Here is a 57,671-nt window from a genome sequence, read left to right on the forward strand (position 1 = left end):
TTAAAATCTGCATTTATGTTTTCAATCTCAGATTGGCAAGCAATCTGAGTTACATTTACATTTGTTGTAAGATTGACAAGCAATCTGAGTTACAAATTTAGTAACATATTACTCCGGATAGTGAAGTGATTTTCTTTCATCATCTAAATTGCAATAAATCAAAAATCTATCCCGGAGGCCAATTCATTTTTCTTCCGCCTAATAAATGCAGATGTAAATGGTAAACTTCTTGACCACCGTTATTTCCGCAATTAAAAACTAATCTAAAACCATCTTCTGCAATTCCTTCATTTTTTGCAATAATATTTGCGGCATCAATCATTTCTCCTAAAAGAGAAGCATGCTCCATACTTTTAATATCTGTAACTTTTAGGATTTCGATTTTTGGAATAATTAAAATATGCACCGGAGCTTGCGGATTTATGTCTCTAAATGCTAATACATTTTCTGTTTCGTAAACAATATTTGCTGGAATTTCTCTATTTATTATTTTTGTGAAAATTGTGTTCATTACTTGCTCCAGAATTTAATCTTTATTAATTCCGTACTTTTTCATTTTATTGTAAAGATGACTTCGCTGAATATCCAAAATTTCTGCGGTTTTACTAATATTCCAATTATTTATTTCCAACTGTTTTTGTATAAAAACTTTTTCTGCTTTTTCCTTAAACTCTTGAAACGAATTTGAAATATCAATTATATCATCAGTTTTTGTTTCAACATTTGGAAGTAACGAAATCACATCTTGTTTGGTAATTGAGTTTGATGAAATCATAATAATTATTCGTTCAATAATATTTCTTAATTCACGAACATTTCCGGACCATTCATAATTTTTTAAAACCTCAATTGCGTCTTCTGTAAAATTCTTATTTGGAAATTTATTTTGTTTGCAAATTTTTTGGGAAAAGTGATTTATCAAAAGTGGAATATCTTCCTTTCGTTCACGTAATGCGGGAACTTTTATTGGAATTACATTTAAACGGTGATATAAATCTTCTCTAAAGTTTCCGTCTTTAATTTCATTTTTCAAATCTTTATTTGTTGCGGAAATTATTCTTACATCAACATTTATTTTATTATTTCCGCCGACTCTTTCAATTACGCCTTCTTCAATTGCACGCAAAACTTTTGCTTGTGCTTGCAAGCTCATATCGCCAATTTCATCGAGAAAAAGTGTTCCACCGTCAGCTAACTCAAATTTCCCAATTCTTTTTTGAGCAGCTCCGGTAAAAGAACCTTTTTCGTGTCCAAATAATTCAGACTCAATAAGTTCATTGGGAATTGCCGCGCAGTTTACTTCTACTAATTCTTTATTTCCTCTTTCACTTTTATTATGAATTGCTTTCGCAACCAATTCTTTTCCGGTTCCGTTTTCTCCGGTAATTAAAACTCTCGATTCAGTTTTCGCAACTCTATCGATTAAGGAAATTACAGATTTTATTTGAGAACTTTCGCCTACAATAATTTCTTCTTGCGTTAAATTTTCTCGTAATTTTTTATTCTCTTTTAGCAGATTTGTTTTTCCAACCGCATTTCTAATGCTGATTAAAAGTTTGTCTCGCTCAATCGGTTTTTCAATAAAATCAAAAGCACCGAGTTTTGTAGCTTTTATTGCATTTTCTAAATTGCTGTGAGCAGAAATCATAATTATACTGATTTCAATTTCATTTTCTTTAATCCAATTTAAAACTTCAAATCCGGTAATTTCCGGCATTTGTATATCCAACAACAATGCATCATAATTATTGTATTCCAATTTTTTTAATCCGGCTTTCGCATCAGTCGTTGAATCAACGGAATAATTTTCATATTCCAAAATCATGCTTATGCTTTCGCAGATTTGTTTTTCATCGTCAATAATCAAAATTGATTTCATGTAAAAAGAAAGTTTATTTATAATATGCTTAATTATAAGAAAAGTAGAATAAAGAATACAACTTAAAAAAATCAGATGGAACTAAATCCTTATTATTATGTAATGAATATCCGAAAAATTCTCCAAGGTAATTTGTCTGCAAATCTCTAAAATCAATTCCGCCGCTAACTTTAAATGTTGATTCAAATATTTCTACAAACATTCCAAAGAATTTTGATAGATTGAAAAAAGTTGTATTGAACTTTAAAAATGCATTTCCAAAAAAGTGTGCAACCTTATCTTTATCTTGATTTCCATTTAAATTTGAATCAAAATAAATTATTCCCGGAAGATTATTTTTTTTTATTTCAAACAATTTTTCATTTACAGAGGGAAGTTTCAAATCCAATTTTAAATTTATTATTGGAATTGTAACCGGCATTTTATTAAAAGGTAAAGTTGCAAAAGTTAAAGCCAGCAATGCTTCAGAAATATCTCCATCATAAAAATTTACAGCTTTTATAAAAAGTGAATCAACTAAGTAATAATCTTTTTCATTTTTCAATTCAAATTCTTGGGAAGCAATATATTTTGATAAATAAATTACGCCATCTTCAAAAGATTTTGATTGACCCAAATTTATTTTTGATGCAAAAACAAATAATATGAAAAAGATTGAAATATTGTAAAACGATATATTTAATTTTCTTAACAAAGTATTAATTTAGATTCTTATATTTATTGACAAATTCACAAAACTTAAAATATCGAAAAAAAATATGAGTCAAAACTTTGATTATATAAATCACTATAAAATTGATGCAAAAGAATTTGATTATTTTGAAGAAAGAACCGGCGCAACTGAACATGATGAACGAAGAGTTCATGAATATATACTTAGTAAAATTCCTAATAATATTCAGAACGTTTTGGATGTTGGCTGCGGTTCGGCTTGGGTTGCAGAAAATTATTTTAACAAAAATGTAAATGTTGTTTCTTTGGATTTAAGTTTAGAAAATGTAAGTAAAGCAAAAAATAATTTTCCTTCACAAAAACATTCACAGATAATTGCTGATTCGTTTCATCTTCCGTTTATGGAAAATAGTTTTAATATAGTTATTGCATCTGAAATTATTGAACATGTTCTCAATCCGGTAGAATTTGTAAATGAACTTTTTAGAGTTGTAAAACAAAACGGGAAATTAATTATTACAACTCCATATAAAGAAAAACTAAGATATTATTTGTGTATTCATTGCAATAAAAAAACTCCGGTTCACGCTCACATTCATTCATTTGATGAAAAAAAATTAACTCAACTTTGTAATTCTAAAAAGCTAAAACACACAACTTGGTTTACGTTTGGAAATAAATTATTAATTTTTCTTAGAACTTATGTTATTCTAAAATACCTACCTTTTTCACTCTGGAAATTTGTCGATCAAATATTTAATAAAATTAAAAATTTGCCGGCACATATAATTGTAGAATTTTATAACTAATTGAATTTATTATTTGTTGAATTATCTGTATTAATACATTATTTTGTAAATACTTGCAAAGAATGTAAGAAAGCATATGGATTTTAATTTAAGCGAAGAACAAAATTTAATAAGAAAATCTGTTCGTGAATTTGCCGAACAAGAAATTCAGCCAGTTGCAAAAGAATTGGATGAAAACGAAAAATTTTCCATAAAACTTACCGAGCGAATGGGTGAGCTTGGTTTATTTGGAATGTACCTTCCGGAAAAATATGGCGGAAGCGGAATGGATACGTTATCGTACATAATTGCCGTAGAAGAATTGGCTCGAATTGATGGCTCACAAGCTGCAACTTTGGCGGCTCATAATTCATTGGGAATTGGACCAATATTTTATTATGGATCAGAAAAGCAAAAAGAAAATTATCTTCCAAAATTATGCACCGGAAAAGCACTTTGGTCATTTGGTTTAACTGAACCGGATGCGGGTTCTGATTCAAGAGGAACAAAAACCACAGCAAAGTTAGTTAGTGGAAATTGGATAATAAATGGTTCGAAAATATTTATTACAAATGGTTCAACTGAAATAACAATTGGCTCAACAGTTCAAGCAATAACCGGCGAAATTGAAGATAGAAAAATATTTTCAACAATAATTATTGAAAACGGAACGAAAGGATTTTCCTCATTCCCAATGAAAGGTAAAATGATGTGGAGAGCTTCCAATACATCTGAATTATTTTTTGAGGACTGCAACGTTCCGGAAGAAAATTTATTAGGTGCAGTTGGTGAAGGATCGCATATAATGTTAAGCACTTTAGATAACGGTAGATTATCAATTGCAGCAATGGGATTAGGCTTAGCGCAAGGCGCTTATGAAATGGCTTTAAAATATTCTAATGAGAGAAAACAGTTCGGCAGAACAATTTCTAAATTTCAGATAATTGCTTTCAAACTTGCCGATATGGCGTTAAAAATTGAACTTGGAAGAAATTTATTATATAAAGCATGCTGGCTAAAAGATTCAAAGAAATCATTTGCAAAAGAAGCTGCAATGGCAAAATTATATTGTTCGGAAATTGCAAAAGAAGTTGCCGATGAAGCAGTTCAAATCCATGGCGGATATGGATTAATGAAAGAATATGATATTGAAAGATTTTATCGTGATCAGCGATTGCTTCAAATTGGTGAAGGAACTTCGGAAATTCAGAGATTAATAATTTCAAGATATATTGGTTGTTGATTTCTAATTTTATATTTAGTTTATATTCGTATAATAATTTTTTGAAATTTAAAATTATCTTTTCAAAATCGGGTCAATAAAAAACTTCAGGCACATTTGTGAAAAATGTATTTGTAATTTTGTTAATTATTACAACAATAGTGCTGAGCATTTTTTTGACTTATATTTTATATCAAGAAGTTGAAAAACAAACTTTAGCAAATCACGAAAAACAGCAGAAAATATTTCTAACTCAATTATCAGTTTCAATAGAAAATTATTTTAGTGAGTTATTTAAATCTTTGGATTATTTTTCTAAAAAAGAAAATATTATCGTAATTAATGATGAAACGAAAATTGAGTTTAAATATTTTTATGAAGCACATCTAAATGAATTAAATGCAATCACTCGGGTTTCTGAAGATGGAAAATTATTATATACTTATCCCTTTGTAGAATCAGTTATTAATTCCGACATTTCCGTTCAGCCTCACAATAAAGAAATTATTAAAACACATAAATTAGTAATCAGCGAAATTTTCACTTCAGTTCAAGGATATAAAACAATAGCTGTTGCGTACCCGATTTTTAAGGATGATAATTACAAAGGTTCAATTTCACTACTTTTAAAATTTGATAAAATGGTAAGCAATTTTATTAATCCAATTGTTGGATTAAAAGATTTTACCGGAATAATTTTAAGCGAAGAAGGAAAGGAAATTTATTTTACTGAAAAAAATAATTTCACCGAAAATGAATCAGTAAACCTAAATAAAAAATTTTTAGAAAATAATTTACCAAAGTTACTAAGTGGAAATATTAACAAATTAAACAAATCTTTTTCTTCATCAGAAAATAATGATATTGAAAAACAAATTGTTTATAGTAAAGTTAATCTTGGTAATACTTATTGGATTGTTGGAGCGGTTTTAAATGTTTCTGATATACTTGAAGTTAATAGAGGATTCATCACAAAACTTGCAGCAATTTTTATATCAACACTTTTATTTATTTCAATTCTTGGTTACTTGTATTTTTCTTCGGAAAGTAAAAATGCTAAATTGTTAAAGCAGAAAGAAGAAGAGTACAAAAATGATTTAGTTAAAACAGTTGAAGAGAGAACAGAAGAATTAAAAAGCTTAAACAAATCACTTGAAGACGATTTGAAATATAGGAAGCATATTGAAAAACAATTAATTTCTGCAATCGATAAAGCCGAAAAATCAGAAAAAATTAAATCAAATTTTCTCGCACAAATGTCTCATGAAATTAGAACTCCTATAAACACAATTCTTAGTTTTTCTAATTTGATAAAAGAAAAATTAATTGATAAAGTAAGTGAAGAACTAAAATATGGTTTCAGCGGAATCAATAGAGCAAGCAGAAGACTTATTAGAACAATTGATTTAATATTAAATATGTCCGATGTTCAAGCCGGAACGCACGAATATCTTCCAAGCAAATTTGATATTTCATTTATTATTAAGAAAATATTAGATGATTATAAAGATCAAATAAGCGAAAAAAAACTAAAAATAATATTTAATAATTTTACTCAGAATACGGAATTAATTGCTGATATTTATTCTGTTGAACAGATATTTTCAAATCTAATTGATAACGCTGTTAAATATACAAATGAAGGTTCGATTAAAATTGATGTAAATAAAGATGAGAATAAATTTCTGAAAATTAGTATAACTGATTCTGGTGTTGGAATTTCGGATGAATATTTACATAAAATATTTAATGAATTTACGCAAGAAGATATGGGTTATACAAGAAAGTTTGAAGGAAATGGTTTAGGTTTGGCTTTAGTAAAAAAATATTGTGAATTTAATAATGCTTTAATTACCGTAAAAAGTGAAAAGGGAATTGGTTCAACATTTACAGTAACTTTTATGAATGTTGAATTGTATAAAAAGTTAGAAATTTAAATAAATTTATTTAATAAAATTAAATTGCAATTACTTCATTTTCCGCAGAAAGTAAAAAAGTTTTAGCTCTTAAAGGCTCTTTAACTATAAAAAATCTTCCGTTTATTCCAATTTTTACTCCAGGAAAAATTGTTCCATTAACAGAAATTTTAGATGATGTAGGTACATAAATTTCATTTGTCAATTTTAAATTTTGTTCTTTTATTTTCTCAATTTCTGCCAATAAAATTTTGTGCTCTCCAACCAAAACTTTTACTTTTTCTTTACATTGATCATTCAGTCTTTTCATCTGAGCAAATTCAAATAAAACTTTATCTACTTCTTCAAGTTTCTTTCTTAAATCGGTTTGTCTTTGTTTATTATCATTAATAGAATTTCTTTTCAAATAATCAAAACCAACTTCTACAATTGTCTCGGATTCACTTGAGTTTCCTAAAGAATAAATTTCAATTACATCTCCGGCAATTGTATGTCCGCCGACGATTACGGCTTTATTCCCGCTACAAGTAATTTTTGATTTTGCGAAAACTTGAGCATTTAAAAGTTCTTTAATAATTGTAACTGATCCGCGAGAAAATATTTTTTGGTTTTCTACAAATTTAACTGCAATATCACCTTCCGATTTTAAAATTCCTTTTCCCTTTCCTAAAAATCCTCCGTGAATAAAAATATTTCTTCCGGATTCAATTATTGCATCGCCGACATACCCATCAATTTCAATATCTTTGGATAGATTTAAAGAAAAATCATTATTAACATTTCCTTTAACTTTTAACGAACCTTTGCTGATAATATTTCCTGATTTAAAATCTATATCTCCATTTACAGTAAAAGTATCTGTAATTGAAATAGATGCTTCTTTAAGATCAAGAAATCCATCTAACTTTGCAATAATGTGATTAGGATTTTCCTCGGAAAATTTTGTGTTTGGTCCCAATTTAATTTTAATTTCTTTGCCGGGAATTGGATTTACTTGTTTTCCAAAAACATTTGTACCGTATTCGCCATTTGTCGGCAGATGAATAATTGCAATAGTTTCGCCGTCTTTTACAGAGATTACCGGATTTATTTTATGAAATTCATCGCAACTAAAATTTTCTAATTTTTCTTTATTTGCTGTGCAGTTTTCTAATTTTCCGTCAATTCCGTTTATTGGAAGTTTGCCTTCGGAAACACAGATATCAGTAATTTTTTGTTTTGATAATTTTACATCATTTATTTCTTTTGATAAAATTTCCTTATTGATGTCAGAAGTTATTCCCAAGCTCACGATTTTAGTTTCAATATCTTCTAAAGTAGGTATTGGATGATCGCCAACAGAAGGATAAATATCAACACAAACTTTCATAGAATCATCGGAAATTTTTACATCGCCGGAGCCATCAAAATTTATAGGAATTATTTTTGGTTTATTATTTTCAATTATAAAAAGTCCATCTACAATGGCAACATAATCCTTACCAAATTGTTCAATATTCGAATTCTCATCATGGAATTCCGGATTTATATCTCTGACAAATTTAAGTTTCTCAATATTATTTTCGGAATTTTCAGATTCTTCAATTTTATATCTGAAGAGTGGAGTAGATTTTTTTATAATATTTAATTTTTCAAGAGATGCATCAATTCTTGTAAGATAAATTTTACTTCCAGGAAGAAAAGCTGGAATTTTTTCATTTAATTCTTCTTCAAGAGGTTTTACATAAAGTTCAACTTTTTGAAGAACATTTTTTATTGTTGTTCCTGTTGCAGACATAAAAATTATTTTTGATAAATTTTATAAAGTTCTTTGAGGTATATTCGAAAGATTTTTAAAGTTTTACAGAAATTAAGCTTTAATTGATGAATTTAAGAAAGAGATTTTTTTCACTTTTCATATTTCACGTCTGTAGATAAAAATTATATTTGTTACTTTTACAATTTTCTTACTCAGATTGACAAGCAATCTGAGTTACAAAAGTTTGATTGTTCAAAATCTTTAAATGTAAAACAGATTGTTTACAATCTGTAAGAACTAAAAATAAAATCTGTTTTTTTTTAGTAAAAAACAACCACTTTTGGACTATAAATCACTATAAATAATCACCAATCTATTTGATTTAAATCATTAAATACTTTTACTATTTTAGTGATATTGATCCTTAAAAGTAGGATTCTATGAAAACTTATATTTCTATATTTTCTGCATTTCTATTTTTACACTCAACTTTATACGCGCAAGAACTCAATGGTCCAACTTCTTGGGAAACAATTGGAAATACTTTTTCTCAACCTAATGTTCATTTACAATTGGGAAGAAATTTTTATGATTGGTATGGAAGTGGAGATGTTAATAATGATGAAGTTATTGATAATAATGATTTAATTGCAATTAATAATAGTGTTAAAAATTATCGATCTAATTTAGATTTAAAAGGAGAAGCATCAACAATAGAAGATAAACAAATACTTCAAGAATATCTTTCCGGTTTAAGAAATTATCTTCCAGGTCACTTTAATAGTTTAAACACTTACGAGGAAAAAGTTTATTGGTGGGAAAATGTAGTGAAGAAAATGGACATACGTAAGCATGCTGGTCCTGGGTGGGAGTGTAGAAATTATGTTATTCAAGGGGAAATAGATACTTATGGGCTTTCTAATATAGATCAATTTATTCAAGAACAAAAAGCTTCAGGAGAAATTACTTATGATAAAACAGATAATGCTTTATATAATGGACCTATGCAAGGTTTTTCTACTTATAGTAATGGCGTTCCTCATGCTGTAATGGGTCTTTTAGTTGGAAAACCTGGAGAAAATCCAAATCCGTTGGAATTTGATCATTGGTATTTTGTCGGTTCTGATTTTAGTGATTATAGAAGAATTTATCCTGGAGATCTTTCTATGGATGGAGACCAATATGCTAAGATGTCTAAAGTTGCTTATATAGAACCAGATTATGCTCCTGGGACATATTTTTTTGATGCTGTTTCAAATTTTCTTAATTTTGATATAAAAAATAATATTGGAAGTTTGAAAGATTATGCTAAAGATTGGTTATTACTAGAAGACCCGAGTAATTTCACAATTGATGTAGTTGATCCTATTGATAAAACATTAAATTACCAAGTTAATTTAAATACCACACCAAACGTTACAGGTTACCCAGAGGTAAATGTTTCAAATGGACTTGAAGCAATTTTAACTTATTCAGACGGTTCTAATGTTCCTACAAATACAAATTATCCAAATATTGAATATTATTTTGATAGAACTTGGACTGGTGAAGCCACTTCATCAAGTTTAGTCACAAAAAGAGATTCAGAAGTACAAAGAATTTATGTAAAAGACAATGAATCACCAACCGGAAATGTTCCAATTGATATAAATTTAACAAATGAGCAAGTTGTTTCAAATGGTGGATTATCAACTTCAATAACTGGTGAAATTACAAATGTTAAAGATAATTCTAATCTTCCGGTAAATATTAATGTTGCATATCAGTTAAAAAGTGCAACCGAAGAAGAAAAAATCTATAATTCAATATTTACTTTAACAGATGTATTCGGTAATGTAAAAACATATTCTTCACAAAAAATTACAGTTCTTTATTCTCAAATAAGTATTCAGAGTTTAACAGATTTACTTATTAATGCAGAAAAGAATCAAGATTTAAGTCCGCAAGGTTTAAAAGAAAAAGGATATAATTCAGAACCAAAAGTCACAATCAGTAATTCCACATCAGATTATACTTTAACATATTTTGATAAGGATACAATTTATCATTCTTCATTATTTCCTTGGGCAGATAGAGAATTTACAAGATTATTTATTGCAAAATTAAATTCAGATGGAATTGCTGATACAATGCAACACAAAATAATTGTAAAGGATTTGGAGAATCCGTTTGTAGAAAATTTAGAAGCAATAACAATTACGGATAAAGATTCTCTACATCCAAGTGTTACCGGATATCCAAAAATAACAGACAATGTTGCAGTAGGAGATACTGCAATTAGTTATAATCTTATATCCGAAAATTCAACAGAAAAAAACTTTAAAGCACAAGCCAAAGTTGCTGATGTTTTTGGGAATGATACAACATTTCTATATCAAGATGTAAAAGTTTATATTGTAACAGATATAAATAACAAAGAAACATTACCTCTGGAATTTGCTTTATTCCAGAATTACCCAAATCCGTTTAATCCAACAACTAAAATTAGCTATTCAATTCCCAGTAACGCAAACTTTCAGTCTGCGAACACAAATGTAAGTTTAACAGTTTATGATATTTTAGGAAATAAAATCGAAGCATTAATAAACGAAGCACAAAAATCCGGCTATTACGCAATACAATTTAAAGCAGAAAAACTCTCAAGTGGAATCTATTATTACCAATTAATTACTGATAATTATAATTCAGTTAAAAAAATGTTGATATTCAAATAATTTTGGTAATAATCTGTCGCTCAGGTTTCGAGACTGAACCAATCTTAATAAATTTCCTCAGTCTGAAAAGCTGATTATTTTTTGTTGCAAAGTCATTCAAACTTGTACGTTAAATCTACACATTCTGTTAAATTCACGTCTGAATAACTCCTACATTGAACTTTTCTATTTTCGGATTGTTATTTGCAATTTCTATTGATTTGGAAATATATTCCCGTGTTTTGGCAGGATCAATAATTTCATCTACCCAAAGTCTGGCAGCAGCGTAAAGAGCTGAACTTTTTTCGTTATACGAATTTTGAATTTCATTCAACAATTTTTTTTTGTCTGCTTCAGAAAAAGGTTTACCTTCGTTTTCCATTTGTCGAATTTTAATATCCAACAAAACATTACTGGCTTGAGTTCCGCCCATAACAGAAATTTTAGCATTCGGATAAGCAAAAATAAATCGGGGATCGTACGCTTTTCCGCACATTGCGTAATTACCGGCTCCGTAACTATTCCCCACAATTATTGTAATTTTTGGAACAACGGAATTTGCGACAACATTTACCATTTTTGCACCGTCTTTAATAATTCCGCCATGTTCAGCTTTACTTCCAACCATAAATCCGGTAACATCTTGAAGAAAAAGTAATGGGATTTTTTTCTGATTACAATTCATTATAAATCGCGTAGCTTTATCTGCAGAATCGGAATATATTACTCCGCCAATCTGCATTTCACCATTTTCGGTTTTCACAATTTTTCTTTGATTTGCAACAATACCAACAGCCCATCCATCAATTCTTGCATAAGCCGTGATTATAGTTTTGCCATATCCGGCTTTGTATTCATCAATTTCAGAATTATCAACAATTCTTGAAATCAAATCATACATATCATATTGATCAAGCGGATCTTCCGGCAAAATTCCGTAAATATCTTTTTCATCAAACAGAGGATTTTGTGATTCAATTCTATTGAAATTTGCCTTTGGAGTTTCAGAAAATTTATTTGTAATACTTCTAATTTTTTCTAAACATTCTTTATCATTTTCAACAATATAATCCGTTACTCCGGAAATATTGGATTGAACAATTGCACCGCCCAAATTTTCATTATCAATAACTTCGCCTATTGCAGCTTTAACTAAATGAGAACCGGCAAGAAATACAGAGCCGGTTCCTTTTACTATTAAAGTTTCATCACTCATAATTGGAAGATAAGCTCCGCCGGCAACGCATGGACCCATAATTGCAGCTATTTGTGGAATTCCCATTGATGAAATTTTTGCATTATTTCTAAAAATTCTACCAAAATGTTCTTTATCCGGAAAAATATCTTCTTGCAAGGGAAGAAAAACTCCGGCACTATCAACCAAATAAATTATTGGCAAATTATTTTCAATAGCTATTTCTTGTGCGCGAAGATTTTTTTTTGTGGTAATTGGAAACCAAGCGCCGGCTTTTACTGTAGCATCATTTGCAACAATTAAGAAATTATGATTATTAATTTTACCTATTCCGAAAATTGTTCCACTGCTTGCTGCTCCGCCAAATTCTTTATACATATCGTATGCGCAGAAGGTATTTAATTCGTAAAAATCCGAATCTTTATCAATAAGGAGAGAAATTCTTTCACGCGCAGTTAGTTTTCCTTTTTTATGTTGGCTTTCAATTGACTTTAATCCACCGCCAAGTTCAATTTCTTTACGAATTAAATAAAGTTTTTGATAAAGAGTTTTATAATAATCTTCATGTTTAGAAAAGTGTTTAAGTAAGTCCTTCGGTGAGCCAATTTTTGTCATTACAAATTACCTCAAACTTTTATTTTGAATATATTAAAAAGTAATAATGAAAGAAAATTTGTTGTGAATAAAAGTCTAATTTAATTTTATACCAGAAAGGGTATAAAGATTAAAAATATTTACAAAATATACCCGTCAAGGTATAATATCGAATAAATTACTTGACAATATACCCGATAAGGTATATATTGAAATTCAAAATGTGGAAAGAAATGGAACTAATTAAATTTATAAAGAAAAAAAGAAAAGAACTTGGTTTAAGTCAAATTGATTTAGCGGAAAAATCCGGTGTAGGTTTGAGATTTATTAGAGATATGGAACAGGGAAAACAGACATTAAGATTAGATAAAATAAACCAGGTATTAAAATTATTTGGACATAAAATGGCTCCGATAAAAATGGAAAGGAATTCGTTGGATGAATAGAAAAGGGAAAGTTTTTTATAATGATAAGTTTGCTGGAATTCTAAGTGAAACGGAGGAAGGTTATTCTTTTTCTTATAACATTCAATATTTAGAAAATGAAGAAAATTTTTCTATAAGTTTAACTTTACCAAAAAGTAAAAAAGAATTTATAAGTAAATATATGTTCCCATTTTTTGATGGATTAATTCCCGAAGGTTGGTTATTAAATATCGCAGTTGAGAATTGGAAATTAAATTCAAAGGATAGAATGGGTTTACTGTTAGCAACTTGCATGGATTGTATTGGAGCAGTAAGTATTATCCCTATTGAGGAAAAGCATGAATAGATGTTTATACTGTTACGAAGAATTAAAGGAAGAAGAAAGTTTTCATGAAAAATGCAGCAAAAAATTTTTCGGATTAAAAATTCCACCAAAAATTGAATATTCATTAAAAGATATTTACAAGCTTGGTAAAATTATTGTTGAAAGAAATATTACAATTCCGGGAGTACAAACAAAACTTTCGCTTGATTTAAAAAAGGGAGTAAATAATATCCCAAAATTAACCGTTGTTGGATTATGGGGAAATTACATCCTAAAGCCTCAATCGAATGATTATAAAGAGCTTCCGGAAAATGAAGACCTGACAATGCATTTGGCAAAAATTTTTAAGTTAAATGTTGTTGAACATTCTTTGATAAAATTAAATGATAATAGTTTAGCTTATATTACAAAGAGAATTGACCGAGTAAACGAAAAGAAAATCCATATGGAAGATATGTGTCAATTAACTGAAAGGTTAACAGAAGATAAATATAAAGGATCATTGGAACAAATTGATAAGATTATAAAAAAATATTCTGCGAATCCATTGTTAGATTCTCTTCATTTTTTTGAATCAATTATATTTTCTTTTATAACCGGAAATGCCGATATGCATTTAAAAAATTATTCACTAATTGAAGAAGATCAAATAAAATTTGCTCCATTTTATGATTTACTTTCTACGAGATTAGTCATTTCAGAAAGTATTGATAGTGAGGAATTTGCATTATCAATTTGTGGAAAAAAGAAAAAAATAAGTGAAAAGGATATTCTAAAATTTGGAAATTCTTTAAATTTGAACGAAAAACAAATTGAAAATGTATTTGCAAAGTTTAGGAAAAATTTAAAAAAAGCAATTGATTTTATTGATATTTCATTTTTAAGTGAATCAAAAAAATTAGAATATAAAAAGTTAGTTAAATCAAGATCGGAGCGATTAAATTTGGTTTAGACAAATTGGATTGATTATTCGATTGTTGTACTATTCTTAAATGCTCAATTCTTCGTAAATCGCAATTGCTTAAGTTAATTTATGCAATAATTAATTTTATAAAATTTCGCTTTCCAACTTTTAAAACATTTCCATCTGCAATTTTAATTGGTGTTTTTAGATCGTCAATTTTAATTCCGTCAATTGAAACTCCGCCTTGAGTTACAAGTCTTCTTGCTTCTCCACGCGATGGTGCAAATTCCGCTTTCATAATTAAATCAATAATATCAATTTCACTTATATTCAATTTTAATTCTGGAACATTATCGGGAATTCCTTTATTAATAAAAATTTTATCAAACTCGGCTTCGGCATTTAGTGAAGCTTCTTTTGAATGATACATCTCAACAAATTTGCGAGCTAATGTTCTTTTAATATCTCTCGGATTTGTATTTGAATCGGAAAGTTCATTTTTTATTTCAGCCAATTCATTTGCCGGAATATCTGTTCCAAGTTCAAAATATGCGTAAATTAATTCATCCGGAATTGACAAAGATTTTCCATAAATATCTTTTGGAGAATCATCAATCCCAATATAATTTCCGTAGGATTTGCTCATTTTTTCTTTTCCATCAGTACCGACTAATAACGGCATTGTTAAAATTACTTGAGCTTCAACCCCATATTCTCTTTGAATATCTCTGCCAACAAGAAGATTAAATTTTTGATCAGTTCCGCCAAGTTCAACATCACTTTTAATTGCAACGGAATCCATAGCTTGAGCAAGCGGATAAAGCAGTTCGTGCATGCTAATTGGAATACTTCCATGAAATCGTTTTGTAAAATCATCTCTTTCCAGCATTCGTGCAACTGTATATTTTGATGCTAATTTTATTACATCTTGAAAACTCATTTTTCCAAGCCAATCTGAATTATTAACGATTTTGGTTTTTTCCGGATCGAGAATTTTCTTTGCTTGAAGCCAATAGCTTTTTGCATTTTCTTGTGCTTCTTCAAAAGTTAACGGGGGACGGGTTGCATTTCTTCCGGATGGATCGCCGATCATTGCAGTAAAATCACCAATTATTAAAATTGCTTGATGTCCCAATTTTTGAAATTGTGCAAGTTTTCTCAAAACTACAGAATGACCCAAATGCAAATCTGGTCGAGTTGGATCGCATCCCAATTTTATATTTAATGGTTTATTTTCACTTTTAGATTTTTCAAGTTTTTTAACTAATTCTTCTTCGGGAATAATTTCTGAAGTTCCGCGTTTAATAATTTCTAATTGTTCTTTTACTGGTAAAAACATTTTATCTCTTTTTTATTTTCAAATTTATTTGATGTTGTCATATCGAAGGAATGTTTTTTATAACTGAGATATCTTTCATTTACTAAAGATTTCTCGTCCACAAAAATCGTTGATTCGAAATGACATCCTTTATTTTGTCATTCCGGACTTGATCCGGAATCTACGAATTAATTTGATGTTGAATTATTTGTTAGCCAACGAACAGTTTGACAAAATTTAATCACAATTTTATTTTTCTTTCAGCCTCGCGCTGCAAATCTTTTTTAGCAATTGCTTCACGTTTATCATAAGATTTTTTACCTTTTGCAACTGCTAACTCAACTTTCACTTTTCCTTTTTTGAAATATAAACTTAAGGGAATTAAAGTATTTCCTTTTTCCATTATTTGTCGGTCTAATTTTCTAATTTCTTTCGAATTTAAAAGAAGTTTCCTATCTCTATTTGGAATGTGATTAAATCTATTTCCTTGTGTATATTCGTTAATGTGTGCGCCAATTAACCAAACTTCGCCGTTAGAATCAATTTTCGCATAACTATCTACTAAATTTGCTTTATGTTCTCTGCAAGATTTAACTTCGGTACCAACTAAAACAATTCCCGCTTCCAAAGTTTGAAGAATTGCATAATCGTGCCGAGCTTTTCTGTTATGCGTAATATTTTTTGATTCTTCTTTCATATCTTTTTTTTAAGAAAAATAAAGTTATTTTTAATGGTTGTTAAATGCAAGGTTTGAAAAGATTATATAAATAATAAAATTGCGTCGGGAATTATGAAATTTAGAAAAATTTATTTTAATCTTATCTTTTTAGCAAATATTTTACTTATCGCACAGCAGCCAAAAATTAATAAAGTAGAACCTCCAAATTGGTGGAGCAATCACACTTTTAATAAAATTCAATTAATGATTTACGGCGAAAATTTATCTCATGCAAATTTAACATCGTTAGATGAAATGATTAAAATTTCTTCCATTCCGCATAAGAATGAAAATTATTTATTTGCGGAAATAGAAATTCAAAATTCTGCACAACCAAAGATTTATAATTTTTTAATCTCCAATAAATTTGGAGTTGATACTTTACAATATCAGCTTTTAGAAAAAAATAATTCCGAAAATATTCATCAAGGATTTTCAACAGAAGATGTAGTTTATTTGATTTTCCCGGATAGATTTGTAAACGGAGATTCTTCAAATGATTTTCTTTTCAATGAAAAAGAAGAGTTCGAATTTAAAGATTTGAATGGAAGACACGGAGGTGATATTCAAGGAATAATTAATAAGTTGGATTATCTTCAAGATTTGGGAATTACTGCAATTTGGAGCACTCCGCTTGTTGAAAATAATATGTACATGAGTTATCACGGTTATGCGGCAACTGATTTCTACAGAATTGATCCCCGATTTGGAAGTAATGCACTTTACAAAAATTTGGTTGATGAAGCTCATAAAAGAGGAATTAAAATAATCTTAGATCACGTTGCAAATCATATCGGAAGCAATCATGAATGGATTTCGAAACCTCCAACTCCCACATGGATAAACGGAACTACGCAAAATCATTTACCGGCAGAGCATGATAAAGTTGTTTATGTTGATATTCATGCAGATAAACGAAATATTGAATTTGCAAATAAAGGATGGTTTGTTAATACTATGCCGGATTTGAATCAAACTGATTCTTTGCTTGCAAAATATATTATTCAAAATACAATTTGGTGGATTGAATTTTCCGGACTTGATGGAATTCGTGAAGATACTTATCCTTATTCTGATCCGGAATTTATGTCAATTTGGGCTAAAGAAATTTTAACACATTATCCAAAACTTAATATTGTTGGTGAAGTCTGGAAAGGCGATCCGGCAGTTTTAGCAAAGTTTCAAACCAATAATTATTTCCCAAATGAATTTGATACAAATCTTCCGGTAGTTACAGATTTTGCAATTCGTGATGCACTTTATGATTATTTGGATGGAAAATCCGGGTTGCTGAAAATTTATGAAACTTTCGGGCAAGATTTCGTTTATTCAAATCCCGATAATCTTCTTACATTTTTTGATAATCATGATACAGATCGCGGAATGTTTGCCGCAAAATGGAATTTGGAAAAATTCAAAAAAGCTCTAACAATTGTTTTAACAACACGCGGAATTCCGCAAATATTTTATGGAACGGAAATTGGATTAGATGGCGGCGGACATCATGGAAAAATTAGAGCAGAATTTCCCGGAGGTTTTCCAAAAGATTCATTAAATACTTTTGAGGAAGATGGAAGAAATTCCAACCAAAATGAAATTTTTAATTTCACTAAAAAACTTTTAAATCTCAGAAAAAATAATGAAGTATTAATAAAAGGGAAGTTTATACAATATTTTCCGAAAGATAATGTTTATGTGTATAAAAAGGTTTTAGATAATATTGAAATACTTATATTTTTAAATGATGGAAATCAAGAATATCAAATTGATTTATCAAGATATTTATCAACCAATAATTTTGAAAATATTGAAACAAAAAATTTGCTAAATGAAAATTTACCCGAAATAAAATTTGATGAAAAATTTATATTACCAAATAATTCAATATCCATTTGGGAATTTAAACACAAAAATTAGGAAACATTTCCGCTAAAATTATGTTGAGGATTAAATGTTAGAAATCCAGAAAAAATTAACAAACACATTTTATAGTATTTTAGCTTTGCCCGCTACAGCTGTTGGCTTTGCACTATCAACACAAATCGCCGCATTGAGTTGGATACTAAATAAAAAATATGGTTTGAATATTCATGAAGTTGCGTTTGTTTGGCTTGCCGGACCACTTGCCGGTATTTTTGGACAAGTTATTGTTGGAATGATCAGTGACAATGTTTGGTTTCTAAAAGGAAGACGAAGACCATTTATAATGATTGGCGGAATTGTCGGATCATTAATGTTTTTGGCTTTACCTCAAATTGGTGTAATCTCCAAAGCTACGGGAATTACAAGCATAATTTTTATTGCATCAATTATTGCGTTACTTCTTGATTTATCCGTAAACGTAACATTCAATCCAGCAAGATCTATAATTGCAGATTTAACTCCGGAAGGGAAAAAACGAACTTCCGGATATGTTTGGATGCAAGTAATTTCGGGTACTTTCGGCGTGTTGGCATATTTTCTATCAATGGTTTACGGAAATGAAACTTTACTATTGATTGCCGCAATTTTTGTTTTTGCTTGTTCAATATTTCCAATTTTGTTGATTGAAGAACCAAGAGAATTACCCGGATTAGTTGAGACAAATAAAGATTCTCATTCAGTTTTGGATATTGTTAAATCAATTTTTCCATTATACGGATTTTTAGTTTTTGGTGTATTCAGTTTAATATTTCATTTCTATCAAACAGAATTACGATTTATGCATAATCCTTTGTTGATTCTTAGTTTGGTTTACACAGTTATTATTGGTGCTTGGATAATCATAAAGGGAAAAAGTGCAGAATCAGATAAAAATGAATTTCAAAAAATTATGCTTGCTCACACATTTACGTGGATTGCTTTTCAAAGTATGTTTGTGATGTCCGGATTTTTTATTGATAAACAAATAATTCCAAATATTGATCTTACAAATGTTTTTGCAAATAAATTTGCAGAATTTTTAACCGGTGTTATGCAGACAAAAGATACAACAACCGGCAATATTGTTTCGCTGGGATTTTTAATATTGAATGCAGTTGGTGCAATATTCCCAATGATTTTATCGGCAATTTCCAAAAAAATTGGAAGAGTTAGAACTTACACAATTGCTTTAGCTTTTAGTGCAATAGGATATTTCTATATTGCATTTTTAGGAAAATATGAAGGCAATTTTTATTTGGGTATGTTTTTAACCGGAATCGGTTGGTCGGCTGTAATTTCAATTGTTTTTTCAATTGTGACCGAAAGAATAAACCAAAATAAAATGGGTTTGTTTATGGGAATTTTCAATCTTGCAGTTGTACTTCCACAAATGATGAGCCAAGGTGTTGCAAACATTATTTCCGAAACGCAGAATTATCAATTGCTTTATATTCTTTGCGGAGTTTTTATAGTTTTCTCAGTTGTATTTTGGTTATTTATTAAAGAACCAAGATCAACGGCAGAAATTACTTCACCAATTAAAGGTGGACATTAATTTTTAAAAATTTGGTATTGATATTTATTAAGTATTTCAATTCAATTTAGTAAATCAGAAATTTTGATTTTAGTTAAATAATATTAATTATTTATATTTTTCTAAATAGAGAAAAAGTATTCTAAAATTCTTCTATTAAATAAATTGACACATCATTTATTTTCCTATTAGTTCGATAATACTTTAATATTAACTTAAAAATAATGTACAGATTATTAATATTTATTTTTCTTTTTGCAAACTTCATCATTCCGCAAAACAACAATTCAAATTTTGAATTTTCCGGAATTACTGAATTTTGGAAAATTATTGCTACACTCGAATCAAACAAAGAACCAAGCAATTCTGAATGGAATGATTTATTTAAAACTCCGGGTTATAAAATTTTAACAAGCGGCGAATTTTCTAAACAATTTTTTATAGAAAATTTTAAACTTGTATTTATGCCGTCAAAAAAATCACAGTTAAATGAGGCATTAAAATCCGGAAGAAATTTAAATCATCTTAATCATTACATAAAAGTTAAAGATAACAAAAAATTGATTGATGAACAGCTGACGAAATTAAAACGTAATAATATCAGTAATGAAGCTGTAAAAAAAACTTTGCAATTTTTACCGCAGAGTAATGTTGATCAATATCCACCGGTTTCTTTTGTAATTTTCGAAAGTAATGGAAGGGGATCATCTCCAATTGTAGTTGATCTTGCAGCTTCAATGGAATGGGATTTATTGAATTTTCTTTCACACGAATTTCATCATTGGTACAGAAATAGACAATTGCAATATGATATTTACAAAATTGATGAAAACGATGAAGACTTAATAAATGCTTTAGCAAAAATTGAAGCGGAAGGAATTGCAGATATGGTTGATAAAAAAGAGTGGTTCACAAAATCAAGTAATGCAATTTCAAGTTATGCAAGACAATATATTGATGATGTTGGAAAAACTCCTTACATTATTAAAAAAATAGACGCATTACTTTTGGAATTAAGCAAGAGTAAAATTAATTCTAAACAAATTGGAAAACGAGTTTTACAAAGTTTGCCGCAACAAGGACACACAACCGGATATTTTATGGCAAGTTTGATTTTAGAAAAAATTGGGAAAAATGAATTAGTTAAATGTGTTGGAAATCCTTTTGGATTTATAAAACTTTATAATCTTGCAGCAATAAAAAGTAATGGAAGATATCCTTCTTTTTCGGATGAAGCAATTAAAGTTATAAATGGATTAGAAGAAAAATTGAAGAAATAAAAACTTTACAATAATTACATCACATTTAATTTTGCATTTTTGTTTTAAATTTTATTTGAAACTCTCGTTAAAATTAATTTCCCAATTTACTTTTTCACTTTTTTCAAATTTTACATGAACTCGAACAATATTATCATCCATAAATTTGAGTGAGTTGTCTTCAAATTTGATAGTGAATTGAAATGTGAAATTTTAGTAATTTATTAATGCAAAAAAATATTAGACAATTCAGAATGAAAAAATTTTATTTTATATTCTTTCTATTTTGCAGTTCACTGTTATTTTCTCAAAAAAGTGTGGTTAAAGTAAAAGTAATTAATTTAGAAAATCGAATCGGGAATATTTCAATCGGATTATTCAATAATCCGGATGGATTTCCCAAAAAGGAATCTGGAAAATTTGGTGTAAATATTCCAATTAAAAAATCTTTTGTTGAGCACACTTTTTCAAATTTGGAAAAAGGTAACTATGCTTTGGCAATTTATCATGATGAAAACTCAAATGAAAAATTAGATAGAAGTATTTTCGGATGGCCTACAGAAGATTATGTTTTTTCAAATTATGCGGAAGGGAATTTTGGTCCGCCAAGTTTTAACGATGCAAGTTTTGAACTTAAAGACTCTTTAGAAATAGTTCTGGAGTTTAAATAAATTTTACACTTTCTATTTAACTTTCCAATCATCTGGAACTTGAACAACAATTACTTCTCCTTTTGCACAAATTTCATTATTTGCAAAAAGTATCGTTTCTACAATAACTTTTCTTCCTTTTATTTCTTTGATTTTTCCACGAAGTTCCAAAATACAATCAATTGGTGTTGGTTTTAAATAATCAACTTTTAATGAAGCGGTTACGCATCTTGGATAATTGTCTCTTTCTTCGTTCTGATTTTTATATAATGCAGCCGATCCGCTTCCGGTTGAGTGACAATCAATCAAGGAAGCAATTAATCCGCCGTAAACAAATCCGGGAAGTGAAGTATGCTCAGGTTTAGGAGAAAAACGACTTACAGTTTCTTCACCATCCCAAAAAGTTTTTAGATGGTGACCAAATTCATTTTTTGTTCCGCAGCCGAAACAATAACTGAAATCTTCCGAATAATAATCTTGAAAAGCTTTCATATTTTTCCTTTCTGAATCTTTCTAAGAAAATAATTATCTAATTAGAGCAATTATAATAAATATAACTGCATTGTTTTATTTATCAAAAACAATTAAATTTTAATATGATATTTACTCCATTTAAAATAAAAGAAAAATCTGAAGTTTTATTTTTAGCGATTTTTACATCCTTTCTTATATTATCATTTAGTCATACTCATAATTTCAATTTTTCCTTAAATGCTCTAGCAACAATTCAAACAGAAAACACAAATTCTGATAAAGATCTGTTTTTAGATTCTTCGCTTAATTGTACAATTCAAAGTTTCAATAATTCAATTGAATTTCAAAATATTATTCAGCCCATTGAAAATATTTATTCATTTCCAACATTGTCAATTTTTGAATATCAATCATTTCATTACAATTCATTTTTACTAATAACAAATCAGTTAAGAGCGCCTCCTATATTATAAATTAGCCACTTTTAAATAACTAATTTATTTTGATAAAGGAGAAAACATGAAAAATCATTTTTTCAAAAGTGTATTTATTTTTTCACTTTTTACTTTTTTAATTTCTTGCCAAGATGATCCAGTCTCAAACCAAGAAGAACATTTTGAAGCAATAGGAACAGTAATTTATGATGCAACCGGAGCGACTGTTGTATCAATTTTAAGAGGCGTTACTGATGATACTTTAAAAATTTCTAACGGAGAATTATCAGATCATTTTTCTGTAAAATTTTATGATGAAAATGAAAATATAATCAATCCCCCGAGCGATGAAAATGTAAAACTTGGTTACGAAATTTCTGATACAACTACCGCAAACTGGTGGCAGCATGAAGGTGAGGAAGGTGGATATGAATTTCATTTTAATGGATTAAAGTCCGGTGTTACAACATTTGAATTATTTATTGTGCACGAAGGACATAATGATTATAGATCGGGACTCATTCCATTGGTTGTAAAATAAAATGAGTAAAATAAATAAGATTTTATTTTTGCTGATATTTTTTTTGTTTTTACAAAATTCAATTTTTAGTAAAAATTCAAATATCCAAATAATTGTTTTGGATTCTGAGAATAATAAAATTATTCCAAACGCAGTTGTAAAAATAATTGAGCTTAATAATTCATATACTTGCAGCAATGAAGGCGAACTTAGAATCCAAAATATTGAATATGGAATTTATACTTTTGCAATTCATCATATCAGTTATGAAGAAAATGTTTCAAGTATTACAATTGACGATAATGTAAATAAAAAAATAGTTTTCTATCTTATTCCAAAAACAATTCAGCTTGATCCGGTTGTTATTTCTGATTATAAATCATACTCAACTTTTGATGATTTAGCGGAACTTTCAAGTGTTCTTAAAGGCAAAAACCTTGAAAAACAATTAGGGCTTACACTTGCTGCAACTTTGAAAAATGAAGCTGGTCTCTCAATGCGTTCAATGGGACCAGCTCCTTCTCGACCTGTTATTCGTGGTTTAGGTTCAAACAGAGTTGTAATTAGTGAAGATGGAATTAAAACAGTTGATTTATCCGCAACATCTCCAGATCATGCGGTTACAATTGATCCATTTTCAATTGAGCGAATTGAAGTTTTACGCGGACCAAAAGTTCTTACTCAAACATCAACCACAATTGGAGGAATTGTTAACACAATCAGAAATGAAATTCCAAAAGTGCAGCATGATGATTTAATAGGATCTATTGGAACTTACGCAGAAAGTGTAAATATGGGATATTTGGGTTCAGCTATGTTTGAATTTCCAATTTCTAATTTTGCTTTTCGCACTGAAATAAGTAAAAGAAAAACTGATGATTTAAATACGCCTTCGGGAATTTTAAAAAATTCCGATTCGGAAAATTTAAATTTAAGTCTTGCCGGAAGTTACTTCCCCAAATTTGGTGTTGTAGGAATTTCATTTAGAAATTTTGAATTGGATTACGGAGTTCCCGGCGGATTTGTTGGTGCTCATCCCAAAGGAGTTGAGATAGAAATAAATAAAAATCAATTTAATATTGTAAATGATATAAAAATTGAAAATGAAAAATTTGAAAATATTGAAATTGCTTTAAGCAGAGTTTATTATCGCCATAAAGAATTTGAATCAAACGGAGCAATCGGATCAGAATTTGCAATCACAAACTACATCGGAAAATTTGATTTGAATCATAACAAAATTGGAATTTTTAGAAATGGAATATTTGGAATTAATGCCGAGTATGAAGATTTTAATATTGGCGGATATGTGTTTACGCCGCCATCAACACACATAAATTTTGCAACATATTTATTTGAAAATATTGATTTTGAAAAGTTTAAATTTGAAGTTAGCGGAAGATATAATTTTGATCAAATTACTCCTAAAAAAGAAAACCCGGATTCAAAAATCGGAAATATTAAAAAACGAACTTTTAATACTTTTTCGTTATCAGCATCAGTTTTATATGAATTATCAAACATTGTTTACGTTGGAACAAATTTAAGCAAATCTTCCAGAACTCCAACAATTGAAGAATTATTTTCGCAAGGTCCGCATTTAGCCGCTTATTCTTATGAAGTTGGAAATCCGGATTTGAAAGATGAAAGTGGATTTGGGACGGAAGTTTTTATTTATCACAATTTTGAAAATTTATATTTCAACTTAACTTTTTTTAGAAATGATTTATCAAATTATATTATTCCGAGAAATACCGGCGAAATAAATTATGCAACATTTTTACAAATTTATCAAACCAGCGGAGTTGAAGCAATTTTACAAGGATTTGAAAATAGAATTGATTGGAATATTTGCAATTGTTTGAAAATTTCGAATACGGTTAGTTACACAGAAGGGAAGTTTAAAACGAACGGATATTTACCGCAAATTCCGCCGCTAAAAGGTTTGCTGGAAATTATGTACAAAAGTGATTATCTGAATTTTGGAATTACAAACGAATGGGCTTTGGCGCAGAAAAATGTTGATGAATTTGAAGAGCCAACTTACGGTTATTTTATTAACAATTTATTTGTTCAATATTCTTTTACAATGAATAAGTTTATCAGCAATATTTCGTTTAATTTGGAGAATATTTTTAATAAAGAATATAGAAATCATCTTTCAAGAGTAAAATCAATTCTGCCGGAAGCCGGAAGAAATTTTAGGCTTTCCAATAAATTGTATTTTCATTTGTGATTTTTATCATTTTAACTATATTAAAAATACGATAAATTATCTTAATAAAAATTTATTAAGTAATGAATAAAGCTATAATACTGATATTATTTATATCAGCTGAATATTTTTCACAGAATTCATATGAATCTGATAATTTTAAAATAATTTCACCAATTGATAATCAAGTATTTTCTTCTGAGAAACGTGAAAGTATTTTGTGGTTTAGCTCTAAAACTAGTCTGCTAGAAATTGAGTATTCTGAAAATTTGATTAAATGGACATTAATATTTAAGGAAATTAATTCAGATATTGGCTACATAGGGTGGAAAGTTCCAAATTATTTATCTCAAAAATCAATTTCATTAAGAATTAAAGATTCTCAAACAGGTAAAATATTAGGTATTAGAAATAATATTTTTATTCAAAATAACTTAAAATCAATTAAGTTTCAAAAATCTGTATTAAATAGTAAAAAATTAAAGATATTACCACTTGGTAATTCAATTACTTTTGATAAAAGATCAAGACAAACAGATTTCAGAATTCCGGAAGATAGAACGGGTTATAGATTACCATTATATAATCTTTTAATTAATAGTGGTATTAAATTTGATTTTATCGGAAGTGAACATGCAGGAAGTAATTTCTTACCAATTGGTTTTGAAGAAAATTCTGGATTTCCAGGGATTCGGGATTCACAGTTAACAAATTTACTCCAAACTGGAATTCTAAATATGAATCAGTATGGAATTTATGATACTTTGACAGTTGGTCCATATTTAGAAACTTATTTACCTGATATAATTTTATTACACATTGGTACAAATGGTAACGAACAATTAGATGGAATATTTTCAGATGATGAAGAAGAAATTCTCGATGAAATTGCAAGAGTTGAAAATAAACTTGCAAAACCTATCAATGTAATTTTTTCGAGAATTATTGATCGTTCTCCAAATAAAAATTTTGTTAATACATTTAATAATAATGTTGAAAATATGATATTGGATAGATTTTATAATCCATTAAATGATGCATATCCCGACCTAGTACATTTAGTTGATATGGAAGATAGTGCAAAAATTATTTATAATATAGATATCATGGGAACAATAGGGAATGGAAAAAATGGAGATATGAATGATGAACTTCATCCAAATGATAAAGGATATTCTAAAATGGCAAAAGTTTGGTTTGATGGAATTATTAATATTTTGCCTAAACTAAGCGTAAAAGTTTTTCTTGAAGGAGCTTATTCCGGATTATCAAATATGCAAAGTAATAATAATTTTTTTGCTACAATTCCTCATGATCAACCTTTTAATCAATTCCCATGGTATTTTGAAGGCACTGAACATGTAGAACAAATTCCAGAAAATGTAATTGATTGGGTTTTAATTTCATTACGTTCAGATGAAACAAAATCATCAACCAAAGCACAGCGTGCCGGATTCATTAAAGAAAATGGAACAATTGTAGACGTTGATGGAGAAAGTCCTTTAGCATTTGTTGTAGATGAAGGAAGTTATTATGTTGTTGTTGAACACAGAAATCATTTGCCGATTATGAGTTCTAAAAAAGTTTTAATTCAACCTTAATTAAAACTCAAAATTCAAATCTAATTCCAAATGATGGAATTATTGGCCACAATAAAATTTCTTCGGAACTTGGTTTGCTTAAACCGGGATTATCAAATTCATATCTCTGAACATTTTTAAAATTAAAAACATTGCTAACATCTAAAAATGAATTAAGTCTGAATTTATCAAAAACAAAAATTTTACTAATTCTTAAATCAACTCTTTTGTAAGCCGGTAAATCTGCAGAATGAATTTCTCCGGATTTCCAATCCCAAATTCCGGTTTGCTCATCTTTAACAGCAGTTTTTGGTGTATAAGGAAAACCGCTTCCATAATAAGCTTTTAAACTTAAATTCCAATTATTTCCAAAAGCAAAATTTGTTACAATAGAAATTGTATGAGTTTGATTTGTATATCTCGGATATTCTCCATAATTATCATTTAACTTATTTTCATTTGCTTGCATATATCCGTAACTAAGCCAGCCATAAAAAAAATCATAATTTAAAATTGCATATAAATCTATTCCTTTAGAATTTCCAATTGCATCATTTTTTCTTGAATAAGTTAATCTTTCAAAAACTCCAAATTGCGATGAAATTAAATTGCTGTAATCTTTGTAGTAAGTTTCAAGTTTAAGTTTTAAAAAATAATTATCAGCAAAATTAAATTGCTTTTCTAAACCTAAAATGTAATGAATTGATTTTTGCGATTGCGTATTTGTATCCGATGAAACTGAAGAAGAAAGTTGAGCATAAATCGGTGATTGATAAAAATATCCCCATGCAGCTTTGAGCAAAGTACCGTCTTCAAATTTGTAAGCTGTATTTATTCTTGGCGAAAAAGTTAAATCTTTGTTAATATCAAAATAGTCAATTCTTCCGCCGAAATTTACAGTTAATGAATTTGTTAAACTTAAAATATTTTCCAAATATGCAGCAAATTTATATGAGCTAACATCGATTGGTTTTTCATTTCCATAAGAACCAATTCTTGTTAAAGTATCTTTTATTACGGGATTTGTATTATTGCGATTTCCGATGTAAGTCCAAAAATCATTTGCGTTTTGTAGATAATTAATATTTTGAAAACTGAATCCGTTTTGAATTTCATAAAATGAATTTAACTGATAATTCAATTCTGATTTGAACTCGAGAGTCTTAATTCGCAAACTATCATAAGTTAATCTAATTGTTTGAAGACTGTCATAATCATTATAATTAATTTTTTCAAATCTGTTAAACAATCTATTCTCTTCATCAATCTGATCATAATAAGAAATTTCAAAATTCAGTAAAGTTTTTGAGGACAAAATATTTTTACTTTTTACATCCAACAAAGTGCTGAAATAATTTGCAGTATTAATTTCATTTTCAATTTTGGTTGAATAAATTCTTTCCGGTTTGTAAGAAAAATCATCTCCGGCATGAATAAACTCAAACAGTAATTTATTTTTTAGCGTAAGTGAATATGAAACTACACCTTGCAAATCATAAAATGATGGTTTTACAGATTTAATATCTTCGTAATCAATTAGAGAAAGAACATACTCCATATAACTTTTTCGCACACCAAAAATAAAAGAACTTTTTTCTGAAATTGGTCCTTCGATATATCCGTCTAAAAAAGCTAAACTTAAAGATGCGGCTCCGGAATATTTTTCTTTATTTCCTTCACGATATTCAATATTTAAAACCGAGCTCATTTTATCGCCGTATTTTGCAGAAAATCCTCCGGTAATTATTTCGACTTTTTTCATTAAATCTACGTTAAAAATTCCAACACTTGCGTTTGCGGCTTCTTTAATGTGGTAAGGTTCGTAAACTTGTGTTCCGTTAACTAAAACTAAATTTTCATCTTGATTTCCGCCGCGCACATTAAAATCAGCTTTGAATTCATTATTTACAACAACTCCCGGAAGAGCTTGAACCGATCTTAAAATATCCGGCATTGCAGAAGAAATTTCTCTTATTCTTTCGGATTGCAATGATAAATTACTAAGTTGAGTTAATTCACTTGGATTTGACGAGTTAGAAAAAACAGTAACTTCTTGAAGATTTATACTAATCGGATTAAGGAAAATAAAATTCACTTCGTCACTTTTTAGATTTTCCAATTTTATTGTTGAAGTTTTGTAACCAACGTAGCTGAAAATTAATTCTGCTGATTTTGAATTTATTTTCATAGAAAATTTTCCATCCACATCAGAACTTGTACCCAGTGAAAAATTATTAATTCCAATATTTGCAAAGGGAAGTGGTTCGTTTGTTTGCGAATCAAGAATAATTCCATTTATAAATTTTGTAGAATCATTTGATTGTGCAATTTGAAAACTATTAAAAATTATAAACGCAAATAATCCAATTAAAAATTTCACAAAAATCCTTTTTCTTTTTTGCAATAAGCAGAAAATATGACTTAAAAAATAAAATATTATCGAATAAAAATGATGTAAATCATTAATTGAAAAATAATTATTGACAAACATACATGAATGTATGTAAATTTACACCCAAAAATTTATTATTAAAATGAAAAAAACAAAAGAAGAAGCTGAATTAACAAAACTCCAAATTCAAAAAGTTGCAATAAAAGTTTTTATAAAAAACGGTTACAGTGCAACTCGTTTGGAGGATATTGCGTCTGAAGCAAATGTAACACGCGGAGCTATTTATCATTACTTCAAAAATAAACGTGATATTCTTCTGGCAATTCATCAAAATAATAGAGAAAGAATTCAGAAAATTATTGATGAACTTGTTTATAAAGAAAAAGATCCGATTGAAATTATTAGAAAAGGTTTTTTGCAAGTTTATGAACATTTTGAAAATGATGAAGATTTTAAAGATGTGGAAGAATTGTTTTTCAAAATTGAATTTGCATCAATAATTCATCATGATGAAATAATTAGAGATTGTTTTCACAATGATTTGAAAAATCACAAAGACAGAATTTTTGAGATAATTAAAAAAGGTCAAAAAGAAAAAAAAATTAGAAAAGATATTAATGCAGAAAATCTTGCAATAATAATTATGACATTTCACTTAGGATTATCAATGGTTTGGTTTAAGCGAATTATGGATTTTCCAATTACTGAAATGGCAAAAAATCAAATTGAAGTTTTATTAAATGGAATTGCAATTAACAAATAATATAAATAGAGGAATTAATGAAAAAAATTATTTTATTGTTTTCAGTAATACTTTCCGGAATTAGTTTCTTTTCCGGTTGCACAACAGAAAAAAAAGAAGCAAAAAATATGGAACAAATTTATAAGGAAGAAGGAATTCCGGTTAGAGTTAAAGAAGCTGTAAAATCAAATTTTACGAAAGAGCTTACTTACAATTCCATTCTTTCCGGAATTGAAGAATCTTCTGCAAGCGCAAGCATGGGAGGAAGAATTGAAAAAGTTTTAACTAAAGTCGGCGATTTTGTAAAAAAAGATCAAGTGCTTTTTACATTCCCGGCTGATGCTCCGGGTACTCAATATTTTCAAGCTCAATCCGCATATGAAAATGCAAAAAGTACTTATGAAAGGTACAAAACTTTGCATGAAGTTGGCGGAGTTTCTGCTCAAAATTTAGATAATATAAAAACTCAATTTGAAGTTAATAGAGCAAATTGGGAAACTGTTCGAAAAGTTGTAAATGTTCTTGCGCCAATAACCGGCTATGTAACAAAAGTTTCAGTTGTCGAATCAGAAGATGTTAGAAAAGAAACCGTGCTTGCAACCGTTGCTGATTTACGCAAACTTAAAGCAAGCATTCAAGTTTCTGAAGAAGAAATAAATGATGTTAGAAAAGGTGGAAAAGCTTATGCAGAATGGCAAGGTTTGAAAATTCCGGGAATAATTTCTCAAGTTGATATGGCAATGGATCCGATGACACAATCATTTAATGCTGATATAATTTTTGAAAATCCTAATGCTCAAATTAAAGCGGGAATTACCGCAGATATTACAATTGTGAATGAAAAAAAAGGTGCCGAATCTATTACACTTGAACGAAAAGATTTAATTAAAAAAGGAAATGATTTTTATGTTTATGTTTTTCAAGATGGAAAATCTGTAATGAAAAAAGTTGAAGTTGGTAAATCAAGCGGTATTAATGTTGAAATATTATCGGGAATAAATGAGGGCGAAAAAGTTATAACAGAAGGTCAGACATTTTTAGATAACAACTCAAAAGTTAAGATTATTAATTAGGAGAACGTAATGAAAATTTCTGATTTATCTATAAATAGACCAATAATGATGAGCATGTTTTTATTGGTTCTGGTGCTGTTCGGAACAATTTCTTACTTTTCTCTAAAGTTGGATTTAATGCCCGATGTTGATATACCTTATGTAACAATTCAAACAGTTTATCCCGGTGCTGGACCGCAAGAAATTGAAACTCAAGTTTCGAAAAAAATAGAAGATGCCGTTTCGTCAGTTAGTCAAATAAAATCTTTAACTTCTTATTCTTTAGAAGGAGTTTCAATTGTTGTTGTAGAGTTTGAACTTGATAAAGATATTGATATTGCAAATCAAGAAGTGAAAGATAACGTTGATGGAATAATCAGCAATTTACCAACTGATATAAAAACTCCGGTAATTAAGAAAATTGATTTTGGTGCTCAGCCTGTTGTGGATTTGGTTCTTTCTGGTGATAAATCTCCAGTTGAACTTTACGAAATTGCTGAGAAAAAATTAAAAGATAGATTTTCTCAAATTGATGGAGTTGGTAATGTAAATATTCTCGGAGGTCAGCAGAGAGAAATTCGTGTTGAGCTTGATAATAGAATTGTATATCAAAATGTGCTTTCACTTCCTCAATTAAATCAATTGCTAAGTGCTGAAAATATGGATATTCCCGGCGGGCAAATTCAAAGAGAATCACAAGAATATTCTTCACGTGTAAAAGGAAAATTTTCTTCAATTGATGAAATGAAAAAACTCCAAATTCAGACTTTATTTGGACCAAAAGAATTAGGCAAATTGGCAAATGTAAAAGATGATGGAAAGGAAATTAGAATAAGAAGTACTTATTTAAATAATCTTGCAAAAACCAAAGATGAAAATGTTGTATTCTTATCCTTAATTAAAGCTGCCGATGGAAATACTGTTGAACTTGCAAAATCAGTTTATGAACTTTTACCTCAATTAAAAGAAGAACTTCCAAAGGGAATTAATTTGGAAGTAATAACAGATAAATCAGAATTTATTAGTGCATCCGTTGAAGATACACTTGGCAACATTGGTATGGGAATTATTCTTACTGCATTAGTACTTTTATTTTTCTTACATGATTTAAGATCTACAATAATAGTTGCTTTATCAATGCCGTTCTCAATAATCTCAACGTTTTTACTAATGGATTTATCCGGATTCTCTCTCAACGTAATGTCTTTAATGGGATTATCAACATCAATTGGAACTCTTGTTGCAAACTCAATTGTTGTTTTGGAAAATATTTTCCGTCATAAAGATATGGGGCATAATAGAAAAGAAGCCGCCGCAAAAGGAACTTCGGAAGTATTTGTTGCTGTTATTGCATCAACAATGACAAACATTGTAGTATTTGTACCGATTGCAAATATGTCAAGTTTAATTGGACAATTTTTTAGAGAATTTGCGTTAACTGTAACTTTTGCAACAATATTTTCAATTGTTGTTTCTTTTACATTAACACCAATGTTAGCAGCATTGATATTGCCCGAACGCGATACAAAAAAACATAAAATTGGTGAAATGTTAGAAAAAATGTTTAAAAGTTGGGAAGTTACTTATAAAAAAATGTTAGCTGTTGTAATTAAAAATAGAGTAAATAGTGCAATCACAATTGCAATATCCATTGTGTTTTTCTTTTTCAGTTTGTTTGTTGCATCAAAATTAAGTTTTGAGTTTATGCCGTCGCTGGATGAAGGAATGATAAATATTCAAGTTGAACTTCCGCAAGGATATAATTTGGAAGAAACCGCAAATTTATTGAATGAAACCGAAAAAAGAATTACATCACACAAAGAAGTTAAACATGTTCTTACTCAAATGGGAAAAATTAGCGATCTTGATCAAGGAACAAATATTGCATTGATGAAAATTGAATTAGTTCCAGCAGAACAAAGATCAATTTCTACCAAAGATATGGTTAGCAACTATATGTGGGAATTATCAACAATTCCAAATGCAATGTTTAGAATATCTTCTGTGCAGAGTGCCGGAAGCAGCGGAGAGCCGCCTATTACTTTTTTCTTAAAAGGTGTTGAAAATTCTAAGTTGGAAGAAATTAAACAAGATTTGTTTTCACGAATGAAAAATATTCCGGGATTAACAAATTTAAATACAAGTTCTCGTTCGGGAAAACCGGAAATAACTTTAATTCCCGATAGAATAAAATTGGCAAGTGCTGGATTAACAGTTTACGATTTAGCTATGACATTACGCGCAAGTATGGAAGGATTAACCACAACTAAATATTCTGAAAATGGTGAGGAATATGATATTCGTGTAACACTTGCTGATGAATCAGTTGATTCACCGGAAAAAATTGGAAACCTAACAATTGTTTCGCGAGTTGGAAAATTTAAAATGAATCAACTTGCAGAAATTAATTTTACAGATGGATACAGCAGAATCTTACATCGTGATAAAGCAAAAACAATACAATTTACCGGAGATGTTGCAACCGGTTATGCTCTCGGTGATATTACAAATTCAATAGAAAATGAAATTGAAAAAACAAATTTACCTAATGGATATTCAGTTAAATGGTCTGGTGCAGCCGAAATGATGGGACAAGCAATTATGGATATGGGCTTTGCATTCATGATTGCATTTATTTTAACATTCATGCTTTTAGCTGCAATTTTGGAAAGTATTACACAACCGTTAATGATTTTAGGAACAATTCCACTTGCTTTAATTGGAGTGTTTTTAGCAATGTATATTTCCGGATTGAATTTAAGCGTTATGGCAATGCTTTCAATTGTTATGTTAATTGGAATTGTAGTAAATAATGCAATTTTAATTTTAGATTATACAAATGTTTTTATCAAAAAAGGAATGTCTGTTAAAGAAGCTTTGCTTGAAGCAGCTCCAACAAAATTAAAACCAATATTAATGTCAACAATTGCAATTGTACTTGGTATGGCTCCTATGGCTTTGGGAATTGGTTCTGCCGGAAAAGAATTTAGACAGCCAATCGGCGTTGTAAGTATTGGCGGATTAATAGTTTCCGGAATTTTAACAATGTACATAATACCAGCGGTTTTGGAATTAGTTCACAGAGAAAAAAAAGTTGTTGAGGTAAAAAATGAAAAATAAATTTTTGATTTTATTCACATTTATTTTTGCTGCACAATTTAATGCGCAAACTTATGATATAAATTCTTTTTTGGATTTAGTGAAAATAAATAATAAAGATATTCAGATTGCATTGAAAGATTTGGAAATTGCAGAAACTCAAGATGCGCAAGCCCGAGCTAATGCTTATCCTCAAATTTCTGCCAAAGCTGGTTATAATAGAAATTTAAAAGATGCATTTTTATTTGTTGATTTTGGTTCCTTAATGGGTGAATCAACCGGCGCTCCGTCAAAATTCAAAATTAATTATAAAAATGAATTTAGTGCGCAAGCTGTTGTATCTCAGCAAGTATTTAATTTTTCTGTTTTCAATGCAATTAAAGCAGCAGAGCAATATCAGAAATTAACTGATTATGTTTTTGATGCAACTTTGCAAGGGATTTTAAATGGAAGCAAAAAAGCTTTTTATCAAACTTTATTGTTAAAGAAAGTTCATGAAGTAAATAAAGAAGCTGCAAAAAATGCAGAAGAAAATTATTTAATTATGAAAAAGAAATATGATACCGGACTTGCTTCGGAATTTGAAATGCTTCAAGCAGAAGTTCGCTGGCAAAATAATATTCCTTTGGTTACACAATCGGAAAGAAATTATAATTTGGCTGTAAATAGTTTGAAATTATTAGCCGGATTAAAACCCGAAGAAAATTTTGAAATAATTGGCGAGCTAAATAAAGTTGAAGATAAACCGCAAATGTTGGAACTTCAAGATGTTTTAACAAATCGCCCGGATTATAATGCTTTGCTTTGGGAAAAGAATTTGCGTGAGACAAATGTTGATGTTGAATATTCGGGACATTTGCCTTCGCTGTATGCAAGTTTTGCATATCAATTTTCTTCGCAATCTGATTATTTTCAATTTGATAGAGTAAATAATTATTTAATTGCCGGATTAACTTTGAACATTCCAATATTTACCGGATGGAATACAAGTGCAAAAGTTCAGAAAGCAAGAATTGAAGCTGAGCAATCTGAAATAAAATTATCAAAAACTGAAAATGAAATATTTATTCAAATAAAAAATTTGGATTTAAAATTAAAAGAAGCAGAAAAGAGAATAGTATCTGCGGAAACAACTTTCAAAATTGCAAAAAAAGCTTTTGATATTGCAAAAATAAGTTCGGAAAATGGATTGGCAACTCAGTTGGAATTAAAAGATGCAAGTGTTGGTTATGATCAAGCCCAGCTTAATTATTTTGCCGCAATTTATGAATATTTGGAATCCTATTTTGATTGGGAATTAGCCGTAGGAATTAATAAATAAAAAATCATATTGAAGAATAAAAGCTTGGTTTTTAAACTGAGCTTTTATTTGAATATAAATAGTTACAGTGAAATATTTTTATTTAAAACTCTCGTTAAAATTAATTTCCCAATTTACATTTTCACTTTTCTCAAATTTTACATGAACGCGAACAATATTATCATCCATAAATTTGAGTGAATAGTTTTCAAAATCATGATGAATTGAATTTCTTCCTTGTACCCAATTTTGTCCGCCCGGAATATAAACTGCAACATTATGAGATGTATTTAAAATTCCTAAAGAACTTCCGGAAATTGTATTTTTTTCAGAGTTCCAAAATATATTTTCAACTTCGTGAGCACCTTGCAAAATATGTCGATCAGTAGAAATGAATTGTGGATTTCCGGTTTTTTCATGAAGTGATAATAAAGTTACACTTTGCGGAAGCAATTTAATTTTTAATGAATTTGAAATTTCACCAACAAACTTTTCCATCCAAAAATCATAACCCAAATAAATTGTTTTGGGATTTAACCATAGTCTTTCAAAAGAAATTTCTTTTACAACTAAATCTTCACTTGGATTAAAAATTCCAACTACATTCCACTCTGCAAATGATTTTTTAATTTTAGTGATAAAAATATTTTGTTTATCATTATCAAATAAATCAACCGGTTTTGCGGCTTCACCAAATTGCGGTAGAATTTTTTTTAAAATTTCTAAACGAGAAAAATCCAAATCTGAAAGTCGATCACCGGAAATTATATTTCCGCCGCTTAATCCAATTATTGTTGCGGCTGCTTGCGCTTGTGGAATTGACAAATGATTTATACAAATATGATCAGCATCATTTACCCAAGTGTTTTTATGAAAATAATATCTCTTTGCAGCAGCCGGTGCACTGCTTGCAGAATCCAAAAAATATTGCTGCCAAGCAGCTTTTGAATAACCGTAATTTTGATCAAGTTCGATGCGCATACTATCAATAAACCCGACAGAAACATTTCCCGGACCGCAATCATTTATATGTTTTTCATTTCCAATTGCATTTCTAATAATTTCAAAACCTTTTCTGTAAACTTGCGCTGGTGTTGCCGTTAAATCATTGAAATGATGTGCAGAGAAAATTGACCATGCAACAAAATCAATTTTAATCATTTCATAACCCCAAACATTTCCAATTTTATCAAATAAATTATAAAACCATTTTTCCGCCTCCGGATGTGTAATATCCAAACAATAACGTTTTTGGTTTTCATTCTTTGCCCAATCCGTATCTAAACTTGGCCAAGGTCCAACTCGAAGAAAATTTCCATTTTTATCTTTCAAAAACCAATCTGGATTTTTCTGAAAAATTTCCACTGGTTCCGAAACCAAATAAGGAGCAATCCAAAGCCCGGGTTTTAATCCATAATATTTTATCTTTTCTGCAAGCCATTTCATTCCATGAGGAAATTTTGTATTCCCTTCCCAATCGCCATGATAACGCTGATAGCCTTCATCAATCTGAATATATTCTAAACCGTATTGCTTCAAATTTTTAGAAACAAATTCTGCGTTGCGAACAACCTCATCTTCAGTGATATGTTCATATGTATAGAACCAATTGCACCAGCCGTTAATTGTGGAATTTGTTCTTGCAGAATTTAAAACTCCCGTTACTCTTGCAAAATCTTCCAAAGCATTATATGGAGTTTGAGAAATATTTATCATGAATCGATTTGAAGAAATATCTTTACCGGATTTTAAAATTGTTCCCGGTGCAAAAACTGATTCCGTGTATATTGAAATATTATTTTGTGAATTTTTTGAAACAACAATTTCTCCAAGTCCGTTTTGGTTATCTACAAATCCGCAGACTAACCCCTCTTTATCATATCCACGAAAAAATCCAATATTCCACCAACTTCTAATCCGATTTTCCGCGGGGTAATTAAATTCCGGAGAAATATTTCCACCTTTAGTTGGACCATACGGCGTTGGCTCTTTGTAAGGTTTTCCAAATTCATGAATCATTCCTACATCGTAATACATTGCACCGTTTGTTAAAACTTTGCTTGTATTAATCCAAGAAAGTGAACTTCCAATTTCTTCAATTGCACATATTGGCTCAATACTTTTTATATTGAAATTTTTGGAAGAAACATTTTTGCACTTAGCTTCAATAATTATGTTATTCCAATTTTCATAAAGTGAAAAGGAAGTATGAAAATCTAAATCACCATTTAAATCTTTGGAATAAACTTCTAACTTTTTTCCTTTGCCAAGTTTATCATCAATGTTTTTTGTAGATAAAATGTGAGAATAATTTTTCTGCGAAATTGAAATTTTACCAAAATTTAAATTTGCTCTAACTGTTGCATTTAAAACTAAAAAATCCCCATTCATTTGATGAATATTAAATCTTCCGGCTTTTTCATCAAAGTATATTGAGAAAAAATCATTACTAATTTGCGGATTTTCACTGCTAAAAAAGGTTGAGTTGAGCGGATTAATAAAAGCTAATGAAGCACTCGTAACAGAAATTTTTTTTATAAACTCTCTTCGATTGAAAGAATCCGACATAAATATTATTCCTTATGTTGCCACGAATTCACGAATATTTTAATCAACATCATCAACAAACAGAACTAATAATCCGGCTATTACCATTGAAATTCCACCAAGAATTAAAGCAAAAATTGCATGATTATCAAAAAGATTTTTTACAAAAAATCCTAAAATTGCGGCAGCTGTAATTTGAGGAATTACAATAAAGAAATTAAAAATTCCCATGTAAACTCCCATTTTTTCTGCCGGTAAAGAACCGGTTAAAATAGCGTAAGGCATTGCCAAAATTGAAGCCCAAGCTAATCCAATTCCAAGTTCGGAAATAAGCAATAAATTTGGATCTTTAATTAGGTAGAACGAAGCCAAACTTAATCCGCCAATAATTAAGCTAATAAGATGAACAGTTTTTCGCGAAGTTTTTTTAGCCATCCACATAATTGCAAATGCCATAATTGCAGCAAATCCATTATAGACAGCCATTAAAATTCCAACCCAATCTGCGCCTTCATTATACAATTCTGATGAAGTATCAACTGCTCCGTATATGTGTCTTGTTACTGCTGGCGTTGTGTAAATCCACATTGCAAAAAGTGCAAACCATGAAAAAAATTGTACGTATGAAAGTTGTTTCATTGTTTTCGGCATATTGTACAAATCATTTATAATAGAAAGCAGTCCGGATTTAGATTTGTTCTTTGCAAAACTTCCGGCTAAAATTTGTAATAATCCAAATGCAGAAACTCCACCGAAAAGAACGTACAATCCTAAATCAATGTAAATGAAATTTGCAAAAATGAGAAGTAAAATTACTCCGGCAACGGTCCAAGCAATTCCATTTTTATATAAGAATGTTGAATTAACATTTAAAGATTTTTCAAGATTTTTCTTTCCGAATTTTACAGAAGTTTCTTCAGAATATAATTTTAATTCTTCCGGAGAATATTCTTTTGATTTTAAGACTGTCCACAGTACAGCGAGAAAAAAAACTGTTCCGCCGATATAAAATGAAAATTTAACTGAGTCCGGAATTTCACCGGTTGGTGCCGTGTTTGAAATCCCAAGCCAATTTGTCATTATATACGGAAGTGCTGATGCAACAATTGCCCCAGTTCCAATAAAAAAACTTTGCATGGAAAATCCGGTTGTACGCTGTTCTGAAGGAAGCATATCTCCCACAAAAGCTCTGAAAGGTTCCATGGATACATTTATAGATGCATCCATTATCCAAAGCATTCCGGCAGCAAACCAAAGTAAAGGAGAATTTGGCATAATGAACAAAGCTAATGAAGCTAAAATTGCTCCGACTAAAAAATATGGTCGTCGTCTCCCAAGTTTGCCCCAAGTGTTATCACTCATGTGACCTATAATTGGCTGAATAATTAATCCGGTAACCGGAGCTGCAATCCATAATATCGGGATTTCATCAATGTTTGCACCAAGCGTTTCAAAAATTCTGCTCACATTTGCATTTTGCAAAGCGAAGCCAAATTGAATTCCTAAAAATCCAAAACTCATATTCCAAATTTGCCAGAAGCTTAATTGCGGTTTTTTCAAGTTACACCTACTGATTTTTATTTTCTTTTGATTAAATTAACTAAAATTAAATATCAAAAAAATTATGAAGCTGAATTTTTAAATTAAATTTTTTGTCAAAAATCCAAAAAGTGAAAATAAAGTTAAAAATTTGCTGTTGGCTATAAAGGAATTTATAATAAATATTTATATATTTATTAAACAGATAACTAATAAGGTAATATTAATTAATGAAATTTAATCCCGCAGAATTTTACCAAAAAGAAATTCAGAAATTTGAAAAAAAATATTTTACTACTGCCGAAGGTAAATTTCCAAAATCACTTTATGAACCTTGTGATTATATAATAAAAAGCGGCGGAAAAAGATTACGACCTTTTTTAGTTATTTTATCCGCAAATGCAGTTAATGCAAAATCATCTTCAGTTTTGAATGCCGCGGTTGCAGTTGAATTGTTTCACAATTTTACTTTGGTGCATGATGATATTATGGATAATGCAGATAAAAGAAGGGGACGACAAACTTTACATATTAAGTATGATGTTAATACTGCAATTCTTGCCGGCGATAATTTAATGGCAATTGCTTACAAATCACTTTTAAAAGATTGTAAAAAAAATGGAATAAGCGCTGTTGAAGATTTTACAAATGGTTTAATTGAAGTTTGCGAAGGACAAAGTTTGGACAAGGATTTTGAAATAAGAAGAAAAGTTTCTATTGAAGAATATCTAGTAATGATTAGTAAAAAAACTGCCGCACTCGCTGAAACATGCTGCTCAATTGGAGCTAAACTTGGCGGCGGAAATATTAAGGAAATTAATTCACTTAAAAAATTTGGTAAATATTTAGGTTTAGCATTTCAAATTCAAGATGATTTATTAGATATTACCGCGGATGAATCTGAATTTGGTAAAAAAATTGGCGGCGATTTAGTTGAAGGCAAAAAAACTTATTTACTTCTTAAAGCGTTAGAAAAAGCAAAAGGGAAAAATTTGCAATTAATTCAAAAAGTAATTGATGAAAAAGGAATTAAGTTTGAAAAAGTTCCAGAATATAAAAAACTTTACGAAGATTTAGGAATTATAGAAGACGCATCGAATGAAGTTAAGAAATATACTTCGCTTGCCCTTAATCAATTAAAAAATGTTAAAAACGAAAAAGCAAAAATTACATTGCAATGGTTAGCAAATTCACTTACAGATAGAAAAAAATAATGATTGAAAAAACAGTTGAAATTATAAATAATGCCGGACTTCATACAAGACCAGCGGCAACAATTGTAAAAATTGCGGCTAAATTTAAAAGTGAGTTTTTCATCAACAAAGATGGAATGAATATAAACGGAAAAAGTATTATTGGCGTTATGACTTTAGCTGCTGAGAAAGGCTCAAATCTTGTTCTAACTTTTGAAGGAGAAGACGAACAAGAAGCATGTGTGGCAATAATAGATTACTTTAATAGAGGCTTTGATGAATTATGAGTGAAAATATTCTTAAAGGAATTGCTGCAGCTCCGGGGATTTCAATAGCCACAGCTTTTATTTACAAAAAGGAAATTGAATCTATTGATGATGAAATAATTACAAATATTGATGAAGCAATAGAGAATTTCGATAAATCACTTAGCAAATCCAAAAAAGAATTACATAAAATATTTACTCTTGCTGTCGATAAAATGGGCGAAAAAAGAGCCGGAATTTTTGAAGCTCAAATGATGATTCTTGATGATCCGGTTTTAATTCAAAATATTAAAGATAGAATTAAAAAAGAAAAACGTTCGCCAATATATATTGTTGATGCGGAGTTTTCCAAATATCAAAAAATACTTGCTCTTTCCGAAGAATCTTACATGAAGGAAAGATCGCAAGATATTGAAGATATAAAAAATAGAATTATCAGAAATATTAAAAAGAAAAAATGGATTTCAAGAATTGAAAAGGATGTAATTGTTGTAACAAATAGTATTACTCCGGCGGACACAGTTTTATTTTCCAGAGAAAACGTAAAAGGTTACATTACAAATTTTGGCGGATTAACAAGCCACGCTGCAATTGTTGCCAGAAGCTTAAACATTCCGGCTGTTTTGGGAATTCATGATTCCACTACAATAATTAAAAATGGTGATAAAATTATTATTGACGGCGTTCACGGCGAAGTAATTATAAATCCAACTGCTGAGCAATTAAATTATTATGAAGAAAAAAGCAAACGGTTGGCAGAGTTTGATTCCGGGTTGGCAAAATTGGCTGATAAACCCGCAATTACAAAAGACGGAAGAAAAATAATTCTTCGTGCAAATTTAGATATTGTTGAAGAACTTGAATATATTTTTAGAAATGGTGCAGAAGGCGTTGGATTAGTTAGAACAGAACAAATTTTTAATTTGGCTGATGAATTTCCCGATGAAAATAAACAGTATAAAGTTTATAAAGATTTGGCAGAAAAAATTTATCCCAATATTGTAATTATCAGAACTTTTGATATTGGCGGCGATAAAGTTTTTCCCGTTGATGTAAAAGAACCAAATCCGTTTTTAGGCTGGCGGGGAATTAGATTTTTACTTGATAATGAAAATCTGCTTAAAATACAAATACGCGCATTGCTCAGAGCAAGCATTCACAAGAATATTAAATTTATGATTCCTATGGTTTCATCAATTCAAGAAATTAGAAGGACAAAAGAAATTTTAGAAATCTGCAAAAGTGAATTGAAATCCGAAGGAAAAGAATTTGATAAAAAAATTAAAATTGGAATTATGATCGAAGTTCCATCAGCTGCAGTTATGGCTGAAGAATTTGCCGCTGAAGTTGATTTTATAAGTATTGGCACAAATGATTTAATTCAATATTTATTGGCTGTTGATAGAGGAAACGAAATAGTATCTTCGTTATATCAAGAATTTCATCCGGCTGTAGTTCGTGTACTTTATAAAATAATTCACGCAAGCAAATTAAAATCTGCAAAAGTTAGCATGTGCGGTGAAATGGCTGCGGATATTTTAGCAACTCCTTTATTAGTTGGTATGGGATTAGACTCTTTAAGTGTTTCGGCTTCAACAATTCCACATATAAAAAAAATTATTAGATCCATAAATTTTTCAGATGCAAAACAATTGGCAGAAGAATGTTTAACATTAAAAACTGAAAAAGAAATTAGTACAAAACTTCAAGATTATTTTAAATTTCATTTTACAGACGAATTAGAAAATGTATTCTAATTAATTTTGGCGACAATTTATTGCACTTCGAGTAATAAATATTTTTATAAAATTAAAATTCAAAACACTAAATATTAATCTCGAATCTGGAATGCAAATCTTAAAAACTTATTTTCTAAAATATTCATTTATCATTTTTTTCTTTACAACAACAATTCTAAATGCACAGCTATATTTTTTCGGAAGAAATAAAGTTCACTATGAAAATTTTGAATGGAAAGTAATTAAAACAGAACATTTTGATATTTATTACTATGATGATTTTGAAGAAATGGCAGAAATTGGCGCCGCTTATGCCGAAGAAGCTTTTGATGATTTGAAGATAAAATTTAATCATATAATGATTAAAAAAATTCCGCTAATTTTTTATAACACTCATAATCATTTTCAGCAGACAAATACAATCCCAAATTTTATTCCCGAAGGCGTTGGAGGTTTTTTTGAATTTATGAAAGGACGAGTTGTAATTCCTTATCTAACTTCGTTAGAACAGTTTCGTCATGTAATACGTCACGAATTAGTTCATGTTTTTATGACAAGTAAAGTTTTAAATGTTGTTAAAGATCATAGAGTAATTGGTGATAATTATCCACCGCTTTGGTTTGTTGAAGGTATTGCCGAATATTGGTCATACCATTGGGATACACAAGCCGAAATGATTATGCGAGATGCTGTTCTGAATAATTTCTTCGCTCCGTTAAAAGATATTTACAGAATTTACGGAAGTTTTTTAATGTACAAAGAAGGACAAAATTTTTTAGAGTTTGTAAGTAAAAAATATGGCGAAGATAAAATTTTACAATTCTTAGAAAATTTTTGGCGATTTAAAAATTTTGAAGATGTAATTGAATTTACAATCGGAGAACGCTTTGAAAAAATTGATGAAGATTGGCAATATTATTTAAAACAGAAATATTATCCACTTTACGAAAATAAAACTTCGCATTTTATTGAATCAAAAAAAATTACTTACGAAGGTTACAATTTTTCTCCGAATTATTTTGAAAGCGAAAATGGAAATAAAATATTTTTTGTTGGAAATAGAAATGGTTATTCGTCAATTTATAAAATGGATTATAACCCGGATTCAATTGATTTTGCTGAGCCGGAGCAAATTTTAGAGGGAGAAAAAGAAGTTATCTTTGAAACTTTTCATTTGCTAAAACCATCAATGACTATTTCTTCAAAAGGAATTTTAGCATTTGTAACAAAAGCCGGAGCTACAGATGCAATCCATCTTTTTGATACAAAAAATAATGAAATTCTAAAACACTTTAAATTTAATGAATTGTTAACAATTGAATCGCCAAGTTTTGATTCATCCGGAATTAAAATTCTTTTTCATGCAACTGATAGAAAAGGTTACATTGATATTTATCAAATAGAAATTAATTCCGGTGAGATAAAAAGATTTACAAATGATTTTTATTCCGATAGAGATCCAATATTTAATAAAGACAATTCTAAAATTATTTTTTCGTCAGATAGAACAAGCGGAATTTATCAGCAGAAAAATAATTTGTTTGAGATTGATATTAATACCGGTGAAGTTAAATATCTTACATATTCAAATGCAGATTTAACAAGCCCTAAATATTCTCCGGATTATTCTTCACTTTATTGCCTTGCAGATAATGACGGTGTGAAAAATCTTTGGCAAATTAATTTTGATAAAAATAATGAACCATTAAATATGACTCAAAAGACAAGATTTTTAACAAGTATTTTTGAGTATGAATTTGTTGATTCAAATGAATTGATAACTTCAACTTTTGAAAAATTTTCATTTCAGTTTTTTTCACTTAATCTTGATGAAATTCCCGACACAATTTTATTAACTAAAAATTTCACATACGATGAAATTAAAATTCCATGGCAGCCGGAAAAAATTGTAATAAATTCTGAGACTGATAAATTGCATTATGAAAACCAATATTCATTGGACTATGCTTTTAGTCAAATTTCTACTGATCCAATTTACGGAACTCGTGGCGGCGCAATATTTTCCTTAAGCGATTTACTTGGCGATGACAGATATTATTTTATGATTTATAATTCAGCAGAAATCCAAAGTGACTTTTTCAAAAATATTAATGTAGCAATTAGCCGCGTAAACACCGGCGGAAGAACCAATTTCGGTTATGGAATATTTCATCATACCGGAAGACGATATGATATTAGAGAAAGTGACAGCTATTTTTATGAAAGAAGTTTCGGTGGATACATTTCACTTTTATATCCATTATCTTCATTTCAAAGAATTGAAACAAGCACAACAATTTCAAATTCCGATAGAGAAATTTCAATAGATCTGTTGCCAAGAAAAGCACTTTTACTATCAAACACAATTTCATTTATTCATGATAACACACTTTGGGGAAATACAGGTCCGGTTGACGGCTCACGGCTTAGACTTTTATTAGGTTATACTTCAGATATAAAATACAGCAATTCAAATTTTTATTCCTTAATTGCAGATTATAGAAATTATTTTAGACTTCATAATAGAATTACATTGGCAACGCGCGCATCAATTTTCTATAACGAAGGAAAAGATGCCAGAAGATATATTGCCGGCGGGAGCTGGGATTTAAGAGGTTGGCCAAGATTTAGAATTCGCGGCGAAAAAATGTGGTTGTCTTCGGTCGAATTAAGATATCCGTTGATAGATCAATTTTATTTAAAATTACCTTTTGTAGGATTAGGTTTTGCCGGAATTAAAGGCGCTGCATTTATTGATGCGGGAAGTGCTTGGGATGATAAATATGAAAACACAATCGGAAGTGTTGGAATTGGTTTAAGATTTAACTTTCTCGGCGCAATAACTTTTCGTTATGATGTTGGAAAAAAAATTGAAAATAACTTTTCGTCTTTTCAAAATAGTTTGTTTTATCAATTCTTTTTTGGATGGGATTTTTGAGAAAATATTTATCAATAATATTTATAATAATTTTTTTAATTGGTTGTGCCAGAGCAATTCAATTTAATAAGTATAATGAGAATTCCGAAATTATTTCTCAATATGGAAGTTCACCAAATCGAAATTTTTATATAAATAAAAAAATTGAAATATTAAAAAATCCAATTTGGGAAAAAAGCACTTACGGGAGTTACTCGAATTATCCTTTTTCAGCGTATGATACGGTTTTGTTCGTATCAGATTTAGGCGGGAGAATTACAGCCCTAAATTTAGTTAGTGGAAAAAAACTTGGTGAGATTAAATACAAAGGCGGAATTGAGCAAACACCAATTATTGATAAATCAATTATGATATTTGTTGTAAATGAAGAAAAGGAAAATTATTCATCGCTGGTTGTTTATGATTTGTTAAAAGCAAAAGAATTTTATAAAGTTAAACTCGAAGGCAAAGTTACGAATGAATTAATTTTTCAAAATGAAAAAATTTTCATACTTACTAATTTCGGTAAACTTTATAAGTTTTCGCGAATGGGAATTAAAGAATGGGATATAAATTTAAAGGAAAAATTTTATTCAGATCCGGCAGCTGATGAAGAAAATTTATATGCGTGTTCAATTTTCGGAAATTTATTTTCTATCCAACTAAATGATGGAAAAGTAAATTACAAAATTAAAATTTGCGAGGAAGTTCAAAGTGGAATTACTATGAATGAATCTTCAATATTTTTTGGTGATGAAAATGGAAATGTATTTTCAATTGATAAAAAATCTGCAAAAATTATTTGGGAGTTTAAAACAAATTTCAAAATTAAAACTGCTCCGACAATTGATAATAATTCTGTTTACATCGGAAATTTAAATGGCGATTTATTTTCTCTAAATCTGATAAATGGAAATCAAAATTGGAAACTTGAAACAAACGGATTAATAAATTCAACTTCGCTTGTTTTTGAAAATATTTTAATTCAGCCGAATATGAATATGGATGTTGATTTTATTGATAAAACGACTGGAGAAATTATTGATAAAATTCAATTTGAAGGAAGATGCCGAACTTCACCATTTTTTGTGAAAGATAAAATTATTTTTGGAATTGATAAAGATGATGTTTTTTGTTTTTCGGTAAAGGAAAATTAAAATGTTAAGAATAATAATTTTCGTATTCGTTCTAAATTCAATAAATATTTTTTCGCAAGATTCCTCAAACGTAAATTTAAATAATGCATCTCAAAATTTATTAAACGAAAAAAACAAAATTCATATTGATAAAAATCCGTTAATAAAAATTCTTCCGCTTAGAATTTGGAATTTAAATATTGGAAATAAAAATCAAAATTTAGAAATAATGAATTTACCGTTAAAATTAAAAATGCAGAAAGAGAGTTTTGTCGAATCTGATTTGTTTTATATTGTTGTTGGATCAGCAGTAGCATTTGGAGCAACTGCAGCATATTTGAAAAATGAATCCGATAAAAATTATGAAAAGTATAAAATTACCGGCGATGTAAATTATCTTAACAAAACAAATATTTTAGATATTTACAGCGGTGTAGCTCTTGGCGCACTTCAAATTAATTTTGGATATTTAATTTATAAGTTTCTTACAGATTAGTAACGAAATTAAAAACATGACATCTTTTCAGAAGTTGGCATCTTGAAAAAAAAATTAAAAAAAATCAACAAAAAAACCAATTCCAAACTGGCTAACTCTTTTCATATAATATTCGCTAAATGGATTTGAACCATAAAAATAAGATAGATAAATCACAATTCCTTTTTTCTCCATTTTACCGAATTTCATTCCAAGTAAATTATTATAATTAAATTGATATTTGGGATTTCCTTCCAAACTAAAATTACTCGCAATAAAAATGTTGGTTTCATTATCAATTATTTTATTCGATGAAATTTCAAATCCGAAATAAGAATTCCACTTTTCCAATATTTTAGGTCTAATTAGTGTTGAATAAGAAATGGCGGAATATGTTCTTAAAGTCCCATAATTTTCAAGGAATTGATATCCAAGTAATAATTCACCAAAATCTTTAGTAAAGGGAATTGGTTTATCATTATTCATCCATTGATTTCTTTCCGAATCAAAATGTCCATCAACAAGATGGGCGCTATTATGAATTATTCTGAAACGAGAAATAAGTTTACCACTGATATATTTTTTTGAAAATGCAGCATTACCTCCAAAAAATCCGTCTAAAGCATCTATCTGCAATCTTTTTTCAGCATAATTTGTAGAAAGAGCATAAGCCATAAACTCAATTGAAAAAGTTAATTTTGAATTTAAATTTGTGAAATTAAATGCTAAAAGATCAATATTATTTCCTATATCAACTTTTAAATTTCCATTTTTAGGGTAATATAAAATTCCAATTTTTGCTTCTTCATAATTTGCTTTAATTGGTAAAAAGTGTAAACCTTGCGGCAAAAATTCAAAATTATTTTCTTGCGAAATTATTTCTGTACTTTTAATTATAAAGAAAAAAATAAAAATAGAGGTAAAGTATTTTAAGTTCATTCCGATAAATAAAGTTATATAAATAACAAAGAATTCAATATGAAATATAAAGATAAAATTTTGTAAAAGTATATGTTATATAACGGTTTAAGAATTTTATTTTATATTCGACTTGAAAAAAACTCTATAATCTTATAACTTGCAACAATTAATTATAGGATAAACGTGATTAGAAAATTAACTCCCGCTATAATAATTTTACTTGTACTTTTTTATTCTTGCTCAACATTAAATTCCGATAAAAAAACAAATAATGATCAAACTTTACAAGATAGCCTTTCGGCTACGGTAAGAACAGATGTGATTGTTAACGAAAATCTTGAAAATGCTCGCCAAAAATATATGGATGCTTTAAGTGAAAAAACTCTCGGATTAGAATCCAAAGCATTATTTTCATTTGATTCTGCAATGACGATTATTAATGAACTTAGCTATTTCTCAAATATTGAAGAAAATGAAGCTTATTCTGAATTGGAAAAAGCAATTCTTGATGATTACAATTCGTATATAGTTAGTTTTGAAAAACTTCCCGATATTTCTCCGACTTATGCTGTTGAAGAATGGCTGAATAATAATTTGCCTGAATTAAATATTTCGGAAAATGAAGAAGAATTAAAAAATGAAACAGTAATTGTAATTGGTGATTTTCCGCTTGAAGTTAATAGCAGCGTTGAACAATACATAGAATATTTTACGGGAAAAGGCAGAAAGCACATGAATTATTGGCTTCAGAGAACGGGATTTTATTTCCCAATGATGGCTAAAATTTTTGCCGAGGAAAAAGTTCCTACTCAACTTATATTTTTAAGTTTAATGGAAAGCGGATTAAAACCTGATGCTAAATCTTGGGCAAAAGCGGTCGGTCTTTGGCAGTTTGTTAAAGGAACCGGCAGACTTTATGATTTGAATGTTGATTTTTATATTGATGAAAGACGAGATCCGGAAAAATCTACAAGAGCTGCGGCAAGACATTTACGTGATCTTTATTTTTCCTTAAATGATTGGTATTTGGCAATTGCAGCTTACAACAGCGGCGAAGGAAGAGTTAGAAACGCAACTAAAAAAGCTGGTTCACAAAATTTTTGGGAAGTGAAAAAATATTTACCCAAAGAGACAAAAAATTATGTACCTCAATATATTGCCGTTACTTTAATTGCAAGTCAGCCAGAAAAATATGGTTTTACCGATATAGTTTATGAAACTCCTATTGAATATGTTACACATAAAATAAATGGGGCATTAGATTTATCAGTACTTGCAAAATGTGCCGGAATTTCTTTGGAAGAAATAAAAAGACTTAATCCCGAACTTATTCAGCATAATACTCCTCCAAATTTTCCTGGCGGATATGCTTTAAAAATCCCAACAAAAAATTATGATTTATTTGTGCAAAATTTAGAATCAATTCCTAAAGATGCAAAGCTTCAATATGTTGTTCATAATGTAAAGCGTGGCGAAACTCTTTCAAAAATTGCAATAAAATATGGTATTGGTTTAAGTCAGCTTGCAAGATTTAATAAAATTTCTTCAAACTCCAGAATTTATCCAAATGTAAAACTTAAAATTCCGGTTACGAAATATACTAATACTGATGTAATTTCTAATACAGATATTGCATATGCTGTTGAAGAAAACGTTGTTGAAGAAAATCCAAATAATGGTCAAGCTCCATATAAAATGGTTCATAATGGAAATACCGAAGAAGATAAATTAGCAAAATTGTACCAAGAAACAAGTTATGATTCAGTTTCAATAGTAATTCCGGAAGATAGTGAATTAATTGATTATACCGTAAAAAGTGGAGATAATCTAATTGATTTAGGAGATCTTTTTGAAGTTAGAGTTTCCGATATTAGAAACTGGAACAATTTACCTTACACAACAACAATTCATGTTGGACAATCATTAAAATTCTATGTTGCAAAAGAAAGATTTGCTGAATTATCAAAAATTAATAGTTTAACTAAAACTGAAAAGCAAAGACAGTTAACAACTTCCACTGGACAAGAATGGATTGAACACCGTATTAGAAGCGGTGAAACACTTGGCTCAATTTCACTAAGATACGGAACTACTCCTTCAAAAATTAAAAAGTGGAATAATTTAAGAAGTAATAGAATATATAAAGGAAGAAAATTAAAAATATTTACCGGAAGCAATACAACTTTAGTTGCTGAAAATAATAATGTAACTTCACCAATAAAATCAAATTTAATTCGTTATAAAGTTAAAAAGGGCGATACATTAAGTGAAATTGCTGAAAAATTTAGAGTTAGTACAATTAGTTTAAGAAAATGGAATAAACTTAGTTCAAATAGATTAAATGCCGGTGTAACTTTAAAAATTCACACAAAAAATGATGAAATTATTGAAGATACTCCAATTGTTCAATCAAAAGTTTATACTGTTAAAAAAGGTGATACAATTGGTAAAATTGCTATAAGAAATAAAGTGAGCATTGCAGATTTAAAGAGCTGGAATAATCTTAAAAACGATAAAATTAATGTTGGACAAAAATTAAGTATTGGACAATCATCTGTTGTAAATAATGAAACAAATAATAATATTGATGAGAAAATCGTTCATAAAGTTAAAAGAGGAGAAACTTTAGGACACATTGCCGAAAGCTATAAAGTAAAAGCAAGTGAAATTAGAAGTTGGAATGGATTAAAAAGCAGTGTAATAAAAGTTGGGCAAAAATTAATAATTTATCCTCGCGTAAATAACAAATTGGCAAGCAGAAATTAAAAAAGCCATTCCGAAAGGATAACATTCTTTCGGAACAGCTTTTAAATTTTTTATTTATTTCAAACAATTATTTCATCAAAATCATTTTATTTGTCTGAGCAAAATTTCCGCTTGAAATTGTATAGAAGTACAATCCTGATGAAAGATTATTTGCGTTAAAGTTTACATTATATCTTCCTGCAGATTGATTTTCATTAACCAAAGATTGAACAACTTCACCTAAAGAATTATAGATTGAAAGTTTTGTAAATCCAGCTTCTGGAATTGTATAACTAATTGTTGTAGTTGGATTAAATGGATTTGGATAATTTTGTGATAAATTATATTCTGTTGGAATATTGGAACTATTCTCAGCAATTGCAGTTGTTGTAGAATCTGAATTGTCAGTTGTATCTGGATCAACTACAGTTTCAACTTTAAAGCCAACGCCAATTGTAGAAAAATGCTGCAAATAAATTGATATAAAACTTGGCTCTACAATTTTGCTAATTCCGTTTAGATCAACTTGAGATTGAGCATTTAAATAAAAAGGTGTAAAATCTTCAACAGAATATCCTAAGAAATTTAAGAAAGGAATAATTTTATCTGCTGGCAATTTTAAATAAGCTTCTTGATTGTTCGCTAAAAAATAATATTCATTTGGATCATAAGCTCCTGTATTTTCACCAGTTACAATAATATCTAAATAAAGCAGTTTTAAAATGTCTTCATCTGAAGGCAAATTATTTAAATCAAGATCGCACAATCCATTTAAAATTATATGAATGTTGATATTTTCATTTAAACTGTTGACCGGAAATCCTAAACTACCGCCAACCATTAAATCATAGAAAAATTGTGATTCCGGATTTCCTTGAGGAAATGTGTAAGGTTCAAAAACAATATTATCGCCCTCGAACATAATTCCTCTAAAAATTTCTAATTCTGGAATTTCTCCACAACCTTCAACAGAAAATTTATACGATATGGAATTTGATTGTGCAAAATTCATACTTACAAATAGTAAGCTTAAAATTAAAGTTGTTAGTTTTTTCATTTTTTTTGTTATCCTCTTAGATTGAATGAATTTTTGATACAAATAAGTAGGACTTTTAACCTTAAAATGTGATACAAAACAAATAAGTAGTATGAAGTTAGTTTTTGCAAAAAGAATTTAATTATAAAGGTAATATTTGGAAGAATGTTTCTTGAAATCTTTTATATCTCTATTTAGAAAATTAAAAATTTCGCTCATTTCTGATTTTTTTTGAATCATTTTCAAAATTTTATCAGTACCAATTGCTTTATTAAACATTTTAATTTCGCTTACATCAGAAAGTTGAAACAAATCTTTTTTGGGATATAATTTTTGTAAAACATTAATAATATAGAATTGAGTAGAAACTAAATTAACGGAATCAAAATCCGTAATATGAATTTGAACTCCGTTTAAATTTTTACCTTTTCCAAAACCGTAAAATGGTTTGTACGAAATTGGTCTAAAATATAAACCCGGAATTTTCAAACTATTTAATTTATCAGAAAATAAATTTGCATCAATCCATTCCGCTCCAATAATTTGAAATGGCAAAGTGTAACCAACTCCGATTGAAATTGCATTTCTTAATTCGCCCAAAATTCCCGTCATTGGATAAAAATAAGTTGTTTCAAAATTTGGAATGTGTGGAGAAGTTGGAACCCAATTTAATTTTGTATCGGAAAATGTCATGCTTCTTTTCCAATTTTCCATTTTAACAACTTTTACATTATAATTAGATTTTGTTGAAATCATTTTTTCTGCAACAAGTAAGCTTGCAAGTTCTCCGCAAGTTAAACCATAAATGTAAGGAATAGGGTATTGGCTGATAAATGATTTGTATTCACTTTCTAAAATATTTCCTTCAACTTTTAATCCGCCTAAAGGATTTGGTCTATCCAAAACTAAAAATTCAATATTATTTTCAGAAGCGGCTTCAATTGCCAAACCTAATGTAGAAATAAATGTGTAAGATCTAACTCCAATATCTTGAATATCATAAACTAAAACATCAATTCCAGAAAGCATTTTTTTTGTTGGTTTTTGAGTTTTTCCATACAAAGAATAAACGGGAAGTTTAGTTTTTTTATCTATAATGGTTTCAATATTTTCTCCGCCTTCAATATTTCCGCGAACTCCGTGTTCCGGTGAAAATAATGCAACAAGATTTACATTTTTTGCTTCATATAAAATATCAATTGTAGATTTTAAATTTTTATCAACTCCGGTTTGATTTGTAATTAATCCAACTTTTTTATTTTGAAGAATTTCAAAATTATTTTCTTTTAGAACATTAATTCCTAACAAAAATTCATTTTCAACTTTTTCGGAAATATGATTTACGGAATCTTTTTTTATGTTTTTTCCCGGAATGGAAACTTCTTCTTTTTGAGGAATTTCCGTAGAACAACTCAAAATTAAAATTGTAAGAAAATTAATTATAAAAAATAGATTAAGATTTTTTTTCATAAATAACTTTGCCATTTTTAATAACCATAGAGCACAAATTTTGTCCGAGGAAATAAATTAAATCATTATAATTTGATGTTTCGAAAACTGCAAAATCTGCACTTTTGCCAATTTCAATACTTCCAATTTTATCTGATAGAGAAAGTGCTTTTGCGGAATTTATTGTGTACGCAGAAATTATTTCTTCAATTTTCATTTTCATCTTTAAAGCGGCTAATCCCCAAATTAAGCTAATGTTATTTATGTGAGATGAACCGGGATTAAAATCAGTAGCTAGCGAAACAATTGCATTTTTCTCAATTAATTTTCTTGCCGACGCAAATTGATAATTTAACGAAAATGAAACTCCCGGAAGCAAAACCGCAACCGAATTACTTTGCGAAATTTTTTCAATTCCAAATTCATCAATTACTTCAAGATGATCTAAACTTTGAGCATTAAATTTTAGACCGATTTCAATTCCGCCAATTGAATTAAATTGATCTGTATGCAATTTTACATCTAAATTATTCTCTTTTGCAGCAGAAAAAATTTCTTCAACTTGAGTTGGCGAAAAAGCGGTTTTTTCACAAAATGCATCACAAGAATTTGCAAGATTGTTTTTTGAGATAAACGGAATAATTTCTTTGGTTAAAATTTTTATATACTGATTTTGATCATTTTTATATTCCGGCGGAAAAGTGTGAGCTCCCAAAAAAGTTGCTTTTATATCAATTGGGGATATTGAGTTTAATTCTTTTATAACTTGTAGAATTTTTATTTCATCGTAAAAACTTAATCCGTAGCCGCTTTTTATTTCTAAAGTTGTAACACCTTGCTCAATAAAATTCTGGACTTTTGGTTTAGCTATATTAAGTAATTCTTCAAAACTTGATTCTCGTACAGCTTTAACAGTTGAATTTATTCCGCCGCCGGAGTTTGCAATTTCTTCATAACTTTTTCCGGATAATCGCATTCCAAATTCATCGGCTCTTAATCCGGCAAAAACTAAATGTGTGTGAGCTTCAACTAATCCGGGTAAAATTATTTTATTTGTTAAATCAATTTTTTCATCAAACTTAAATTCAGAAATTTTTTTGGTAGGAATTATTTCGGAAATTTTTTCATTTTCAACAACGATAGAAAAATTTTCCAAAACTGAAATATCGTTTAATTCATTACCTCTTTTGTAATTTTTTCCGTTTGTATTAACGGTAATAATTTGCGCCGGATTATAAAATAAAGTTTTCATAAGAGTTTAAGGTATGAATTAGATTTTGCAATAAAACATGCAATATTAAATATTTTTGTCAATAAGTCAATAATTTTGTAACTTTACCGATTAAAAATTTAAGGATTTGCAATGCCCCCAAGTAGAAAATATAAAATACTTTTTGTAACATCCGAAGTTGTACCATTTGTAAAAACCGGCGGATTAGCCGATGTTTCGAGTTCTTTAACTCAGCAATTACAAGAATTAGGACATCAAGTCAGAATTTTAGTGCCCAAATATGGCGCAATTGATGAACGAAAATTTAAGATTCACGAAGTTGTACGACTTAAAGATTTAGTTACGGATATTGGGGGAAAACAAGTTACTTATTCACTCCGATCTTCATTTTTGGTTGGGTCAAAAGTTCGCGTGCAACTTTACTTTTTGGATAATGATGAATATTTTGGCAGCAGAAGAAGTTTATACGCAGATCCAATTTCCGGAAAAGATTATAAAGATAATGACGAAAGATTTATTCTTCTTGCAAAATCCATATTTGATTTAATTACAAAACTTGGCTGGATTCCCGATATTATTCATTGCAATGATTGGCAAGGCGGACTTATACCAATTTACTTAAAAACACTTTTCAAAAAGGATCCAATTTTTGATAATGTAAGAAGTGTTTTTACAATTCACAATTTAGGTTTTAAGGGAGAATTTCCGGTAACTTCACTTCAAAAAACCGGACTTACAGAATATTTCAAAGAAAAAGAATTGCTGCATAACGATAAATTCAGTTTTCTTAAATGTGGAATTCAATTTGCAGATTCTATTACAACGGTTTCTAAAACTTATGCTAATGAAATTTGCTCAAATAAAGAATTGAGCGACGGATTATTTAGTGTTTTAAAATCTCGTGAAGATTCAATTGATGGAATTTTAAACGGAATTGATTTGAATGTTTGGAATCCCGAAAAAGATAAACAAATTCCAAAAAAATATTCCATAAAAAATATTGAAGCGAAACAAGAAAATAAAAAATTACTTGTAGAAAAATTCGGATTGGTTTATGATGAAAACAAACCGGTAATCGGAATGATTTCCAGATTGGATGAAGCAAAAGGTTTTGATCTTGTTCAAAAAGCATTTAAAGATTTAATGAATTTAAATGCACAATTTATTTTACTTGGAAACGGTGAAAAAAAATATCATACATTTTTTGAAAAAGCCGCTGCAAAATATCCGGAAAAATTTGCAAGTTACTTAGGATTTGACGATAACCTTGCGCATCTTATTGAAGCCGGATCAGATATGTATTTAATGCCATCCAAAATTGAACCTTGCGGATTAAACCAAATGTACAGTTTAATGTATGGAACAATTCCAATTGTTAGAAAAACCGGCGGATTGGCTGATACGGTTGAAAATTATGATGAAAACTCCGGAACCGGAAATGGCTTTGTTTTTATAGAAAATAATGAGCAAGAATTAGTAAATATTGTAAGTAAGGCAATTAATTTATTTTCGGAAGATAAAAAATCTTGGTTAAAATTACAGAAGAACGGAATGAAAAGTAATTTTACTTGGCTTGCATCTTCTAAAGAATATATTGATCTCTACAAAAAGATTTTATAGTTGATGAAAAATAAAGCAGTTTTTTTAGACCGAGATGGAACAATTAATTATGATTCGGGGTATATTGGAAATCCAAATTTAATTAAGTTGTATCCCGGTGTTGCGGAAGGAATAAAAAAACTTAAAAATAATTTTTCATTTAGGATTTTTGTTATTTCAAACCAATCGGGAATTACAAGAGGCATAATTTCTTATTCCGATGTTGAAAAAGTGAACGAAAGAATTAATCAAATTTTATTAGAACAAAATACAAAAGTTGATAAATTTTATTTTTGTCCATTCCATCCGGATTTTGATTCACAAGAATTAACAAAATGCAGAAAACCTTCACCGGAAATGGTTTTTAACGCAGCAAATGAAAATGAAATTGATTTATCAAAATCTTTTTTTATTGGCGATAGAGAAGTTGATATTGAATGTGCGCACAATTCCGGTGTAACTTCAATTCTAATTCAAAATACTTTAAGCAGTGAAGAAATTAATAAGTTGAAAAATTCTAAAAATTCGCCCAACTTTGTTGCTTCAAATTTTCAAAATGCTGTTGATTTTATTGAACGATTTTTAAATGGAGAAATTGTTGAACAAACTAATTAAATATTTTTCCCTTGCAATTTTAGTTGTATATTTTTCGTCTTGCACAAATGATCCGAATTCTTTAGGAACGGATTTAGTTCCCAATAGCGATAAATTAAACTTTGTTGTTATTGATAGTTACACAAGTAATTTTAACCAAGAATTAACTTCCTATAAATATGATTCTCTAAGATTTGGTTCATCATCAACAGTATTATTGGGGAATTATAAAAATATAACAAGTGAAGTTTTAATAGGTTTTTATATAAATCCGGCTGATTCTATTATGGATCCTTATAAGGCAGATTCATCTAAATTAATAAAATGCTGGGTAGAAATTCAACCAACTTATTGGATTGGAGACAGCAACAGTTTTCAATTTTCTATCCACAGAATAAATTCAAGCTGGAATCCAAGTTCAATAAGTCAAGATACAATTAATGAAATTTATAATACATTAGGTCCAAACTTATTAGACCAATCAACTTACAGTTTTGCAGATACTGTAATGAAATTTGATCTTAATACGGAATTAGTCGATGGCTGGATTAGAAGAACTTATGATTCAAGTTATGCTCCGGATTACGGAATTTTAATGCGACCAATTTCAAATTCCGGAATAGTTGGCTTTCAAGCTTTAACTACTTATAATGATGAAGATTATCCTTATTTGTATATGGTTTTTGAGCAAGAAGGAGTTTTTGATACAATAATTGCAATTCCAAGTGCAGATTTACATGTGCC

44 protein-coding genes (1 of these 44 running past the window's edge) are annotated in these 57,671 nt (G+C 29.1%); 29 read left to right on the forward strand and 15 right to left on the reverse strand.

Translation table 11 applies throughout. The features are described 5' to 3' along the window. Window positions 1-166: 166 nt before the first annotated feature. Genes IPH62_13985 through IPH62_13995 form a run of 3 tightly spaced genes read right to left on the reverse strand, consistent with a single transcriptional unit; the run spans window position 167 to window position 2,573 of the window. Window positions 167-511 carry a histidine triad nucleotide-binding protein gene (locus tag IPH62_13985; protein MBK7106385.1) on the reverse strand — a complete coding sequence of 115 codons (345 nt, stop codon included), beginning with the start codon at window positions 509-511 and terminating at the stop codon, window positions 167-169. A 15-nt stretch (window positions 512-526) separates the two neighbouring features. Next, window positions 527-1,879 carry a sigma-54-dependent Fis family transcriptional regulator gene (locus tag IPH62_13990; GenBank protein MBK7106386.1) on the reverse strand — a complete coding sequence of 451 codons (1,353 nt, stop codon included), beginning with the start codon at window positions 1,877-1,879 and terminating at the stop codon, window positions 527-529. Window positions 1,880-1,907: 28 nt separating this feature from the next. Then, window positions 1,908-2,573 carry a hypothetical protein gene (locus IPH62_13995; GenBank protein ID MBK7106387.1) on the reverse strand — a complete coding sequence of 222 codons (666 nt, stop codon included), beginning with the start codon at window positions 2,571-2,573 and terminating at the stop codon, window positions 1,908-1,910. A gap of 64 nt (window positions 2,574-2,637) precedes the next feature. On the opposite strand from IPH62_13995, the gene IPH62_14000 reads away from it, so the two are divergent. From IPH62_14000 to IPH62_14010, 3 genes are all read left to right on the forward strand, one after another. Beyond that, the gene (locus IPH62_14000; GenBank protein ID MBK7106388.1) at window positions 2,638-3,360 is read left to right on the forward strand and encodes a class I SAM-dependent methyltransferase; all 723 of its coding nucleotides are present in this window, start codon (window positions 2,638-2,640) and stop codon (window positions 3,358-3,360) included. Window positions 3,361-3,436: 76 nt separating this feature from the next. Continuing rightward, entirely contained in the window at window positions 3,437-4,582 is a 1,146-nt protein-coding gene (locus tag IPH62_14005) for an acyl-CoA dehydrogenase family protein (protein ID MBK7106389.1), read from the forward strand. Window positions 4,583-4,737: 155 nt separating this feature from the next. Next, window positions 4,738-6,498, forward strand: coding sequence for a sensor histidine kinase (locus tag IPH62_14010; GenBank protein ID MBK7106390.1), 1,761 nt, complete (start codon window positions 4,738-4,740; stop codon window positions 6,496-6,498). A gap of 19 nt (window positions 6,499-6,517) precedes the next feature. On the opposite strand, the gene IPH62_14015 is transcribed toward IPH62_14010, so the two are convergent. Further along, entirely contained in the window at window positions 6,518-8,254 is a 1,737-nt protein-coding gene (locus IPH62_14015; GenBank protein MBK7106391.1) for a DUF342 domain-containing protein, read from the reverse strand. Window positions 8,255-8,655: 401 nt separating this feature from the next. On the opposite strand from IPH62_14015, the gene IPH62_14020 reads away from it, so the two are divergent. Then, a complete protein-coding gene (locus IPH62_14020) occupies window positions 8,656-10,929 on the forward strand; it encodes a T9SS type A sorting domain-containing protein (protein MBK7106392.1) in 2,274 nt (757 codons plus the stop codon). 133 nt (window positions 10,930-11,062) lie between these two features. On the opposite strand, the gene IPH62_14025 is transcribed toward IPH62_14020, so the two are convergent. After that, window positions 11,063-12,718 (reverse strand): acyl-CoA carboxylase subunit beta, encoded by a 1,656-nt coding sequence (locus IPH62_14025; GenBank protein ID MBK7106393.1) that lies wholly within the window; start codon window positions 12,716-12,718, stop codon window positions 11,063-11,065. Between the two features lie 212 nt (window positions 12,719-12,930). On the opposite strand from IPH62_14025, the gene IPH62_14030 reads away from it, so the two are divergent. The 3 genes from IPH62_14030 to IPH62_14040 are packed head-to-tail and all read left to right on the forward strand — an operon-like array spanning window position 12,931 to window position 14,399. After that, window positions 12,931-13,143, forward strand: coding sequence for a helix-turn-helix transcriptional regulator (locus IPH62_14030; GenBank protein ID MBK7106394.1), 213 nt, complete (start codon window positions 12,931-12,933; stop codon window positions 13,141-13,143). Continuing rightward, complete coding sequence (locus IPH62_14035) at window positions 13,136-13,468, forward strand: HipA N-terminal domain-containing protein (protein MBK7106395.1); 333 nt, start codon at window positions 13,136-13,138, stop codon at window positions 13,466-13,468. Before IPH62_14030 ends, IPH62_14035 begins: the two co-directional genes overlap by 8 nt. After that, complete coding sequence (locus IPH62_14040) at window positions 13,461-14,399, forward strand: HipA domain-containing protein (GenBank protein MBK7106396.1); 939 nt, start codon at window positions 13,461-13,463, stop codon at window positions 14,397-14,399. Before IPH62_14035 ends, IPH62_14040 begins: the two co-directional genes overlap by 8 nt. Before the next feature lie 79 nt (window positions 14,400-14,478). Here IPH62_14040 and IPH62_14045 read toward each other — a convergent pair whose 3' ends face one another. Together IPH62_14045 and smpB are read right to left on the reverse strand one after the other, a co-directional pair. Continuing rightward, window positions 14,479-15,690 carry a tyrosine--tRNA ligase gene (locus IPH62_14045; GenBank protein MBK7106397.1) on the reverse strand — a complete coding sequence of 404 codons (1,212 nt, stop codon included), beginning with the start codon at window positions 15,688-15,690 and terminating at the stop codon, window positions 14,479-14,481. A 220-nt stretch (window positions 15,691-15,910) separates the two neighbouring features. Then, window positions 15,911-16,366, reverse strand: coding sequence for an SsrA-binding protein SmpB (gene smpB / locus IPH62_14050; GenBank protein MBK7106398.1), 456 nt, complete (start codon window positions 16,364-16,366; stop codon window positions 15,911-15,913). Between the two features lie 93 nt (window positions 16,367-16,459). Here smpB and IPH62_14055 point away from each other — a divergent pair, with 93 nt between their 5' ends. From IPH62_14055 to IPH62_14070, 4 genes are all read left to right on the forward strand, one after another. Then, window positions 16,460-18,304: a cyclomaltodextrinase N-terminal domain-containing protein gene (locus tag IPH62_14055; GenBank protein MBK7106399.1), complete on the forward strand. Its 1,845-nt coding sequence runs from the start codon at window positions 16,460-16,462 to the stop codon at window positions 18,302-18,304. Between the two features lie 34 nt (window positions 18,305-18,338). Next, window positions 18,339-19,844 carry an MFS transporter gene (locus tag IPH62_14060; GenBank protein ID MBK7106400.1) on the forward strand — a complete coding sequence of 502 codons (1,506 nt, stop codon included), beginning with the start codon at window positions 18,339-18,341 and terminating at the stop codon, window positions 19,842-19,844. Window positions 19,845-20,047: 203 nt separating this feature from the next. Next, on the forward strand, window positions 20,048-21,103 hold the full coding sequence (locus tag IPH62_14065; GenBank protein MBK7106401.1) for a hypothetical protein: 1,056 nt from the start codon (window positions 20,048-20,050) through the stop codon (window positions 21,101-21,103). Between the two features lie 233 nt (window positions 21,104-21,336). Beyond that, complete coding sequence (locus IPH62_14070; GenBank protein MBK7106402.1) at window positions 21,337-21,753, forward strand: DUF2141 domain-containing protein; 417 nt, start codon at window positions 21,337-21,339, stop codon at window positions 21,751-21,753. 12 nt (window positions 21,754-21,765) lie between these two features. On the opposite strand, the gene IPH62_14075 is transcribed toward IPH62_14070, so the two are convergent. Continuing rightward, window positions 21,766-22,224, reverse strand: coding sequence for a PaaI family thioesterase (locus IPH62_14075; protein MBK7106403.1), 459 nt, complete (start codon window positions 22,222-22,224; stop codon window positions 21,766-21,768). A 104-nt stretch (window positions 22,225-22,328) separates the two neighbouring features. Between IPH62_14075 and IPH62_14080 the strand changes: the two genes are divergently transcribed. The 4 genes from IPH62_14080 (at window position 22,329) to IPH62_14095 (ending at window position 26,976) form a co-directional block, all read left to right on the forward strand. Beyond that, the gene (locus tag IPH62_14080) at window positions 22,329-22,679 is read left to right on the forward strand and encodes a hypothetical protein (GenBank protein MBK7106404.1); all 351 of its coding nucleotides are present in this window, start codon (window positions 22,329-22,331) and stop codon (window positions 22,677-22,679) included. Between the two features lie 46 nt (window positions 22,680-22,725). Next, window positions 22,726-23,181, forward strand: coding sequence for a hypothetical protein (locus tag IPH62_14085; protein ID MBK7106405.1), 456 nt, complete (start codon window positions 22,726-22,728; stop codon window positions 23,179-23,181). A 1-nt stretch (window position 23,182) separates the two neighbouring features. Then, window positions 23,183-25,396 (forward strand): TonB-dependent receptor, encoded by a 2,214-nt coding sequence (locus IPH62_14090; protein MBK7106406.1) that lies wholly within the window; start codon window positions 23,183-23,185, stop codon window positions 25,394-25,396. Window positions 25,397-25,458: 62 nt separating this feature from the next. Continuing rightward, a complete protein-coding gene (locus IPH62_14095; protein ID MBK7106407.1) occupies window positions 25,459-26,976 on the forward strand; it encodes a hypothetical protein in 1,518 nt (505 codons plus the stop codon). Window positions 26,977-26,983: 7 nt separating this feature from the next. Here IPH62_14095 and IPH62_14100 read toward each other — a convergent pair whose 3' ends face one another. After that, a complete protein-coding gene (locus IPH62_14100) occupies window positions 26,984-29,335 on the reverse strand; it encodes a TonB-dependent receptor (GenBank protein ID MBK7106408.1) in 2,352 nt (783 codons plus the stop codon). Window positions 29,336-29,489: 154 nt separating this feature from the next. On the opposite strand from IPH62_14100, the gene IPH62_14105 reads away from it, so the two are divergent. From IPH62_14105 to IPH62_14120, 4 genes are read left to right on the forward strand one after another with little or no spacing between them, the layout of a single operon-like run. Next, window positions 29,490-30,110 carry a TetR family transcriptional regulator gene (locus IPH62_14105; GenBank protein MBK7106409.1) on the forward strand — a complete coding sequence of 207 codons (621 nt, stop codon included), beginning with the start codon at window positions 29,490-29,492 and terminating at the stop codon, window positions 30,108-30,110. 17 nt (window positions 30,111-30,127) lie between these two features. Next, the gene (locus IPH62_14110; GenBank protein ID MBK7106410.1) at window positions 30,128-31,162 is read left to right on the forward strand and encodes an efflux RND transporter periplasmic adaptor subunit; all 1,035 of its coding nucleotides are present in this window, start codon (window positions 30,128-30,130) and stop codon (window positions 31,160-31,162) included. 9 nt (window positions 31,163-31,171) lie between these two features. Further along, window positions 31,172-34,261, forward strand: a complete 3,090-nt coding sequence (locus tag IPH62_14115) for an efflux RND transporter permease subunit (protein ID MBK7106411.1) — start codon at window positions 31,172-31,174, stop codon at window positions 34,259-34,261. Then, a complete protein-coding gene (locus IPH62_14120; GenBank protein MBK7106412.1) occupies window positions 34,251-35,561 on the forward strand; it encodes a TolC family protein in 1,311 nt (436 codons plus the stop codon). Before IPH62_14115 ends, IPH62_14120 begins: the two co-directional genes overlap by 11 nt. Window positions 35,562-35,639: 78 nt before the next feature. On the opposite strand, the gene IPH62_14125 is transcribed toward IPH62_14120, so the two are convergent. Continuing rightward, on the reverse strand, window positions 35,640-38,108 hold the full coding sequence (locus IPH62_14125) for an alpha-galactosidase (protein MBK7106413.1): 2,469 nt from the start codon (window positions 38,106-38,108) through the stop codon (window positions 35,640-35,642). A 39-nt stretch (window positions 38,109-38,147) separates the two neighbouring features. Continuing rightward, the gene (locus IPH62_14130) at window positions 38,148-39,647 is read right to left on the reverse strand and encodes an MFS transporter (GenBank protein MBK7106414.1); all 1,500 of its coding nucleotides are present in this window, start codon (window positions 39,645-39,647) and stop codon (window positions 38,148-38,150) included. Window positions 39,648-39,856: 209 nt separating this feature from the next. On the opposite strand from IPH62_14130, the gene IPH62_14135 reads away from it, so the two are divergent. From IPH62_14135 to IPH62_14160, 6 genes are all read left to right on the forward strand, one after another. After that, the gene (locus tag IPH62_14135; protein MBK7106415.1) at window positions 39,857-40,840 is read left to right on the forward strand and encodes a polyprenyl synthetase family protein; all 984 of its coding nucleotides are present in this window, start codon (window positions 39,857-39,859) and stop codon (window positions 40,838-40,840) included. After that, the gene (locus IPH62_14140) at window positions 40,840-41,106 is read left to right on the forward strand and encodes an HPr family phosphocarrier protein (GenBank protein ID MBK7106416.1); all 267 of its coding nucleotides are present in this window, start codon (window positions 40,840-40,842) and stop codon (window positions 41,104-41,106) included. Before IPH62_14135 ends, IPH62_14140 begins: the two co-directional genes overlap by 1 nt. Further along, window positions 41,103-42,842, forward strand: coding sequence for a phosphoenolpyruvate--protein phosphotransferase (ptsP, locus tag IPH62_14145; GenBank protein ID MBK7106417.1), 1,740 nt, complete (start codon window positions 41,103-41,105; stop codon window positions 42,840-42,842). The genes IPH62_14140 and ptsP overlap by 4 nt, the downstream gene beginning before the upstream one ends. A gap of 91 nt (window positions 42,843-42,933) precedes the next feature. After that, window positions 42,934-45,762 (forward strand): PD40 domain-containing protein, encoded by a 2,829-nt coding sequence (locus tag IPH62_14150; protein MBK7106418.1) that lies wholly within the window; start codon window positions 42,934-42,936, stop codon window positions 45,760-45,762. Continuing rightward, a complete protein-coding gene (locus tag IPH62_14155; GenBank protein MBK7106419.1) occupies window positions 45,759-46,898 on the forward strand; it encodes a PQQ-binding-like beta-propeller repeat protein in 1,140 nt (379 codons plus the stop codon). Before IPH62_14150 ends, IPH62_14155 begins: the two co-directional genes overlap by 4 nt. Window position 46,899: 1 nt before the next feature. Further along, window positions 46,900-47,373, forward strand: coding sequence for a hypothetical protein (locus IPH62_14160; GenBank protein MBK7106420.1), 474 nt, complete (start codon window positions 46,900-46,902; stop codon window positions 47,371-47,373). A 54-nt stretch (window positions 47,374-47,427) separates the two neighbouring features. On the opposite strand, the gene IPH62_14165 is transcribed toward IPH62_14160, so the two are convergent. Then, window positions 47,428-48,291 (reverse strand): DUF1207 domain-containing protein, encoded by an 864-nt coding sequence (locus IPH62_14165; protein ID MBK7106421.1) that lies wholly within the window; start codon window positions 48,289-48,291, stop codon window positions 47,428-47,430. 165 nt (window positions 48,292-48,456) lie between these two features. Between IPH62_14165 and IPH62_14170 the strand changes: the two genes are divergently transcribed. Further along, window positions 48,457-51,039 (forward strand): LysM peptidoglycan-binding domain-containing protein, encoded by a 2,583-nt coding sequence (locus IPH62_14170; protein MBK7106422.1) that lies wholly within the window; start codon window positions 48,457-48,459, stop codon window positions 51,037-51,039. A gap of 67 nt (window positions 51,040-51,106) precedes the next feature. On the opposite strand, the gene IPH62_14175 is transcribed toward IPH62_14170, so the two are convergent. The 3 genes from IPH62_14175 to IPH62_14185 all read right to left on the reverse strand — a co-directional run bounded on the left by IPH62_14175 (window position 51,107) and on the right by IPH62_14185 (window position 54,755). Then, the gene (locus IPH62_14175) at window positions 51,107-51,859 is read right to left on the reverse strand and encodes a T9SS type A sorting domain-containing protein (protein MBK7106423.1); all 753 of its coding nucleotides are present in this window, start codon (window positions 51,857-51,859) and stop codon (window positions 51,107-51,109) included. 333 nt (window positions 51,860-52,192) lie between these two features. Next, on the reverse strand, window positions 52,193-53,524 hold the full coding sequence (locus tag IPH62_14180) for a DUF1343 domain-containing protein (protein MBK7106424.1): 1,332 nt from the start codon (window positions 53,522-53,524) through the stop codon (window positions 52,193-52,195). Then, window positions 53,508-54,755 (reverse strand): imidazolonepropionase, encoded by a 1,248-nt coding sequence (locus IPH62_14185; protein ID MBK7106425.1) that lies wholly within the window; start codon window positions 54,753-54,755, stop codon window positions 53,508-53,510. The genes IPH62_14180 and IPH62_14185 overlap by 17 nt, the downstream gene beginning before the upstream one ends. Window positions 54,756-54,866: 111 nt before the next feature. Between IPH62_14185 and glgA the strand changes: the two genes are divergently transcribed. The 3 genes in view from glgA to IPH62_14200 are tightly spaced (at most 3 nt apart) and all read left to right on the forward strand, a layout consistent with a single transcriptional unit that may run on beyond the window. Further along, a complete protein-coding gene (glgA, locus tag IPH62_14190; protein MBK7106426.1) occupies window positions 54,867-56,354 on the forward strand; it encodes a glycogen synthase GlgA in 1,488 nt (495 codons plus the stop codon). Window positions 56,355-56,357: 3 nt separating this feature from the next. Then, window positions 56,358-56,948, forward strand: coding sequence for an HAD family hydrolase (locus tag IPH62_14195; protein MBK7106427.1), 591 nt, complete (start codon window positions 56,358-56,360; stop codon window positions 56,946-56,948). Continuing rightward, a protein-coding gene (locus IPH62_14200) for a hypothetical protein (GenBank protein MBK7106428.1) crosses the window boundary here: on the forward strand, window positions 56,932-57,671 show its 5' portion. The gene runs 451 nt beyond the window's last position; only the first 740 of its 1,191 coding nucleotides appear in the window; it begins with the start codon at window positions 56,932-56,934; its stop codon lies off the right edge, out of view. The genes IPH62_14195 and IPH62_14200 overlap by 17 nt, the downstream gene beginning before the upstream one ends.

It is taken from the genome of Ignavibacteriota bacterium, assembly GCA_016708125.1.
Taxonomy (GTDB): domain Bacteria; phylum Bacteroidota; class Ignavibacteria; order Ignavibacteriales; family Melioribacteraceae.

Bases quoted from the DNA above. Each gene is read 5' to 3' on its own strand.
- IPH62_13985 (MBK7106385.1), bottom strand. From the start codon at position 511: ATGAACACAATTTTCACAAAAATAATAAATAGAGAAATTCCAGCAAAT.
- IPH62_13990 (MBK7106386.1), bottom strand. From the start codon at position 1,879: ATGAAATCAATTTTGATTATTGACGATGAAAAACAAATCTGCGAAAGC.
- IPH62_14000 (MBK7106388.1), top strand. From the start codon at position 2,638: ATGAGTCAAAACTTTGATTATATAAATCACTATAAAATTGATGCAAAA.
- IPH62_14005 (MBK7106389.1), top strand. From the start codon at position 3,437: ATGGATTTTAATTTAAGCGAAGAACAAAATTTAATAAGAAAATCTGTT.
- IPH62_14015 (MBK7106391.1), bottom strand. From the start codon at position 8,254: ATGTCTGCAACAGGAACAACAATAAAAAATGTTCTTCAAAAAGTTGAA.
- IPH62_14020 (MBK7106392.1), top strand. From the start codon at position 8,656: ATGAAAACTTATATTTCTATATTTTCTGCATTTCTATTTTTACACTCA.
- IPH62_14025 (MBK7106393.1), bottom strand. From the start codon at position 12,718: ATGACAAAAATTGGCTCACCGAAGGACTTACTTAAACACTTTTCTAAA.
- IPH62_14030 (MBK7106394.1), top strand. From the start codon at position 12,931: ATGGAACTAATTAAATTTATAAAGAAAAAAAGAAAAGAACTTGGTTTA.
- IPH62_14035 (MBK7106395.1), top strand. From the start codon at position 13,136: ATGAATAGAAAAGGGAAAGTTTTTTATAATGATAAGTTTGCTGGAATT.
- IPH62_14040 (MBK7106396.1), top strand. From the start codon at position 13,461: ATGAATAGATGTTTATACTGTTACGAAGAATTAAAGGAAGAAGAAAGT.
- IPH62_14045 (MBK7106397.1), bottom strand. From the start codon at position 15,690: ATGTTTTTACCAGTAAAAGAACAATTAGAAATTATTAAACGCGGAACT.
- smpB (MBK7106398.1), bottom strand. From the start codon at position 16,366: ATGAAAGAAGAATCAAAAAATATTACGCATAACAGAAAAGCTCGGCAC.
- IPH62_14055 (MBK7106399.1), top strand. From the start codon at position 16,460: ATGAAATTTAGAAAAATTTATTTTAATCTTATCTTTTTAGCAAATATT.
- IPH62_14060 (MBK7106400.1), top strand. From the start codon at position 18,339: ATGTTAGAAATCCAGAAAAAATTAACAAACACATTTTATAGTATTTTA.
- IPH62_14065 (MBK7106401.1), top strand. From the start codon at position 20,048: ATGTACAGATTATTAATATTTATTTTTCTTTTTGCAAACTTCATCATT.
- IPH62_14070 (MBK7106402.1), top strand. From the start codon at position 21,337: ATGAAAAAATTTTATTTTATATTCTTTCTATTTTGCAGTTCACTGTTA.
- IPH62_14075 (MBK7106403.1), bottom strand. From the start codon at position 22,224: ATGAAAGCTTTTCAAGATTATTATTCGGAAGATTTCAGTTATTGTTTC.
- IPH62_14080 (MBK7106404.1), top strand. From the start codon at position 22,329: ATGATATTTACTCCATTTAAAATAAAAGAAAAATCTGAAGTTTTATTT.
- IPH62_14085 (MBK7106405.1), top strand. From the start codon at position 22,726: ATGAAAAATCATTTTTTCAAAAGTGTATTTATTTTTTCACTTTTTACT.
- IPH62_14090 (MBK7106406.1), top strand. From the start codon at position 23,183: ATGAGTAAAATAAATAAGATTTTATTTTTGCTGATATTTTTTTTGTTT.
- IPH62_14095 (MBK7106407.1), top strand. From the start codon at position 25,459: ATGAATAAAGCTATAATACTGATATTATTTATATCAGCTGAATATTTT.
- IPH62_14105 (MBK7106409.1), top strand. From the start codon at position 29,490: ATGAAAAAAACAAAAGAAGAAGCTGAATTAACAAAACTCCAAATTCAA.
- IPH62_14110 (MBK7106410.1), top strand. From the start codon at position 30,128: ATGAAAAAAATTATTTTATTGTTTTCAGTAATACTTTCCGGAATTAGT.
- IPH62_14115 (MBK7106411.1), top strand. From the start codon at position 31,172: ATGAAAATTTCTGATTTATCTATAAATAGACCAATAATGATGAGCATG.
- IPH62_14120 (MBK7106412.1), top strand. From the start codon at position 34,251: ATGAAAAATAAATTTTTGATTTTATTCACATTTATTTTTGCTGCACAA.
- IPH62_14125 (MBK7106413.1), bottom strand. From the start codon at position 38,108: ATGTCGGATTCTTTCAATCGAAGAGAGTTTATAAAAAAAATTTCTGTT.
- IPH62_14135 (MBK7106415.1), top strand. From the start codon at position 39,857: ATGAAATTTAATCCCGCAGAATTTTACCAAAAAGAAATTCAGAAATTT.
- IPH62_14140 (MBK7106416.1), top strand. From the start codon at position 40,840: ATGATTGAAAAAACAGTTGAAATTATAAATAATGCCGGACTTCATACA.
- ptsP (MBK7106417.1), top strand. From the start codon at position 41,103: ATGAGTGAAAATATTCTTAAAGGAATTGCTGCAGCTCCGGGGATTTCA.
- IPH62_14150 (MBK7106418.1), top strand. From the start codon at position 42,934: ATGCAAATCTTAAAAACTTATTTTCTAAAATATTCATTTATCATTTTT.
- IPH62_14160 (MBK7106420.1), top strand. From the start codon at position 46,900: ATGTTAAGAATAATAATTTTCGTATTCGTTCTAAATTCAATAAATATT.
- IPH62_14165 (MBK7106421.1), bottom strand. From the start codon at position 48,291: ATGAACTTAAAATACTTTACCTCTATTTTTATTTTTTTCTTTATAATT.
- IPH62_14175 (MBK7106423.1), bottom strand. From the start codon at position 51,859: ATGGTTGGCGGTAGTTTAGGATTTCCGGTCAACAGTTTAAATGAAAAT.
- IPH62_14180 (MBK7106424.1), bottom strand. From the start codon at position 53,524: ATGAAAAAAAATCTTAATCTATTTTTTATAATTAATTTTCTTACAATT.
- IPH62_14185 (MBK7106425.1), bottom strand. From the start codon at position 54,755: ATGAAAACTTTATTTTATAATCCGGCGCAAATTATTACCGTTAATACA.
- glgA (MBK7106426.1), top strand. From the start codon at position 54,867: ATGCCCCCAAGTAGAAAATATAAAATACTTTTTGTAACATCCGAAGTT.
- IPH62_14195 (MBK7106427.1), top strand. From the start codon at position 56,358: ATGAAAAATAAAGCAGTTTTTTTAGACCGAGATGGAACAATTAATTAT.